This window comes from Microcoleus sp. Pol1C5 (assembly GCF_036701115.1).
Classification (GTDB): Bacteria; Cyanobacteriota; Cyanobacteriia; order Cyanobacteriales; family Microcoleaceae; genus Microcoleus.
The window spans coordinates 1-56,219 of record NZ_JAUBQE010000039.1; the positions used below are offsets into that span (position 1 = coordinate 1).

At 45.3% G+C, this 56,219-nt stretch carries 58 protein-coding genes, 2 tRNA genes and 1 pseudogene (1 of these 61 running past the window's edge); 35 read left to right on the forward strand and 26 right to left on the reverse strand.

The window, feature by feature from the left end:
* Positions 1-188 precede the first annotated feature (188 nt).
* The 3 genes from QUA23_RS20560 to QUA23_RS20570 all read right to left on the reverse strand — a co-directional run bounded on the left by QUA23_RS20560 (position 189) and on the right by QUA23_RS20570 (position 2,192).
* Positions 189-905: a GUN4 N-terminal ARM-like repeat domain-containing protein gene (locus QUA23_RS20560; protein ID WP_333077654.1), complete on the reverse strand. Its 717-nt coding sequence runs from the start codon at positions 903-905 to the stop codon at positions 189-191.
* Positions 906-1,137: 232 nt separating this feature from the next.
* Positions 1,138-1,710: a hypothetical protein gene (locus QUA23_RS20565; protein ID WP_333066315.1), complete on the reverse strand. Its 573-nt coding sequence runs from the start codon at positions 1,708-1,710 to the stop codon at positions 1,138-1,140.
* Positions 1,711-1,982: 272 nt separating this feature from the next.
* Entirely contained in the window at positions 1,983-2,192 is a 210-nt protein-coding gene (locus QUA23_RS20570; RefSeq protein WP_333077656.1) for a hypothetical protein, read from the reverse strand.
* Between the two features lie 1,070 nt (positions 2,193-3,262).
* Here QUA23_RS20570 and QUA23_RS20575 point away from each other — a divergent pair.
* The 7 genes from QUA23_RS20575 (at position 3,263) to QUA23_RS20605 (ending at position 10,158) form a co-directional block, all read left to right on the forward strand.
* Entirely contained in the window at positions 3,263-5,899 is a 2,637-nt protein-coding gene (locus QUA23_RS20575) for an AAA-like domain-containing protein (protein ID WP_333077658.1), read from the forward strand.
* 149 nt (positions 5,900-6,048) lie between these two features.
* Complete coding sequence (locus QUA23_RS20580) at positions 6,049-6,216, forward strand: type II toxin-antitoxin system RelN family antitoxin (protein WP_333077659.1); 168 nt, start codon at positions 6,049-6,051, stop codon at positions 6,214-6,216.
* A 197-nt stretch (positions 6,217-6,413) separates the two neighbouring features.
* Positions 6,414-7,037, forward strand: a complete 624-nt coding sequence (gene ruvA, locus QUA23_RS20585) for a Holliday junction branch migration protein RuvA (RefSeq protein WP_015174486.1) — start codon at positions 6,414-6,416, stop codon at positions 7,035-7,037.
* A gap of 150 nt (positions 7,038-7,187) precedes the next feature.
* A complete protein-coding gene (rpsO, locus tag QUA23_RS20590; RefSeq protein WP_190661928.1) occupies positions 7,188-7,457 on the forward strand; it encodes a 30S ribosomal protein S15 in 270 nt (89 codons plus the stop codon).
* Between the two features lie 95 nt (positions 7,458-7,552).
* Positions 7,553-8,026: a PAM68 family protein gene (locus tag QUA23_RS20595; protein WP_333077662.1), complete on the forward strand. Its 474-nt coding sequence runs from the start codon at positions 7,553-7,555 to the stop codon at positions 8,024-8,026.
* Positions 8,027-8,239: 213 nt separating this feature from the next.
* Positions 8,240-9,301 (forward strand): 3-deoxy-7-phosphoheptulonate synthase, encoded by a 1,062-nt coding sequence (gene aroF, locus QUA23_RS20600; RefSeq protein ID WP_333077663.1) that lies wholly within the window; start codon positions 8,240-8,242, stop codon positions 9,299-9,301.
* 305 nt (positions 9,302-9,606) lie between these two features.
* Positions 9,607-10,158: a Uma2 family endonuclease gene (locus QUA23_RS20605; protein WP_445243513.1), complete on the forward strand. Its 552-nt coding sequence runs from the start codon at positions 9,607-9,609 to the stop codon at positions 10,156-10,158.
* Between the two features lie 161 nt (positions 10,159-10,319).
* Here the strand turns inward: QUA23_RS20605 and QUA23_RS20610 are convergent, their stop codons facing one another.
* Positions 10,320-10,637 carry a hypothetical protein gene (locus QUA23_RS20610; protein WP_333077665.1) on the reverse strand — a complete coding sequence of 106 codons (318 nt, stop codon included), beginning with the start codon at positions 10,635-10,637 and terminating at the stop codon, positions 10,320-10,322.
* Positions 10,638-10,853: 216 nt separating this feature from the next.
* Here QUA23_RS20610 and QUA23_RS20615 point away from each other — a divergent pair, with 216 nt between their 5' ends.
* Positions 10,854-12,248, forward strand: a complete 1,395-nt coding sequence (locus QUA23_RS20615) for an ATP-binding protein (RefSeq protein WP_333077666.1) — start codon at positions 10,854-10,856, stop codon at positions 12,246-12,248.
* A gap of 8 nt (positions 12,249-12,256) precedes the next feature.
* Positions 12,257-14,185, forward strand: coding sequence for a tetratricopeptide repeat protein (locus QUA23_RS20620; RefSeq protein ID WP_333110496.1), 1,929 nt, complete (start codon positions 12,257-12,259; stop codon positions 14,183-14,185).
* Positions 14,186-14,371: 186 nt separating this feature from the next.
* Here QUA23_RS20620 and QUA23_RS20625 read toward each other — a convergent pair whose 3' ends face one another.
* The 5 genes from QUA23_RS20625 to QUA23_RS20645 all read right to left on the reverse strand — a co-directional run bounded on the left by QUA23_RS20625 (position 14,372) and on the right by QUA23_RS20645 (position 18,761).
* On the reverse strand, positions 14,372-14,707 hold the full coding sequence (locus tag QUA23_RS20625; RefSeq protein WP_015174496.1) for a DUF5615 family PIN-like protein: 336 nt from the start codon (positions 14,705-14,707) through the stop codon (positions 14,372-14,374).
* The gene (locus QUA23_RS20630; RefSeq protein ID WP_333077669.1) at positions 14,704-14,937 is read right to left on the reverse strand and encodes a DUF433 domain-containing protein; all 234 of its coding nucleotides are present in this window, start codon (positions 14,935-14,937) and stop codon (positions 14,704-14,706) included. Before QUA23_RS20630 ends, QUA23_RS20625 begins: the two co-directional genes overlap by 4 nt.
* A gap of 70 nt (positions 14,938-15,007) precedes the next feature.
* Positions 15,008-15,727 carry a DUF2786 domain-containing protein gene (locus QUA23_RS20635; protein WP_333077670.1) on the reverse strand — a complete coding sequence of 240 codons (720 nt, stop codon included), beginning with the start codon at positions 15,725-15,727 and terminating at the stop codon, positions 15,008-15,010.
* Positions 15,728-15,905: 178 nt separating this feature from the next.
* Positions 15,906-17,123 carry a DUF790 family protein gene (locus QUA23_RS20640; protein WP_333077671.1) on the reverse strand — a complete coding sequence of 406 codons (1,218 nt, stop codon included), beginning with the start codon at positions 17,121-17,123 and terminating at the stop codon, positions 15,906-15,908.
* Positions 17,124-17,222: 99 nt separating this feature from the next.
* The gene (locus QUA23_RS20645) at positions 17,223-18,761 is read right to left on the reverse strand and encodes a DEAD/DEAH box helicase family protein (RefSeq protein ID WP_333077672.1); all 1,539 of its coding nucleotides are present in this window, start codon (positions 18,759-18,761) and stop codon (positions 17,223-17,225) included.
* Between the two features lie 312 nt (positions 18,762-19,073).
* Between QUA23_RS20645 and ald the strand changes: the two genes are divergently transcribed.
* From ald to mutT, 6 genes are all read left to right on the forward strand, one after another.
* Positions 19,074-20,162 carry an alanine dehydrogenase gene (ald, locus tag QUA23_RS20650; protein WP_333077673.1) on the forward strand — a complete coding sequence of 363 codons (1,089 nt, stop codon included), beginning with the start codon at positions 19,074-19,076 and terminating at the stop codon, positions 20,160-20,162.
* A gap of 261 nt (positions 20,163-20,423) precedes the next feature.
* Positions 20,424-20,505, forward strand: a tRNA-Leu gene (locus QUA23_RS20655).
* Positions 20,506-20,578: 73 nt separating this feature from the next.
* Entirely contained in the window at positions 20,579-21,355 is a 777-nt protein-coding gene (locus QUA23_RS20660) for an RNA methyltransferase (RefSeq protein WP_333077675.1), read from the forward strand.
* A gap of 510 nt (positions 21,356-21,865) precedes the next feature.
* The gene (locus tag QUA23_RS20665) at positions 21,866-22,825 is read left to right on the forward strand and encodes an RNA polymerase sigma factor, RpoD/SigA family (RefSeq protein WP_190661889.1); all 960 of its coding nucleotides are present in this window, start codon (positions 21,866-21,868) and stop codon (positions 22,823-22,825) included.
* Between the two features lie 221 nt (positions 22,826-23,046).
* Entirely contained in the window at positions 23,047-23,388 is a 342-nt protein-coding gene (locus QUA23_RS20670; RefSeq protein ID WP_190733183.1) for a DUF760 domain-containing protein, read from the forward strand.
* Between the two features lie 167 nt (positions 23,389-23,555).
* Complete coding sequence (gene mutT / locus QUA23_RS20675) at positions 23,556-23,960, forward strand: 8-oxo-dGTP diphosphatase MutT (RefSeq protein ID WP_333077677.1); 405 nt, start codon at positions 23,556-23,558, stop codon at positions 23,958-23,960.
* A 54-nt stretch (positions 23,961-24,014) separates the two neighbouring features.
* Here mutT and QUA23_RS20680 read toward each other — a convergent pair whose 3' ends face one another.
* Entirely contained in the window at positions 24,015-25,253 is a 1,239-nt protein-coding gene (locus QUA23_RS20680) for a histidine kinase (protein ID WP_333077679.1), read from the reverse strand.
* A 53-nt stretch (positions 25,254-25,306) separates the two neighbouring features.
* On the opposite strand from QUA23_RS20680, the gene QUA23_RS20685 reads away from it, so the two are divergent.
* The 3 genes from QUA23_RS20685 to QUA23_RS20695 all read left to right on the forward strand — a co-directional run bounded on the left by QUA23_RS20685 (position 25,307) and on the right by QUA23_RS20695 (position 29,847).
* A complete protein-coding gene (locus QUA23_RS20685) occupies positions 25,307-27,031 on the forward strand; it encodes a DUF2079 domain-containing protein (RefSeq protein WP_333401130.1) in 1,725 nt (574 codons plus the stop codon).
* A 250-nt stretch (positions 27,032-27,281) separates the two neighbouring features.
* On the forward strand, positions 27,282-28,469 hold the full coding sequence (locus QUA23_RS20690; RefSeq protein WP_333077683.1) for a glycosyltransferase family 4 protein: 1,188 nt from the start codon (positions 27,282-27,284) through the stop codon (positions 28,467-28,469).
* A 133-nt stretch (positions 28,470-28,602) separates the two neighbouring features.
* Positions 28,603-29,847, forward strand: coding sequence for an MFS transporter (locus QUA23_RS20695; RefSeq protein ID WP_333077684.1), 1,245 nt, complete (start codon positions 28,603-28,605; stop codon positions 29,845-29,847).
* A 223-nt stretch (positions 29,848-30,070) separates the two neighbouring features.
* Here QUA23_RS20695 and QUA23_RS20700 read toward each other — a convergent pair.
* Positions 30,071-30,144: transfer RNA gene (locus tag QUA23_RS20700), tRNA-Arg, on the reverse strand.
* 78 nt (positions 30,145-30,222) lie between these two features.
* On the opposite strand from QUA23_RS20700, the gene moaC reads away from it, so the two are divergent.
* The 4 genes from moaC (at position 30,223) to QUA23_RS20720 (ending at position 32,933) form a co-directional block, all read left to right on the forward strand.
* Entirely contained in the window at positions 30,223-30,744 is a 522-nt protein-coding gene (gene moaC / locus QUA23_RS20705) for a cyclic pyranopterin monophosphate synthase MoaC (protein WP_333077685.1), read from the forward strand.
* 88 nt (positions 30,745-30,832) lie between these two features.
* On the forward strand, positions 30,833-31,090 hold the full coding sequence (locus QUA23_RS20710) for a 2TM domain-containing protein (RefSeq protein WP_333077686.1): 258 nt from the start codon (positions 30,833-30,835) through the stop codon (positions 31,088-31,090).
* Between the two features lie 64 nt (positions 31,091-31,154).
* On the forward strand, positions 31,155-31,457 hold the full coding sequence (locus QUA23_RS20715; protein ID WP_190742051.1) for a DUF3181 family protein: 303 nt from the start codon (positions 31,155-31,157) through the stop codon (positions 31,455-31,457).
* A gap of 534 nt (positions 31,458-31,991) precedes the next feature.
* Positions 31,992-32,933, forward strand: coding sequence for a phytanoyl-CoA dioxygenase family protein (locus tag QUA23_RS20720; protein WP_333077689.1), 942 nt, complete (start codon positions 31,992-31,994; stop codon positions 32,931-32,933).
* A gap of 80 nt (positions 32,934-33,013) precedes the next feature.
* Here QUA23_RS20720 and murJ read toward each other — a convergent pair whose 3' ends face one another.
* Positions 33,014-34,627 (reverse strand): murein biosynthesis integral membrane protein MurJ, encoded by a 1,614-nt coding sequence (murJ, locus tag QUA23_RS20725; protein WP_333077690.1) that lies wholly within the window; start codon positions 34,625-34,627, stop codon positions 33,014-33,016.
* 442 nt (positions 34,628-35,069) lie between these two features.
* Between murJ and sfsA the strand changes: the two genes are divergently transcribed.
* Positions 35,070-35,807: a DNA/RNA nuclease SfsA gene (gene sfsA / locus QUA23_RS20730; protein WP_333077691.1), complete on the forward strand. Its 738-nt coding sequence runs from the start codon at positions 35,070-35,072 to the stop codon at positions 35,805-35,807.
* 1 nt (position 35,808) lies between these two features.
* Here sfsA and QUA23_RS20735 read toward each other — a convergent pair whose 3' ends face one another.
* The 4 genes from QUA23_RS20735 to QUA23_RS20750 all read right to left on the reverse strand — a co-directional run bounded on the left by QUA23_RS20735 (position 35,809) and on the right by QUA23_RS20750 (position 39,036).
* Positions 35,809-36,036 carry a hypothetical protein gene (locus QUA23_RS20735; protein ID WP_333077692.1) on the reverse strand — a complete coding sequence of 76 codons (228 nt, stop codon included), beginning with the start codon at positions 36,034-36,036 and terminating at the stop codon, positions 35,809-35,811.
* Between the two features lie 99 nt (positions 36,037-36,135).
* Positions 36,136-37,413 carry a S8 family serine peptidase gene (locus tag QUA23_RS20740; RefSeq protein ID WP_333077694.1) on the reverse strand — a complete coding sequence of 426 codons (1,278 nt, stop codon included), beginning with the start codon at positions 37,411-37,413 and terminating at the stop codon, positions 36,136-36,138.
* A gap of 185 nt (positions 37,414-37,598) precedes the next feature.
* Positions 37,599-38,063, reverse strand: a complete 465-nt coding sequence (locus QUA23_RS20745) for a hypothetical protein (protein ID WP_333077695.1) — start codon at positions 38,061-38,063, stop codon at positions 37,599-37,601.
* A 49-nt stretch (positions 38,064-38,112) separates the two neighbouring features.
* Positions 38,113-39,036: a hypothetical protein gene (locus QUA23_RS20750; RefSeq protein WP_333077696.1), complete on the reverse strand. Its 924-nt coding sequence runs from the start codon at positions 39,034-39,036 to the stop codon at positions 38,113-38,115.
* Between the two features lie 571 nt (positions 39,037-39,607).
* Here QUA23_RS20750 and QUA23_RS20755 point away from each other — a divergent pair.
* The gene (locus QUA23_RS20755; protein ID WP_333077730.1) at positions 39,608-39,823 is read left to right on the forward strand and encodes a DNA/RNA nuclease SfsA; all 216 of its coding nucleotides are present in this window, start codon (positions 39,608-39,610) and stop codon (positions 39,821-39,823) included.
* A gap of 124 nt (positions 39,824-39,947) precedes the next feature.
* Here QUA23_RS20755 and QUA23_RS20760 read toward each other — a convergent pair whose 3' ends face one another.
* The 7 genes from QUA23_RS20760 to QUA23_RS20790 form a co-directional block, all read right to left on the reverse strand.
* Positions 39,948-40,274 (reverse strand): protease inhibitor I42 family protein, encoded by a 327-nt coding sequence (locus QUA23_RS20760; RefSeq protein WP_333077697.1) that lies wholly within the window; start codon positions 40,272-40,274, stop codon positions 39,948-39,950.
* Between the two features lie 341 nt (positions 40,275-40,615).
* Complete coding sequence (locus QUA23_RS20765) at positions 40,616-41,053, reverse strand: hypothetical protein (protein ID WP_333066353.1); 438 nt, start codon at positions 41,051-41,053, stop codon at positions 40,616-40,618.
* 80 nt (positions 41,054-41,133) lie between these two features.
* Entirely contained in the window at positions 41,134-42,222 is a 1,089-nt protein-coding gene (locus tag QUA23_RS20770) for a C1 family peptidase (RefSeq protein WP_333077698.1), read from the reverse strand.
* Between the two features lie 171 nt (positions 42,223-42,393).
* Entirely contained in the window at positions 42,394-43,125 is a 732-nt protein-coding gene (locus QUA23_RS20775) for a helix-turn-helix transcriptional regulator (protein ID WP_333077700.1), read from the reverse strand.
* Positions 43,126-43,520: 395 nt separating this feature from the next.
* Positions 43,521-44,198, reverse strand: coding sequence for an HlyD family efflux transporter periplasmic adaptor subunit (locus tag QUA23_RS20780; protein ID WP_333077701.1), 678 nt, complete (start codon positions 44,196-44,198; stop codon positions 43,521-43,523).
* The gene (locus tag QUA23_RS20785; RefSeq protein ID WP_333077702.1) at positions 44,180-44,455 is read right to left on the reverse strand and encodes a hypothetical protein; all 276 of its coding nucleotides are present in this window, start codon (positions 44,453-44,455) and stop codon (positions 44,180-44,182) included. Before QUA23_RS20785 ends, QUA23_RS20780 begins: the two co-directional genes overlap by 19 nt.
* The gene (locus QUA23_RS20790; RefSeq protein WP_333077704.1) at positions 44,382-44,603 is read right to left on the reverse strand and encodes a hypothetical protein; all 222 of its coding nucleotides are present in this window, start codon (positions 44,601-44,603) and stop codon (positions 44,382-44,384) included. Before QUA23_RS20790 ends, QUA23_RS20785 begins: the two co-directional genes overlap by 74 nt.
* Before the next feature lie 311 nt (positions 44,604-44,914).
* Between QUA23_RS20790 and QUA23_RS20795 the strand changes: the two genes are divergently transcribed.
* Entirely contained in the window at positions 44,915-45,139 is a 225-nt protein-coding gene (locus QUA23_RS20795) for a hypothetical protein (protein WP_333077706.1), read from the forward strand.
* 223 nt (positions 45,140-45,362) lie between these two features.
* Positions 45,363-45,833: pseudogene (locus QUA23_RS31130) on the forward strand (ISAzo13-like element transposase-related protein).
* Here QUA23_RS31130 and QUA23_RS20800 read toward each other — a convergent pair.
* Positions 45,826-46,656, reverse strand: a complete 831-nt coding sequence (locus tag QUA23_RS20800) for a PEP-CTERM sorting domain-containing protein (protein WP_333077708.1) — start codon at positions 46,654-46,656, stop codon at positions 45,826-45,828. The pseudogene QUA23_RS31130 and the gene QUA23_RS20800 sit on opposite strands and share 8 nt — an antisense overlap.
* 336 nt (positions 46,657-46,992) lie before the next feature.
* On the opposite strand from QUA23_RS20800, the gene QUA23_RS20805 reads away from it, so the two are divergent.
* The 5 genes from QUA23_RS20805 to QUA23_RS20825 all read left to right on the forward strand — a co-directional run bounded on the left by QUA23_RS20805 (position 46,993) and on the right by QUA23_RS20825 (position 51,578).
* Entirely contained in the window at positions 46,993-48,315 is a 1,323-nt protein-coding gene (locus tag QUA23_RS20805; protein WP_333077709.1) for a 3-isopropylmalate dehydratase large subunit, read from the forward strand.
* A 149-nt stretch (positions 48,316-48,464) separates the two neighbouring features.
* On the forward strand, positions 48,465-49,040 hold the full coding sequence (locus QUA23_RS20810) for an REP-associated tyrosine transposase (RefSeq protein ID WP_333077710.1): 576 nt from the start codon (positions 48,465-48,467) through the stop codon (positions 49,038-49,040).
* A 125-nt stretch (positions 49,041-49,165) separates the two neighbouring features.
* Positions 49,166-49,927, forward strand: a complete 762-nt coding sequence (locus QUA23_RS20815) for an HIRAN domain-containing protein (RefSeq protein WP_333077711.1) — start codon at positions 49,166-49,168, stop codon at positions 49,925-49,927.
* Between the two features lie 335 nt (positions 49,928-50,262).
* Positions 50,263-50,961, forward strand: a complete 699-nt coding sequence (aqpZ, locus tag QUA23_RS20820) for an aquaporin Z (protein ID WP_333077712.1) — start codon at positions 50,263-50,265, stop codon at positions 50,959-50,961.
* Positions 50,962-51,089: 128 nt separating this feature from the next.
* Positions 51,090-51,578, forward strand: a complete 489-nt coding sequence (locus tag QUA23_RS20825) for a gluconokinase (RefSeq protein WP_333077713.1) — start codon at positions 51,090-51,092, stop codon at positions 51,576-51,578.
* A 222-nt stretch (positions 51,579-51,800) separates the two neighbouring features.
* On the opposite strand, the gene QUA23_RS20830 is transcribed toward QUA23_RS20825, so the two are convergent.
* Complete coding sequence (locus QUA23_RS20830; RefSeq protein WP_333077715.1) at positions 51,801-52,778, reverse strand: carbohydrate kinase; 978 nt, start codon at positions 52,776-52,778, stop codon at positions 51,801-51,803.
* Positions 52,779-52,954: 176 nt separating this feature from the next.
* Positions 52,955-53,164, reverse strand: coding sequence for a hypothetical protein (locus tag QUA23_RS20835; RefSeq protein ID WP_333110499.1), 210 nt, complete (start codon positions 53,162-53,164; stop codon positions 52,955-52,957).
* A 60-nt stretch (positions 53,165-53,224) separates the two neighbouring features.
* On the opposite strand from QUA23_RS20835, the gene QUA23_RS20840 reads away from it, so the two are divergent.
* From QUA23_RS20840 to QUA23_RS20855, 4 genes are all read left to right on the forward strand, one after another.
* Positions 53,225-53,500, forward strand: a complete 276-nt coding sequence (locus QUA23_RS20840; protein WP_006633901.1) for a photosynthetic electron transport-dependent transcriptional regulator PedR — start codon at positions 53,225-53,227, stop codon at positions 53,498-53,500.
* Between the two features lie 34 nt (positions 53,501-53,534).
* A complete protein-coding gene (locus QUA23_RS20845) occupies positions 53,535-53,816 on the forward strand; it encodes a hypothetical protein (RefSeq protein ID WP_333077731.1) in 282 nt (93 codons plus the stop codon).
* A 179-nt stretch (positions 53,817-53,995) separates the two neighbouring features.
* Positions 53,996-55,270: a histidine--tRNA ligase gene (gene hisS / locus QUA23_RS20850; protein WP_333077716.1), complete on the forward strand. Its 1,275-nt coding sequence runs from the start codon at positions 53,996-53,998 to the stop codon at positions 55,268-55,270.
* Positions 55,271-55,468: 198 nt separating this feature from the next.
* On the forward strand, positions 55,469-56,219 hold the 5' portion of the coding sequence (locus tag QUA23_RS20855) for a Uma2 family endonuclease (RefSeq protein ID WP_333077717.1). It continues 20 nt past the right edge of the window; only the first 751 of its 771 coding nucleotides appear in the window; it begins with the start codon at positions 55,469-55,471; its stop codon lies off the right edge, out of view.

The following is a 56,219-nucleotide window of genomic DNA, read 5'->3' on the forward strand; positions in this document are numbered from 1 at the left end:
TTGTAGCGTTAGATACTGGCGAGGATTTAGATGCGTCTCGAAAACTTTTTGGTATAATTGAGGGAACATATATTTTGCGTGGGGGTCGCAGCGACCCCAATTTTTTTGGGTTACGGTTGGCTCAAACCCTTATTCTACCTGATTTGCAGCCCCCTTGTCACCCCTTGAGCCAAAAGCCCCAGAACCATTCACTTCAACCAGGCAGGGTGACCCATCAAAGCTGCAAAAGGCTGTACTCCCCGCAACTGATTCGACAGTGGCAAATGCCCTCTCGGCGCGCTCAAATCCCAAATAAACTCTTGCGGATACCGCGTCCAATTATTCCCCTTCTTCCAGCCAATTAGCGGCCACAATTTATCCCAATTCTTGCCAGAACTTAGCCAAATTTCCCGCTGCACTGAAAATCCAAATTTGCCTTCGGAATGAACTTTCCACAGGGTATTAATTGTTTGCAAATCCGCCACCGGCAAACTCTCAACTTGCGTAAAATACAGCCACTTTCTCACGGAAGCTGTATCACCGGCCAATTCACAAAGCTTGTCTAAAGTCAAGCGATCGGCTTCTTGAAATTCCTGTAACGCCAATAATTGTTGCAGCGGAGTGTAATCAACGTTAGAGTCCGATCGCAGTGGCACAACCCCAGTTGGAAAATTCGCTTGCAAAAACTCCGCCGCTCTCGGAGAATTAGCACTGTAAAGAATTTGGTAAGCCTTACCCATTACCGCAGTCGGTGCCTCTGACTTGCGCTCTAATAAAAATTCCATCAATACATCCCAACCGGAATCTGCTATTTGTTGTTGTAGCAGTTGCAGTTGAGCTTTTTCCGAACCAGACCTCAACTGAGAGCGGAGTTCGGCTGTATCGGCCGCCGAGTCTAGAGGAGAAGTAGAAATCGAGTCAGTCATGAGAAACTATCAGCTATCAGCTATCAGCTATCAGCTATTAGCTGAAGCCCTGGTTTTCCCCCATTGTACAATGGTACTGACTCCGATTCACTTCTCTGTACTCGCATGCCTGCGCGCAACCCCACCTAGTTTTGCCTCACGCCCCCACCCTCTTCACCAATGGCAGCAATAGCAAATCCCTCTACCATCTGAATTTTACGATCGATGCCATGTCAAAGAGTTTTTCTTGAACCTAGTCGTCCACGATGGAAACCCATGCAGAGAACGAAGGCGGAAAAAAGTTTATGTCATATTCCGAGTCTTCCCACTCTTTGACCCAAAGCGGCACGGCGCCGGGGCGAGGAGTTGCAGAAAAGGTGCGTTCTTTGACTTCGATCGAATGAAATAGCTGTTTTAAAGTATCTCCCCGATCCAAAGCTTCGCTAAGGATGTCGTCCAACTCAGGATCGACCCGTTTGACACGGTTTTTGTCCTCCTCCAGCCACAGAAGTTTCAAAGACTTCAGATCTCTCGGACTGAGGATGCTCTTGTAGTACACGCGCTTGAGGGTCGCTACGGGTTCCAATGAGCGTTCGATCCGGCGAATTTGCTGAACTCGCAGGTAGTGCCATTCCGCTAAACGCTTGCTTTCCGAAGGCGGGAGAGTACCCTTGCCCGCTGCGTGTTTGTAGTCGTATTTAATCAAACTGCAAGCCATATTGGCTAGCAGATGAATTAACTGTTTTTCTTTGGGTGTTGCCTGACGCCGTTCCTGGGTTCTTGTCAATACGCGCTGTCTGCGGGTAGTTTCGAGAGTATTTTCCATTGGGTTTTTACGAGATGAAATACGATTGTGCCAGATCCAAATCCCGAACATCAGAAGGTAAGGAAGTTGATAGGCGGGGAAACTCCACCGACAGACTCGCCTTACCTATTTATTTTCCCATCCACCGTTCTCTGAAACTGATCCCCACCCCTGGGATTAGGTAGACTGATCTTGGGATCGAGTTTTAACTACCTCGATTAGAGGCGGTTGGGACAACAAGCACCACAACTACAACCACAACCGCATCAGAGCGAACCACACAATAGCGCCAATTATTTCCTGCCTTTGCGCGTTTTTACCTCTTCTTGCTCCCCATCCTCATTCGTTCCAGTGTAGTTAAAGTCGGGACGACTCTCCCAAGCCGTCAAACTGCTGGCTGATGAATGCTGTGGGGCGATCGCTGAAGCGCTGGCGCTGCCTGCCTGGAAAAAGCCGAAGCCAGCCGAGGCAATTACCCCTAATACTAAGATGCTGTTTTTCATGTTCGATGACCCTGATTTGCGTAGATTGACACTTTTTGGCTAACCCGATCTGTCAGAAATGGGTTGATGCAATAGCCCACTTGTCTTCTGATAAATCTGCCTGCCATAATCAATTCAGACAGGCACACCCGCTTGCGATCGGAAACGCCGGAAGTGACGTGTTACTAATGTCCACGATCATCCATCAACCCGAATTTTTTGGGTAGTGGAGCGAAAGCCATCAGGGCGTCGATCCATCAGGGAGTTATGCCATCAGGGTGCTAATCCATCGGGTAGTTAAGCCATCAGGGCGCATCTTCTACAATTAGCCACCGACTTAACTTTTATAGTTGAGTAAGTGGTTAGCCTGGTACTGACAAAGCCTTTAAGAATTAAACTTTTTGTGGATGCATCCTGAAAAGTTTGTTCTTAGGAATCCCCGAACGCGAAAGCCCGGGGAAAGTCAGCAGCATGGAATTCCATGCAATCTAAGTCAACTAAAAAAACGCAGATTAACGATATCTCCCACTCAAGCAGTCCTCAGCAAAACGCTGGGGTTTTTTATTGGCAGCCATTGCGAGCGCGTTTTTCTCCGGCATCCGGCAAGCGGATCTGAAGGCAGAAGGTTGACGGCGCTGTGGTTAGGAGTTTCCCTGCCCACATCATACCACCGGGTGAAATTTAAAGTATTATTGTAAAAAAATGTGAAAAAAACTGCCTTTTAGCGTTCTCAATCCGAGGACAGTGAAAATTCATCTAATTATGTGAACGAGTGTAAAAAATCAAGTGGCGGGATACGATTCAGCCGATCGTAGGATTTGGGGTGAACGCTTGCAAAGATACGGTAAAGATTGATGAGAAGAAAGCTGAGCTAGTAGACAATAGAGAAAGAGGAAGAAAAATTTTTTACCATAGTAAGGCCGATTCAAAAAAAACCATGCAAATGCAACAGCCCAACTCCAAACCCTTATTGAATAAGTCATTCCCCAATCTAAAATCTAAAATCTAAAATGCTATAAGCCGACCATAATTGCAATTTGTAACCTTTCGATCGCACAGCATAGGGGTGTAAAATCTTGATGAATTCCCAGATGACAGCAGAACTCAACTCAACGTACCACTATCAAGTCGGAGGATATTTGCCTGCCGGTGCGCCCACCTATGTCAGGCGATCGGCCGACAGCGAACTCTACGAAGGACTCAAAGCCGGAGACTTCTGCTACGTGTTGAGTGCGCCGCAAATGGGAAAGTCCAGCCTGCTAGTGCAAACTGCCAAAAGGTTGCAAGCCGAAGGTACAGTTTTTGCCGCCGTCAACTTGAGAAGCATCAGCAGCCCTGATATCTCTCCCCAAAAGTGGTATGGCGCAATCATGTACCGCATGGCAAGCAGTTTACACATCACAAACAGATTTGATGCTATCAAGTGGTGGAACGATCGCGAACTGTTATCGCCGGTGCAGCGATTGGAGATATTTATCGAAAAAGTTTTACTCAAGTCACTTCAGCAAAATCTGGTAATTTTCATAGATGACATTGACAGCATCAGCAGCCTAAATTTCAATACCAGCGATTTTTTTGCCTTGATCCGGGCTTGTTACTCCAAGCGGGTAGAGCAACCGGAATACGATCGCCTGACTTTTGCTGTTATGGGAGTAGCAGCCCCCTCAGAATTGATCCGAGATCCAAGATGCAACCCTTTTAATATTGGACGGCAGATTCATTTAAGTCGATTCCAACTGCACGAAAGTTTGCCGCTAGCAAAAGGATTGGCTCTCAAAGCTTTCCGCCCCCAAAAAGTGCTCCAAGAAATATTAGCTTGGACGGGCGGCCAACCGTTTTTAACTCAAAAAATTTGCCACTTGGTACTTGAATACGGGCCTTTTATTGGCAGAAATGCCGAAGCTCATCAGGTTGAAAAACTGGTCAAACACAGAATTATTAAAAATTGGGAAGAAGAAGACGAACCCCAACATTTAATACCAATTCGCGATCGCATTTTCCATAGCCACTGCGACCTCACGCGGCTGTTAACGCTGTACCAGCAAGCTTTGCAACCGCTCAAAGCAACGAAACCGGGGCAATCGCAGGGAGTACCAGAAGATTACTCTCCCGAAAAAATCGAATTGCAACTGTCAGGACTGGTGGTTAAGTCTCACGGTAAATTAATAGTTTCCAACCTAATTTATCAGTCAGTTTTTAATAGATTCTGGGTGGAAAAAGAGCTGGGAAAATTGGCTCCATACCACTCCGCGCTAGCAGCATGGCTGGCTTCAGACCGCGAAGATGAATCGCTGTTATTGACAGGAGAAAGTTTGCAGTCAGCTTTGGATTGGGCTGCGAACAAACAATTAAGCCAAGAACACTATTGGTTCTTGAATCCCGATCGAACTTTTGAGGAAAAACCGACAGTGGTTGTCCCACCAGTTGCAGAAAGCAGCGTAGACACAGATGCAGACAGCCGCATCCTCACCCCGCCCTCAGATAGTGTTCCAACTGGCAGCAACGAACAGATATTGTACGATCACATCGTCTCCTGCGTAGAAGCGGAATCCCCCGCACAGGTGATCGAGCGGTTCCGAAAGCTATTTATCGACGGCATGGGCTATCCCGATCGAGAGATTGAAGCAACTTTGTACAGTATAGTCTCCGTCAAGCGATTGGATCAGCACTTTAAATATATCCTCCACCGCTGCTGCTACATCCCGATCAACCGCTGGCAATTGCAATCACACAACCAGTTCGCGATCGCCAAGTTGGTAGCTTTATTTAAGCAGGCTTCTCCCCGATTTGGGACGGAATTTTACATAGTCAAGCGCTTGCAAGAACAAATAGCTTTCTTTACTAAAAGTGAAGAATTTCAGACCATAGAGCGCTTAGTAAAAGCCTTAGATAGAGAGGCGGAACCGCAGACACAAGATACAGATTCTCCTTTGGGCGAATTGATATGTCGGTATCCTTATTTGTACGGCTATTCTCTACTGAGCAAGGGCAGCATTGAGGAAGACCAACAAACCATTCAAAAACTGGCATTTCAAAGACAGCGACAATTTGAAACACATTTGTCTCAATATTTAAATTATTTGGTTGAGCCGAGAAATACAGAAATAGGAATTGTGGATCGGGCAGCTAATCCCACACTGTTGAACGATGCAGAACTGCACTTAGCGGTCAGGGAATTTGCGGGAAAAGTCGCAGGCGATCGCAGCTACAAAGAAGCGGCTCAATTTTTCCTGAGAGATTCCAGACAAACTCCATCTTACGGCTCATTTAAAGTAAATTTATATGAATATTTAATATCGTCGATCGAGCCAGAATACGGCGGGCGTCAATTTAATGACCGTTTGTACAAACAAATCAAAAATACATTGCGAGAAAATGATTCGGTGAAATTTAATAATTCATTGTTAGTTCGGACTTGCCACCAGTTGTTCAACTTCTTAGTAGTGGAAAATTCTCAACATCCCAGCCACTACGTTTTTTACGACTTGGTGTACAACCTTGGCGCCAGCAGGACAATGGGTTTACTGCTGAAACTTGTACTGCTTTCGGGCAAAGTCAAACCAGAGTTGGAAAAGCGATTTTCTATTTTGTTTAATCACTATGAAGGTAAAGCTTCTAATGAAATTATGTGGTTTGTCAAATCGTTGGAAAATTTCAATGTGGCTTTGGTTGTGAATTTTGGTAAGACGGATTTGTCTTTGGTTAAACAGCATCTTATTTTGAATTGACAACAAAATTGATCCGGCTGCCTTATATAATAGTATTAACTCAAAAAAATTCAGGTAAAACACATGAAAGCCTTTGAAGTCACAGGAACGATCGACAAAAAGGTCAATTAATTCTCGATCGACCTTTAACACTAGACACTCCGGGCCCCGTGCGAATCATCGTCCTCTTTCAGGAACCTACAGATAAAGGTGAAGACGACCCCGACGATACTTCAGTTGAAGAAGTAAAAGCTAGTCTCAGAAGAGCGTTGCAGCAAGCCAAAGCCGGACAAACCCGAACAATCTCTGAACTGTGGGAGAGAATCGATCGATTTTAGATTTTAGATTTTAGATTTTAGACGATCGCACGATCGATCAACCTGAACAGCCGTCGATCGTACTTTTGTGAACCATTTACTCAAAATCCGTGAAGCGAAGCTATCCCGAAGGGAATCGCGCAAATATCAGCCTCAACTCCATCTGCAGCATCATAGTCGAGTTTGATGAAAGCCAATAGCGGTGTATTATTAACTCTATGATTAGCTATCTCAAAGGCACAGTAGCCGATATCGCCAAAGGCAGCAACCGCGTCATATTGACTCTGGAAGTCAATCAAATCGGCTATGAAATCCAAATTTTGCCCCGCGTGACGGGTCAATTGCCAGCATCCGGCGAAGTCGCCCAAATTTTTACCCACCAGCAAGTTAAAGAAGACCAAATTGTTTTGTACGGTTTTGGCAGCGCGGCCGAACGCGATTTGTTTCGGCAGTTGACGAGTGTCAGCGGTGTCGGTGCTCAACTGGCGATCGCACTTCTCGATACTTTAGGATTGCAAGATTTAGTCCAGGCGATCGTCGGCGGTAACACCCGCATCCTCGCCAAAACTCCGGGCGTGGGAACAAAAACCGCAGAACGTCTGGCCCTGGAACTCAAAAGCAAACTCTCGGAATGGCGACAGCAAGCAGGTTTGACAACTTCAGTCGCCGCCGGAGTCCCCCCAGCTATTCAAGAAGAAGTCGAGATGATCCTGCTGGCGATGGGATACACTGCTGCTGAAGTCTTGCAAGCGCTGCAAACCCTCAGTCAAGACAGCACTTTATCCGCCAAAGGTAATGCCGATGATTGGATACGTGAGGCGATCGCCTATTTGAGCCGATAATCCCCTACAACATCCAAAAACCGGGAATAAAAACCAAAATTCGGTCGTGCCAACAAACCCATCCCTGGCAAAAATTTTATAGTTATTATGCTTCCCCTGTGATAACATTGGAGATTGTGACAATCGTACAAAAAAAACTAAAATCAATTCATGGCTCTTACACAACAGCGCAAACAAGAAATCATGGGCGACTTCCAAACCCATGAAACCGATACCGGTTCAGCAGATGTCCAAGTCGCCATGCTGACCGATCGCATCACAAAACTCAGCGCCCACCTGAAAATCAACCAAAAAGACTTCGCCTCCCGGCGCGGTTTGATGATGATGATCAGCCGCCGCAAGCGCCTGCTGGCATACATCCAAAGGGAAAATGTCGATCGCTACAAAGCATTGATTGCCCGTCTAGGCATTCGCGGCTAAACACCAAAGCCAAAATTTGCGACAATATTCTTTAATCTTGGGCAAACACCAAGACTTATTGAAAAATGTTCGAGATTTCAGGTTAGAGATAAAATATGTCCTCCGAACCACCCCGCAAGCGCTTGCCCTTTGAACCGGCAACGAATCGTAAAAAAACGCCTAAAAAGCCCCCAGAACCCCAAGCAAGCGTAGCCTTAGAGTCGGATTCTGCCGACAAGCAGCCCAAAGCTAACAAAACCGGAAAACAGGCGCAATCCATCCCAGAAGTAGTCAGCCAACGCATGATATCTCGCATAGCGGTATTCTGCGGCATACCTACCCTATTGGGAATTTGCACATTTTTTGTCAGCTATTTGGTAGTCAGGAACGGCTTGTTCGATCTGCCCAACACAGCAGTATTGCTGGTAAGCATGGGCTGTTTTGGTCTAGGCGTTCTGGGATTAAGCTACGGAGTCCTCTCAGCTTCCTGGGATGAAGAAGTTTCAGGAAGCACTCTGGGGTGGGAAGAATTTAATACCAATTTTGGACGGATGCGAGAAGCGTGGCGCGCCGCGAAGCCAAAAAGTTAATCATTAGTCATGAGTTATTAGTCATTAGTCATTAGCTAAAAAACTAAGCTGTTAACCATTAGCGAGTTTGTCCTTGGGGAGGGAATAAGAACCCACCCCACAACAATGCTAAAAATACTGATATAAATAGATTCTCGATCGCCATTGCATCTATTTTTCTCAGTGCATCAGAGTCATCATCCGTTTCTAGCCCAACTAAAAAGGCAAAAAAATATGATTATTGTAATGAAAGCCGGCACTCCAGAAGCCGAGATCGATCGACTAGACGAAGACCTCCGCACTAACTGGGGTTTGATACCAGAAAAAATCGTCGGCCGTTACAAAACCGTCATGGGTTTGGTAGGCGACACCGCCGAGCTCGAACCTATGCAACTGCGCGAATTGAGCACCTGGATTGAAGAAGTCCTGCGCGTGGAAAAACCCTACAAACGCGCTTCTCTGGAGTACCGCCAAGGAGAAGCCAGCGAAGTAGCGGTTGCTACTCCTTTAGGAACTGTAATGATCGGCTTGCATCACCCGATCGCGATCGTAGCAGGCCCTTGCTCGGTCGAAAACGAAGAAATGATTGTCGAAACGGCAATGCGGGTCAAAGCTGCAGGAGCTCATTTTCTCCGTGGTGGCGCTTACAAACCGAGAACTTCCCCCTACGCTTTCCAAGGCCACGGCGAGAGTGCTTTGGGATTGCTAGCTGCGGCGCGGGAAGCTAGCGGTTTGGGAATTATTACGGAAGTTATGGATGCGGCGGACTTAAGTGCGATCGCAGAAGTAGCCGACGTGATCCAAGTCGGCGCGAGAAATATGCAGAATTTCTCACTGTTGAAGAAAGTCGGAGCTCAAGACAAACCAATTTTGCTGAAGCGCGGCATCTCCGCCACCATTGAAGAATGGTTGATGGCTGCTGAGTATATCATGGCTTCTGGCAATCCGAACGTGATTTTGTGCGAGCGCGGAATTCGCGGCTATGACAGACAATATACGCGCAATACGCTAGATTTGTCGGCGGTTCCAGTGTTGCGGACTCTGACTCACTTACCGATTATGGTTGACCCCAGTCACGGCACCGGTTGGGCGCAGTTTGTACCGTCAATGGCGTTTGCTTCGATCGCCTCTGGTACAGATTCCCTGATGATTGAAGTGCACCCGAATCCGAAAAAAGCTTTGTCTGACGGGCCGCAATCTTTAACACCGGATCAGTTCGACAAGTTGATGGAAGAATTGGCGGTGATTGGTAAAGTCATGAACCGTTGGCCGCAGCCCGTGCCAGTTTTGGCATAGAAATCGCGGTAATCAGTCAATACGCTTGGGTTAACCCAGATCCCCCCTAACCCCCCTTAAAAAGGGGGCGAAAAGAATGTTCTCAAAGTCCCCCTTCTTAAGGGGGATTTAGGGGGATCTCCGAGGAATAAATAGTTTTAACCCAAGCGTATTGGGTTAAATCCCCGACTTCTTAAAGAAGTCGGGGATTTTGTTATTTTTTTGGAATAGAGTCCCAGGGGCGATCGTACTTCTAGGAATGTTGGGAAATTTTGTATAATTGATATTTGAGTTAATTAGCGAGAGGGCTCGGAGTCATGGTAGGCATGGGAACCAAACTCACTTTAGCAGAATTTCTAGCTTTGCCCGACGGAGATATATATTGTGAGTTTGTAGATGGTGAAGCTGTTCCTAAAGTGTCTCCAAAATTTTTTCATTCCAGTTTACAGGGAGCTTTGTGTCGCCTGATTCGTGTATGGTGTAAAGGACGCGGGCGAGTGCTTCCAGAATGGACAATTTTGTTAAAACGTCAGGATAAAGATTGGGTACCTGTTCCTGATTTAACGTACATTTCTTATGAATGTCTGCCGAAAAGCTGGCGGCAAAATGAAGCTTGTCCTGCAATTCCTGAACTGGTGATTGAGATTATCTCTCCTGGTCAAACGATGCAGGGATTTGAAGAGAAGGCGAAAGATTATTTGGCGGCGGGCGTTCCGCGAGTTTGGGTAATTGATCCACAAGCTATTTTAATAAGAAGCTTTTTCCCCGATGGTTCAAGTCAAGTTTATACGGATAATACACTAATTGTAGATGACTTGCTGCCTGGTTTTGAGTTGACGACTAGACTGATTTTTGAAGAAGCGAAATTGATTGATTGATTAATTGATTGATTGAGGGCGATCGTACTCTGTGCAAGATATCAGTGGTAGGGTGCGTGACAGCGGGAAAACTTTAACTCGCGGCGGTGGGAATATTGACTGTCACGCACCGCACGCGGACCAAGCATTGAATAATACGCTGCCACCGGAAACGATATCACTTACACTTCGAGACGGATTTTGACTGTTGTGCCAAAAGCTTTTCTGAAGGCTGATTCAACATCGGGAAGTTTTTGAATTGCCATTAGCAAAAGTGGTGTTGAGGAAACTTTAATTCTTGCTTCTCTATCATTGAGCTCAATCAGTTTTCCGTGCTGTCGCATCAGTTCTTTAGTGCTGCGTGGTGATATCTGAAGTAGCACAGTTTTCCATGTTAGGTCTAGTATTCCTTGCATTGCTTCTTCTATTTGTTTGAGGGTGTCGTTTTTTTGAGGTAAAACGCCTGGTAGTTCCAGTTGAACGAAATTTTGTGCTTGCATAGTCTTACTCATGATGAAGAAATGATTGTTTTAACTGGGAAATGAGCGATCGGCTAACTTGCTTCCCCTCTCTATATTCCTTGAACAGCAAAGGCTTGACGGCTCAATTTCAACGCACCTCTGGCCCGCCCTCCAAAAGTGATCCAAAAGTGATCCGCGCCATAAATGGGCATATGTTATAAGTTAAATATGGTTAATTAAGGTTAAAAAGTCAGCATGGCAGCTACTCTGAGAGCATCTGAATCTGGGTTAAAAATTGTGGATATGGCAAGGCGAAAGAAAGGCTTGATAAAAAAGGCTTCTAGCTGGTGTGACGATGCCCATATTTCAGAAGGAACTTTAGGGCGGTTTTGGCGAAAAATACCAATTCAGCAGGATTCTTTTGTCAATATTTGCAAGGCTGTAGCAGTGGATAACTGGGAAGATATTGTTGATAATAGTCCCTTGTCTCAGACAGATTCGAGAGCAGAGTTTTTTGCTTGTGACGATGCTTGGGTTGGTCGAAAAGACCTGATTAGTGAACTCACCCAGAAGGTTCAGGGTTCGTGTCGCCTGTTAATTCTTCTGGGCATCGCGGGAATTGGTAAAACGGCTTTAGCTGAAAGATTGGCGGTGGAGTTACAAGACGAAGGTCGTAAGTTTCATCAGGAGAATTTTGAAAACCAGCAGCAAGCTTCTGATTTTGCTAGTGTGGCGATTCGATGGTTGGAAAAGTGGGGAGAACGCATTACGCCAGATGACCGCAAAGATACACAGCGGTTGCTGAATCGATTAGTCGAGCGATTGCGAGAAAATCGGTATTTGGTGGTGATAGATTCTCTGGAACTGATTTTAAAAGGAAATGAAGAAGCAGGTTGGAATGGTTTTCAGGATGAGTTGTGGGCAAAATTTTTTGAAACTTTTTTGGCAGTAGAATCTTGCCAAAGTCGTATCATCGTAACATCGCAGGATTTGCCAGAGCAAATTCCGGCCCGTTATAAAAATTTTTGGTATTGTCAAGAATTGAAGGGACTGACAGCATCAGAACAGTTAGACTTGTTCGATAAAACTGGACTAGAGGTTGAAATAGATTCACCAAACAAACCTTATTTAGAACGAATGGGGGCTGCTTATGAGGGGCATCCATTGGCTTTGCGGGTGATAGCTGGGGAAATTGGCAGTCAGCCTTTTTATGGTAACGTGTCGGGTTATTGGCATAAATACGGGCATGAAATTGAAGAAGTGGAGAAGGCAATTGAGGAAGCTAAGACCAAAGGAATAACCGCATCAGCAGATGACGACTGGCGACTGGATCGATATACTCGCGAACTGCGAAAAAATGTGCGATTCCGGCTGGAAAAGACGTTTGAGAGATTGCAAAAAGATATTTTGAATGCCTATCGATTGCTTTGCGAAGCTTCTGTGTATCGCTGTGCAGTACCGGAAGAGTTTTGGCTGAGTCATTTAGAAGATTGGGATTGCGATCAGGAGAAGCAAGAGTTAGCTTTGGATGCGTTACGCGATCGCTTTTTGGTAGAAGAAGAATTAATTGACGATGAGGTACACTTGCGACAGCACAATTTAATTCGCAGCGTAGCATTAGAGCATTTGAAAAATTTGACAGTGAGGTAATGGGCAATATGAAGAGTGATTTTGCTGAATTTGATTTTAAAAGTCAAAATGGTTTGGAAGTTGACATCACGCCACCGGGAGAGTGGATGCTGGCTAATCTGGGAATTGATCTAGCAGCACCGGAGTTTAGGGAACTGGCCCCTTGTAAACGCGCTCAGTACAGAGCGGTTAAAAATTGGCTGACGAGGTACAAACTGAAGCCGGATGCTTCCAATCTTGAGAAAGTCCGGGGATACTTGGAAGCATTTCACCATCTCTGCGAAGTGGAAGACTGGGAAAGAGCAAGTCAAATCCTTTTTACTCATTTAAAAACACCAACAAATCAAGCTTTACACAATCAACAGGGTCATTGGGGATACTATTTAGAACAAATTGAAATTTATAGCCGCATTTTACATAAGGTCGCGACAAGCACTTCTAGTTTTTTAAATGGTTTGGGCAATGCGAGTCAAGCTTTAGGAAAGTATGAAATAGCGATTGAATACCATCAGAAAGTCTTGATTATTGCACAGGAAACTCAAGACCGCAGTCTAGAAGGGATAGTTTTGGGAAATCTAGGAAATACTTATTTATCTCAAAGAAAGTTTGCTAAAACAATGAAGTGCTATCAGGATAGTTTAGCTATTGCACGGCAAATCCCCGACCGTCGCATGGAAGGCACGGCACTAACAAACTTGGGCGGTTTTTACCATATCCAGGGTAACTCTACTCAAGCAATAGAGTATTTGAAGCAAGGTTTACTCATTGCACACGAAATTTCCGATCGCCAACTTGAAGGAGCAGCATTAGGAGGTTTAGGAGTGGTTTACCGCCGTCGTAAAGAATATGCTAAAGCTATGCAATGCCTACTGGAAAGCTTGAATATAATGCAAGAGATTCAATACAGTAAAGGTGTGGAAAAGTCTTTTATGAATGTGGGTGCAGTTTACCGCCGTCTCAAAGATTATACTAATGCGGTTGAGTGTCACAATCAGCATTTATCAATAGCAAAAGAAATACAAGACCCATTGGGTCAGAGACAGGCACTAGCAGATTTGGCATGGATTTATTACCGACAAGAAGATTACCATCGAGCTATTAACTTTTACCAGCAAAGTTTGAGCATTGCGCGACAAATAAAAAATGACATTGAAGCAGAGTTTTTGGCATTGTTTGGTCTGGGAATAACTTACACAGCTTTAAAAGATTATATCAAAGCAATTGAGTGCTATCAGCAGGCTTTACCAATTGTGCGACAGATGGGCAACCAGGGAGAAATAGCTGTATTATTGGGTATTGCAGAAGCTTATAAGGAACTAAAAAGCTATCATAAGGCTATAGAGTATTATCAGCTAATATTAATTCTTCTAAGTGAAGTCAATAACAGTGAAGCCGAAATCTGGGCTCTGGTTAGCGTGGGAGGTATTTACTCTCAGCAAAAAGATTACATAAAAGCAAACAATTGTTACGAGCAGATGTTGTCAGTTGCAAAACAGACTGGCGATCGCCAAATGGAAACAGTAGCATTGGCTCGTTTGGGTTCTAATCATAAAAAGCTGCCAGACAAAACCAAAGCTATTGAATTTTATAAGCAAGCTTTACCAATAGCCAAAGAATTAGGAGAACGCGGAAGAGAGATAGCAATATTGATTGATTTAGTATTTATTATTGCCGAGCAAGAAAAATATAGTCAACTATGGGATGCTTTATTTCAACTTAGTTTTAAACACTGGTTAGTTATACCTTCGATAATTTTATTATCAATAATACTGATGGTAGGTGGCGCAGTATATGCTCTCATATCAATTATTATATTTATGGGAATTACCATCGGCGTTAGCATTATTTTTAGCATTTTACTTTGGCAAGCTCTACAAATATGCTTTTCGGCAAAAAAAGCTCTATCGACTAAATCTAATTATGGCAATTATGTAGATAAAAAATCTAAATTTGAGTGAGGTTAACTTTTTTATTCTGGCGATCGCGCTTTATTCATCGCTACAGAATTAGGCATCCCGCTAGCAAAAGAGTGTCAAGAATTGAAGGAAAAATTACTGAGCAAACATAACCTGTGAGGTATCGGTATCTAAAAGGTGTAACGTATGTGTGGTAAGCGCTCGATGAGCAACGCTTTTTCACTTCCCTTAAAACAAAGTGATAATTGCCGTATTAGGAGTCTCACTTAAAGCTGCGATCGCACCATAGTTTTCTCTTAGCATTCTCTCTATATCCCCTGTTGAACAATTTCCGCGACGTATCCAAATTACCTTTGGGGGAAATCCCAACAATAGACTCAATTCACTAAAATCCGCATCCTTGGTAACAATAATATAGTCATGCTGACGAGCATAATCCCAAACCTCGCGATCTGGTATAGTAGCTAATCCAATCCCATCAACATGAACTGAACCAGGGTAGATATCTGCGAGGCGATCGACAAGACGAGGAGAGAGATTTTGGTCAAACAAAAGTAGTCTCATGACCCAACGATTAACATAAGCTGTTCGCGTTTGGCGGCGAAACTCAAGCAAGCTAAAATATCCTGTTGGGTGAGATAGGGAAAATCATCTAGAATTTCTTGATAAGTCATCCCAGAAGCAAGATATTCCAGCACGTCATAGACTGTAATTCTCATGCCTCGAATACAAGGTTTACCACCTCGTTTACCGGGTTCGATCGTAATTATATTAGCGATATCTTGGTCTGACATGGCTCTCTTCTGTTAGTTTCTGTTTTTAATTCTAACCTAGGAAGCTGATTTTCACGATCGCACACCCTACTCAAAGACATTCATTAAGTTGTTTCATATCCCCTTGCGGCTGCACTTGCTTGTGCAAACTAATTTTGTCGCCCACTTCATACCCAGAATTAAAACCCGCCTCACTGCTGACTTGAGAATCTGTTCTCGTTCTAATTTTAACCCCTCGGCCCTCTAGATAATCGGCGATCGCCTGTTGATTTTTCTCAAACATCGATCGCACTACAATCCCTGGAGTAGCCGCCGCATCCCCCGAACCCGGAATCCCCGACTTTTCCATCTCCTGTTTTTGTTCCAACAATCTTTGTCTCAACCTCGTCGCGCATCCCACCCGAAAAGCATTCAGATACGCCAACCCCCTGCCGTTTCCTTTGCGGTATTTAGCCCTTTTTTCAATCGCCGAACTCAAATACTCGTACAGGTGTTTGCAAACAATCAGGTTTGTAGAAGTTCCCACCAAAAACATACTGCCATTATAAGTATTTCGCATGGCATTGCAACCGTTAGCGTCCGCAATTCCCGAAAGCAGCATCATTTTCCAAGTGACAAATTTCGATGTTGTTTCAACTGAGTCTTCCTCAATCTCTTCTTGGTGACTTGGCCCTAAATCCGCGAGGCTGAGATTGTACTGTGCCAGTAAAAGGGAAGCTTTTTCGGCTGCTGCAGTCGATTCGTTTTCATTTGATGAGGTGGCTAGGGCTAACAGCTTTTTGATTCTTTCGACAATACTTGTGTCTGCCATTTTTCAATCGGTTTTAGGGTGAGAGTATGCGGTGGCAAGGATTCGGGGATATTCTCATTTTAGTATAGCTGGGAATGTGCGATGTTTTTTGAAAAGGATTTTTTTGAACCGCAGAGGGCGCAGAGGGTGCAGAGAGAGAGAAAGAAAGAAAGAAGTTTGCAACTGATGCGCGGATTGGTTACTCTTCGAGGACTTCCAGGACTGATTTGGGCAGCAATTTATCTTTAAACCAGACTACTTTTGCTGGCACATCTTTTACATTCACCCCGGCTTTTTCTAAATTCAGCCGTTCGGAAATAGCTAAAATCAAGTTATCGCATTCAGACTTCTGTACTTGTGCAAATTTCTTTTGCAAATACTCCGGCCGCCAATAGCCAACTATTTCTAATAAAAACACTCGCCCGTCGGGATGCACCAACCGAAAGTCGGGAATCATCACGCTACCTGGAATCGGAATTAAATCAACTTCTCGCTCTAGTTGCCACTCGGTTTTTGTGGAATTCCATCTATCAGCAAATGCTGCTTCTAACATACTATCATAAGGCTTGCCAGGGGGATAGTGGCTGACTAAACCGCAGTCGGAATTTAGGGTGAATTTACCTGTTTTCAAAACGCCGCTAAAAGGGTCTTTTGTGTGCAGTGTCGAGTGCATACTCCATTTGGTGACGTGCAGCAGGGCGGGCAGCATTTTCGCCAGGGCTAAGCCGTAGCGGGTGCTGGGTTTGAATAAGCTTGTAGGGCCGTCTATTGTCAGTGTAAAACCGTGGTCTGCATCGCCTTCGATGTAAGTCATTAATTGAAATAGTTTCAGATAGCGAAATAAGAGTTTGTATTCTCCCGGATCGTTGCGGTGGGCGGTTAATTGGACTTGACTCGCTCGGTAAAATATGCCTTGAACTTGAGAAAGATTGTATTTGTGAAGCAAGTTTTCGGGTGTTGGTGGATTAAACTCTGTGAGGATTTTGTTTTCGTTTAAATCCGCGTATAAACCTGTAGTGATTTCGTCAGGAAAAACTTCTCTGTTTAACTCTTGGCTGAGCTCAGTTGCTACTTTTTCCAGGGTTAATTGGGTGGATTGAGGGCTGGGAGTCGATCGCGCGGACAATGCAAAAACCCGCTGTCTCAACTCTGAGGGTTCTAGGGGACTGATGACTTCTAAGGTGCAGAAACCGCTTTTCAGCAGGTGCGCTAATCCCCGTTTCAGCCGATAATCCGGGCTGTCGCCTTCTAATTCTAGCAAGCGTCCGTCGAGTTCGCCTTGGGTTTTGCCGATCGACTCTTGGAAGCAGTCGATCATTTCCTTAGCTACTTCTAAGTTTTTAGCATCTATCTTGAGGCGTAGCGGAATAATTGATTCCCCGTTTTGGCGGTGACTTAATAAATCAGTGGGTAGCATTTGTTAATAATTTTTTATTTTTAACGAACCGCGAAGGCGTGAAGAACGCGCAGGGAAGGCAGAGAAAGAAAGAGAGTGTTCAGAAATAGTTTAGGCTTGCTACCAGGGAATTTCATCATTGTCTTCTCCCCATTTTGCGGGTGATTCTGCTGCTTTTTTGGTTGTCTCTCGGTTGACTCCGTAAATGGGTGTCGGTTTGACAGTTTCTAATTTCTGATATTCTGGCTGTGGCGGTTCTATTTGTGTTTGTGGTTGGGGTTTGTGAAGCTGCATTCCTCCTCGGCGGCGTTGAGAAGTTCTTTCTTCGCTGGTGTCTTCGGTGACTACTTCGTAGAGAATTGCTAACTTATTTACATCGCTGCTTTTGCGGAGAACTCGACCCAATCGCTGAATGTATTCGCGTTCGCTGCCCGTACCTGACAATATGATAGCAATTCTGGCGTCGGGAACGTCCACTCCTTCGTTGAGAACGTGGGAGGCGACGAGGGTTTTGTATTCCCCGCTGCGAAAGCGATCGAGGATTTCGTGGCGTTCTTTGACTGGGGTTTGGTGGGTAATTGTGGGGATGAGAAATTCTTGGGAAATTCGGTAAACTGTGGCGTTGTCTCCGGTGAAAATTAGGGTGCGCTGGGGAGAGTGTTCTGCTAGTATTTGGGCTAAGATTCGCAGTTTTCCTTCGGTACAAAGGGCGATTTCTTTGGCTTGGCGGTGGGCTAGCATGGCGCGGCGTCCCAAGGGCGATCGCGCGCTTGCCATGATAAACTGTTTCCAACCTTCGAGGCTGGATATTCTGATGTTAGACTGTTTTAAGAAGTCGTTGCGAATGTTGATTAACTCGGCGTAGCGATCGCCCTCTTCTTTTGACAGTTTTACCATGATTTGAACTATTTTATGGTCGGCTAAAGCATCGCCTGCCAAATCTTCGGGTCTTTTACTAAATACTGTCGGGCCGATCAGGAAATGTAAATCGCTGTGGCGGCCATCTGTGCGATCGGGTGTGGCTGTCAGTCCGAGTTTAAAAGGCGCGATCGCATATTCGGAAATTACTCGATAAAAGTCTGTGGGCAAATGGTGGCATTCGTCAAAAACCAGCAAACCGTATTTATTGCCCAAAGTTTCTGCATGAATACTTGCACTGTCGTAGGTTGCCACTAAAATTGGCGTTTTGTCCCGCGAACCTCCGCCCAACAATCCGATTTCGATGTCGGGAAAAGCTGCTTTTAAATTAGCATACCACTGGTGCATTAAATCGAGAGTTGGTACTACAATTAATGTACTGCGACCAGTGACTTGCATGGCTAATTGTGCCAGATAAGTTTTGCCGGAAGCGGTGGGGAGGACGACTACTCCTTGGCTTCCTGCTTCCTGCCAAGCTGCTAGGGCCTGTTCTTGATGTGGGTAAGGCTGCATTTCCACGCTGGGTACGAGTTCGAGTAGTTCGTATCCCCTAGCTTCGTCGGTGAAGTGAATGCACTCGGCTTGGAGGGATTCTACCAGCGGGCGGTAGTGAATCGCCCGAATGCGGAATTTTTCCACGCGATCGTCCCATGTCGCAAAGTCCACCCAGTCTCTTCCTTTGGGCGGCGGGTGCAGCAATAGAGTTCCGCGATCGAATGTTAAAGTAGGTATCCGTGGCATTTGTTTTAAGACCCGCTGACTGCAAGCCTGTTAAATTATAAGCGATCGATCAAATATATTGACTCTTCTTGAAATTATCTGCGTTACTCTGTGTTAATCTGCCCTACATCTGCAGTCGATCTATTAATCAAAAAATTATGTAATTCAAGTCTAAATTTAGGAACTTGCGATCGCAGTGGATAAAAATTAAACAAATATTCTCCTAGCCCGATTGCCGGATTGCCAAATCTAAAATCTACAATGGTATTGTCCCGCTGGGGATGGTTTTTAGGTTAGATTCGATCTACGTATGCCTGAGATTAGAGGTTATAGATGGAAATAGGCGTCCCCAAGGAAATCAAGGATTTAGAGTTTCGAGTCGGGCTTAGCCCCACAAGTGTCCGGGCTTGTTCGGACAAAGGCCACACAGTTTTTGTGGAAACGAATGCTGGTGCTGGGGCCGGTTTCGCGGACGAGGACTACGTTGAAGCAGGGGCTAAAATTGTTTTAAAGGCTTCAGATGTCTGGAATCGCGAACTAATTGTTAAAGTTAAAGAACCGCTGCCTGCTGAGTATCCGCTGATTCAAAAAGAGCAGTTGCTGTTTACATATTTGCACTTGGCAGCCGATCGCACCTTAACCGAGCACTTAATCAATAGCGGAGTCCAAGCCATCGCCTATGAAACAGTCGAACTCCCGGACAGGAAATTGCCGTTGCTGACGCCGATGAGCATTATTGCAGGTCGTTTGGCCGTGCAGTTTGGAGCTCGGTTTTTGGAACGACAGCAAGGTGGTAGAGGCGTACTTTTGGGTGGCGTACCGGGCGTAAGACCGGGTAAAGTTGTGATTTTGGGCGGCGGCATCGTCGGCACAGAAGCAGCGCGAATTGCTGTAGGAATGGGCGCGAGAGTGCAGATATTAGACGTAAATGTCGATCGCCTAGCCTATTTAGAAACTCTGTTCGGTTCCCGAGTAGAATACCTCTACAGCAGTCCTTTGCAAATTGAAGCAGTTGTTCCCGATGCTGATTTGTTAATCGGGGCGGTTTTGGTTCCGGGCAAAAAAGCTCCGGTGCTGGTTTCTCGCGCATTTGTTGCGAAGATGCACCTCGGTTCTGTGATTGTTGACGTAGCCGTTGACCAAGGCGGCTGCATCGAAACTTTGCGGGTAACTTCTCACACAAATCCTACTTATGTTGAGGAAGGAGTCGTGCATTACGGTGTGCCAAATATGCCCGGTGCTGTGCCTTGGACTGCGACTCAAGCTTTGAATAACAGCACTTTGCCTTATGTTTTGCAGTTGGCAAATAACGGGATTAAAGCTTTGGAAATGAATCCGAGTTTGGCGAAGGGATTGAACGTGCAGAATCACCGATTGGTGCATCCGGCTGTGCGCGAGGTTTTCGCAGATTTGGCCGATTAGATGCCCATTTTTTCGGCAAATTCGGTAGGGTGCGTCAAATCAAAGCTTGTGGATTATTATTAACGGGACGCGATCTGACGCACCCTACTCAACTACACAGCGTTTTGCGATGTTTGGCTAACAGTAAATCCTCGATACTACAGCATTTCTCAACCCGAACAGTAATTGGTGCCAAATATTACTCGCAGTCAAGAAAAAAAAATTCCCCAAAACACTTGACAGATTCGCGGAGGTATGGCAGAGTAGTAATTCGTGACCGATGCGGAACTGGCGGAATTGGTAGACGCGCATGATTCAGGTTCATGTGGTGCAAGCCTTCCGGGTTCAAGTCCCGGGTTCCGCATTCCAAAGGCAGAAGGAAGTTTGGGGTTAACCCGGTAAAGGCAATAACCCCATTCGCTCTGCTGAATAAAACAATGCTGACAAGTATTCAAAACCCCCTAGTTAAAGAAATCCGCAAGCTGCACAGCTCGAAGGGACGCAGGGAACAACAATTATTTTTACTCGAAGGGACGCACTTGCTGGAGGAAGCTTGCGCTGCCAAATACCCGCTAGCAACGGTTTGCTGCACTCCCGAATGGCAGGATCGGCACGGGGAACTTTGGGAGCAAGTTGGTAATTTAGCCGATCGCACAGAATTAGTAAGTGCAAAAGTGTTAGAGTCGATCGCCACTACAGTCCAACCCGACGGCATTGTCGCCACCGCACCCCGCACCGCAACAGAGCCCGCAAAATTGTCAACTTTAGGAATAGCCCTAGAAACAATCCAAGATCCCGGCAACTTGGGGGCGATCGTCCGCACGGCTGCGGCTGCTAATGCCGACGGTTTGCTGCTGAGCGCAGACAGCGCCGATTTAGACCATCCCAAAGTGCTGCGCGCCTCGGCAGGAGCTTGGTTTAAGCTGCCAATGGCAGTCAGTCCAGATTTAACCGCCGAAGTCTCGGCCTATAAAAATCGAGGAATGCAAATTTTAGCAACCGTCGCCGGGGCCAGTTTAAGTTATTGGGAAGTAGATTTGCGAGTGCCGACTCTGATAGTTTTGGGCAACGAAGGATCTGGTTTGTCGGAAGAATTGAGGAGTTTGGCCGATCGACAAATCCAAATTCCCCTGAGTCGTGGCGTAGAATCTTTAAATGTGTCGATCGCCGCAGCCCTGATCTTGTACGAAGCTCAAAGGCAAAGAAGTCATTAGTCATTAATCATTATCTGTTGGGGCGGGTTGAGCGATATCTGTAACTTCATATTCAGGGTATTGAAAAGCTGCCGGGCCTTTAAATTATATTTTTCACTTGGTATTTTTCACTGGCGCTTTGCCAACAGTGGTCCCTCCCCATCTGCCCATCTCCCTATCTCCTCCTCTGAGATGTGGCGGATTTTGTTTATATTGATGCAAACTTGAAAGCTAGGAAAGCGGGTACTCTCGTACCAACAGTCCAGGCTTGCATGAAATAAATATGAAGAAGTGTAGCCAAGTGCTCTCACAAATGTTAAGATTCTTAACATAACGTAGTATTGTGCACGCCCCAACCAAAACCTAACCTGAGACGGTGCTGACTGGGAGTAGTAGCTAGCTACCATAAAATTAAGCCTCTTTAAATGGAAGGAAAGCGCAAGTCCCCGCCCGCTTTCCTTCCCAGCTAAAGCTAGGGGTTTGCGACTACCGCAAACCTTTAGAGGCACAGATCCTCAGCGGGAAAAGCTCATGAAAACTCTTAAGTCCTCAGATACAGATTCTGTTCGCGCTTACTTGCGGGAAATCGGCCGCGTTCCCTTGTTGACCCATGAGCAAGAAATACTCTACGGGAAACAGGTACAGCGCTCAACCGCACTGCATCAGGAGAAAAATATTTTAGCCGAAGAGTTAGGCCGCGACCCGACGGCGGCTGAATGGGCACAGGCAGTTGGGCTGTCTGAGGCACAGTTGCAGCGGACGATCGAACACGGGGAAAGGGCAAAGCGCCAAATGGTGGAAGCGAATCTCCGCCTGGTAGTGTCTGTTGCCAAGAAATATATCAAGCGCAACGTAGATTTACTGGATCTAATTCAGGAAGGCACGATCGGGATGCAGCGGGGAGTAGAAAAATTTGACCCGACTAAGGGCTACAGATTTTCTACTTATGCTTATTGGTGGATTCGTCAGGCAATTACTCGGGCGATCGCTGAAAAAGGCCGCACCATCCGCTTGCCGATCCACATTACCGAAAAGCTCAACAAAATTAAAAAGGCTCAGCGCCAACTTGCTCAACAGCTTGGTCGCGCGGCCACGGCTGCTGAATTGGCATCAGAGCTCGAATTGACTCCCAAACAGATTCGCGAATATCTCGATCGCGCGCGCCTGCCACTTTCCCTGGACTTGCGCGTGGGAGACAATCAAGATACAGAGTTGGGCGATTTGTTGGAAGATACGGGTACTACGCCAGAAGATTTTGCCCTGCAATCTTCCCTGCGGACTGACTTAGACCACCTAATGGCGGAACTGACTCAGCAACAGCGAGAAGTGCTCGCCTTGCGGTTCGGTTTAGAAGACGGACAAACCCTAACTTTGGCAAAAATAGGCGATCGTCTCAACATCAGTCGGGAACGAGTGCGGCAAATAGAACGGGAAGCTTTGACCAAACTCCGCAAGCGCAAGCAAGATATCAACGATTATCTAGCCAGCTAGCTAGATTGGGGATTGGCGATCTGGTTCCCCCCACTTGCAATCCCCAATCTAAAATCGTAAAAACCGCCGCTTTTAATTCGGTTGTGCCCACTTGGTTGCTATGAATGTCCTGCTACATTAGTAATTACTTAGTAATAAAGATCAGCAGCGATCAGATAAGGGTTATTTAATTTAACCGCCCGCGTCTAACATAACAAGCTGTATCTGAAACGGAGGTACTCGTGAGCAACTCATCTAATAAATCCCCAGAATTCTTTGAAGAAGACGGAGAAAATACCAACTTATTATGGCAGTACGTGCAGTCAATGGCTCCCGACACAGTTTCTCAGTTGTCTAAGCCGACTTCTCACGAAGTGTTTCAAGTAATGGAGCGAAATATTGTTGGACTTTTGGGGAATTTGCCTTCGGAACACTTCGGGGTGACAGTGACTACCAGTCGCGAACATTTGGGTAGATTGCTCGCCTCGGCTATGATTAGCGGTTATTTTCTCAAAAATGCCGAACAGCGAATGACTTTTGAAAAGTCCCTACAAGCCAGTGAGAGACACGGCTCGGACGATTAGTAGATTTTTAACATTTAAGTGCTCCAAGTGTCAAGCCCCCCCTCGCAAGATGGGGGCTTAATATTTTAGATTTTAGATTTTAGATTTTAGATTAAATAATTGAATAATTATTGATATTATTCTTAAATTCCCAATACCCAATTCCCAATACCCAATTCCCAATTAATATGTCTCTTCCTCCTTTGACCCACAAAGTTATCGGCGTTGCTGCAATCTGGAACGATCGCCAACAAATTTTGATTGACAAGCGCCGACAACATGGACTGCACGGGGGTTTCTGGGAGTTTCCTGGCGGTAAAATAGAGCCTGGGGAAACAATCGAAGCTTGCATAAAACGGGAAATTATGGAGGAGTTGGGGATGGTCGTAGAAGTTGGCGATCGCTTGATTACAATTGACCACGACTACACTAAATTTACAGTTAGACTATACGTGCACCACTGCCGCCACGTCAGCGGTGAACCGCAAACGATTGAATGCGATGAAATTCGCTGGGTGACACTGGACGAAATTGACCAATTTACTTTTCCCAAGGCAAACGCACAGATTATTACTGCACTGCGGAAAAGTTGAGCTGTAATATAAAATTCGGTTGCTACTTTTCAACTGACAAATGACAGCTAACTTTTATTTTTGGACGGGCAGAGTAAAGTGAAAACAACTGCCTCTATCGGGTATAGAATCTACCCAAATTTGACCGTAGTGGGCGCGGATGATGCCTTGACACAGAGACAGTCCAATGCCGTAACCGTCTGTTGATTTATCTCGCTGCAAGCGAAAGCTGTCTTCAAAAATGCTCGCGCAATCTTCTTCAGGAATTCCCGGGCCGCTGTTGCAAATGCTGACTTGAACTTTGTAAGCGGTGCGGTGGAGAATTGAAAGATTAACAGTTCCTCGGTCTGGGGTGTACTTGCTGGCGTTGTCAAGCAGGTTGACCATGACTTGTTTGATGCGATCGGGATCGGCATAAACCAAGGGCAAATCTGCAGGAATGTCTGTTTCTAAGTTCAGACTTTTCGCCTGAAATTTGTCTTGAAACTGCAAGATTACATCTTGACAAATCTCCCCCAGTTCGATTCTTTTTGGTTCAATGTGGAGTTGAGCGTTTGTACCCCGGGCTGCTTGCAGGATATCTGTAATCATCCGATCGACAATTTGGATTTGGCGGCGGGCTTGTTTCATTAAATGAGCCGCCAGACTCGGTGTCAAACGCGACTTTTCCCCCTCTTTCACCTTCTGACTTGACTCTAAAGTCTCCAAAGCCAAAGATGCAGCCGTCAAGGGATTTCGCAAGTCGTGAGCTAGCATCGCAATAATCCGGTCTTTCAACTGCAACTGCTCTTGCAGGTGTTCTTTTTCCTGTTTGAGGCGAAAAACTTCATCAGAAAGCTGCACAAGTTCGGCGGCGCAAGCAACGGAATAGAGTGGTTTTGGGTTAGTCAGGCTTTCAGCAAGTGCTGGGGCTGACTGCTGCTGAGCTGCGTATTCCTCTACAGAACGCTTCCAGCGGGGCCACCAGTGTTCGAGTTGGGCGATTAAATTGCTGCCGGCGAGAGTTTGTCGGGGGTCTGGATGAATTTTGAGCAGCGAGGGAGTGGCTACAAGTTTAAAGTGTTCGGCTAAATCGGGCTGTTCTCCTACGTCGATGATTTGAAGCTCAAAGTCGCAGCCTGCTTTCAAATCCTTTAGGGACTTGCGGATGTGTCTGGTCTGTTCTCGGGAAGAGGAACGCTTGTCTACAAACAGCAAAAGCTGTAAAAGCGGTGCGGAATTGACCGACTGTTCGGGAGAACAGTCAGTGCCGCTGGTGCCGGGTGTGGGATGGACGCTGTTGAGCTTTTCGATCGGGTGAAAATAATTGAGCATTGCCGAGCCGAGTTATTTCACTTCTACTTTAATTTAATACTTACTTTAGATTTATGCTATTGTCCGATAATTTCATTACAGGCGGGCAGATGATATTTTTGAGATGGAAGAAAAATGAGTCGCTGCGGGTGGTGGTTCAAGTGGCGGCCGCCTTTTTTGTGCTGTGCCTGTTGCTGACGCTGCACCGCTACTACAGCTTTTACGCTACTTACGACCAAGGCATTTTCAACCAACTTTTTTGGAACGGCACTCGGGGTCACTTGTTTGAGAGTTCCCTCTCTTCGGCTTTGTCCACTAATGTGGTTCACCAAAATCAGCTCCCGTCCGTATCTTACTACCGGTTGGGGCAGCATTTCACGCCGGCGCTGATGCTGTGGCTGCCAATTTACTCGCTGTTTCCCTCGCCCGTCACTTTGACTGTGTTGCAGGTGACTTTAATTACGGCGGCTGGAGGAGTGCTCTATGCTCTCGCCAGACACTATCTGGAACCAAGGCTGTCGGCGACAATTGTTGTGAGCTATTACTGCGCTAACGCGGTCATCGGCCCGACTTTGGGTAATTTTCACGATATTTGTCAAATGCCGCTGTATGTCTTTAGCTTGCTGCTGGCTATGGAGAAGCGCTGGTGGCCCTTGTTTGGGATTCTGGCAACTTTAATTTTGGCCGTGCGAGAAGATGGGGGAGTTGTTTTATTTGGCGTTGGAGTTTACCTGATTTTGAGTCGGCGCTACCCTCGGACTGGTTTAGCCGTCTGCATACTCAGTTTTGGTTATATGATCCTCCTGACTAATCTGATTATGCCTTTGTTTTCTGCTGATATATCCCAGCGGTTTATGATGGAGCGCTTCGGTCAATATGCCGATGGAGATGAAGCTTCTACTCTAGAAATTATTTGGGGAATGGTGAGCAATCCCTGGCGGTTGGTGGCTCAGTTATTTACGCCGTTTTTTGGTAAGATTAGATACCTGCTTGGCCAGTGGTTGCCATTAGCTTTGGTTCCTGCTTTCGCGCCTGCATCTTGGATGATAGCTGGATTTCCGCTGCTGAAGCTATTTTTAGCGAAAGGAGAGTCGGTGCTGGCAATTAATATTCGCTATGCGATGACTGTGGTTCCAGGGCTTTTTTATGGGGCAATTCTGTGGTGGGCCCAGCGTCAAAAGGAAGAAGATAGAATGGTGAGAGAGGAAAGAATGTTTTTGCGTTTTCCTTCTGCTTTATTTCCTCTGCCTTCGTCTTCAAAGTTTCGCCGCTTTTGGGCGTTTTGCATCTGTTTGTCGTTATTTTTTACCTTCACTTCTAACCCAAATCGGACTTTTTCTTGGATTTTGCCCGATGCGATCGATCCTTGGGTGCAGGTTCCTCTCGTCAGACAATGGCAGCACGTTTTGCAAGTGCGGCCGCTATTGGCTCAAATTCCTGCTGATGCTAGCGTGGCAGCGACGAATACTATTGTGCCGATTTTGTCAAGCAGGCGGGAAATTCTTAGGTTTCCGATGTTTGAACTCCGCAATGATGCGGGGAAGGCCGTGAAGATGCAATATGTAATTGCCGATCTCTGGCAGTTGCAGCAGTATCAGGTTGCGTTTCGCGCGGAACGGGGACAGTTGCGGGAGATCGTACCAGCGATCGATCGAATGTCCAAATCGGGAGATTACGGCATTGTTGGCTTTGAAGACGGCGCGATTTTGATGCGTCAGGGTGCTGTTTCTAATTCTGCATCTGCTGCTGCTTGGACCCGTTTTCGCGGCGAATTGGAGCCGATTTTGAAGAAACGGTAAGCGGGTAGGCGCGATCGCCATTGCTTCCTTCAGTGGCTCAAATCTTGAGGAAACCTGTTTTTTTCAGGTAATGGCGATCGAGCAATTTCATGCAAAAACCACGTTTAGGCATGATTTTCTGTCTTTGTTGCTGCCAAAAGTCAGGCATTGGGCATCAACTTACGATCGACTCAAATTTGAGGCCGATCATTTTACAATAAATCAGTTAATCCTAAACATTAAGTTATATAAATTATTTGGAGGAAGAAAGATGAAAATTTTGGTATTGGCATGGGAGTTTCCTCCCAGAATCGTAGGCGGTATCGCCCGCCACGTATCGGAACTGTATCCTGAATTGGTAAAGCTGGGTCACGAAATACACTTAATTACAGTAGAGTTCGGCCACGCGCCGATGTACGAAGTGGTGGAAGGAATACGGGTGCATCGGGTGTTGGTGGGGCACGCCAGGGATTTTTTTCACTGGGTGGCGAATCTCAACCAAAGCATGGGCCACCAAGGCGGCAAACTGATGCTTGAGGAAGGCCCCTTTGATATCATCCACGCTCACGATTGGTTAGTGGGAGATGCGGCGATCGCCCTCAAGCATACCTTTAAAGTACCGCTAATTGCTACCATCCACGCCACCGAATACGGGCGCTTCAACGGCATTCACAATGAGGGGCAGCGCTACATAAACGCCAAGGAAAACGACCTCGCTTACAATGCTTGGCGGGTAATTGTTTGCAGTGATTATATGCGGCGAGAAGCCGAACGGGTACTATCGACTCCGTGGAACAAAATAGAGGTAATTTACAACGGAATTAGACCCGATAAAAAGCCCAAGTGGCACGAATTTGATGCAATGGATTTCCGCCGTAGGTTTGCTGCTGATGATGAGAAAATTGTCTATTATGTAGGAAGAATTAGCTATGAAAAAGGCATTGGTGTTTTTCTAAATGCGGCACCTAAAGTAATTTGGGAAATGGGGGGTAAAGCAAAGATTGTAATTGTTGGTGGTGGCAATACAGACCATCTCAAACATTTAGCTTGGCATTTAGGAATTTGGAATAAGTGTTATTTTACTGGGTTCATGTTTGAGGAACATCTTGATAAATTTCAGACGGTGGCTGACTGCGCGGTTTTTCCCAGTCTTTACGAACCTTTTGGGATTGTAGCGTTAGAAAGCTTTGCTGCAAGAGTGCCTGTGGTGGTTTCGGATGCGGGCGGACTTCCAGAGGTTGTGCTGCACACTAAAACTGGCGTTGTTACTGAGGCAAACAATCGGGATTCTTTGGCCTGGGGAATTTTGGAGGTTTTGAAAAATCCGGGTTACGCGCAGTGGTTGGTTGACAATGCTTATCAGGATTTGGAACGCCGGTTTAGTTGGCCTAAGTTGGCGATAGAAACCGAGTGGGTTTATGAACGGGTGGTGGAGGAAAGGGCTGAGGTTGATTGGTAAGAATGCTGACTGTTGACTGTGAGTAGAATATCAAGTTTTTTTGTTGCAAATATTAAGGAATTGTAACACAATGATATATATACACTCGACCTCAGCTTGATCGCACTCAGAAGATTTAAAGGGAATTAGCATCTTGAATATTTTTAGGGACATCGATCCCCAACCCAGACGCAGCTTGCTGACTTTATTCACCGCAGGGCTGCTATTCTGGTCAAGTTTGGCTTCGCTGCTGCCAACTTTGCCGCTGTACGTTCAATTTGTGGGGGGCACAAAACAGCAAATTGGCTTTGTGATGGGTGCATTTGCGATCGGACTTTTGCTATCGAGGCCACCGTTGGGTAAAATAGCCGACAGCAGGGGGCGAAAACAAGTTTTGCTGCTAGGCGCGACAGTCGCTGCGATCGCCCCTTTTGGCTACCTGTTAGCTCAATCTATCCCCTTACTGTTACTTATTCGCATTTTTCACGGCATTAGTATCGCCGCTTTTACTACAGCTTACAGCGCTTTGGTAACAGATTTATCGCCGCCAGGAAAGCGGGGCGAATTAATCGGTTACATGAGCTTGGTAAATCCTATTGGTTTAGCAGTTGGGCCTGCTATTGGCGGATTTGTGCAAGCTTGGGTTGGTTATACTCCTTTGTTTGCGATGTCGGCGGCTTTCGCTGCAATGGCTGTATTTTTTACCTGCAAAGTTGCGGAACCTAATTTTTCAGATTTAACACAATCGGACTCGCTATCTGAGGATAAAAATAGCCAAAAATACTGGCAAATGCTCTGGAATCCTAGAGTGCGGATTCCGGCTTTAGTGTTATTGGTGGTTGGTTTAGTATTTGGAACTTTGAGCACTTTTATGCCTTTGTTTATCCAAGAAACTAAGACTAATTTGAATCCAGGATTATTTTATTCGACGGCGGCTATCGCCAGTTTCGGTATACGGTTGCTCACGGGACGGGCTTCGGACAAATACGGTCGCGGCTTGTTTATTTCTGGCGGCTTAATCTGTTATGCCGTATCTATGTTATTGTTGTATTTTGCTAACAACAGCAGTGCTTTTTTAATAGCAGCTTTGGTTGAAGGTTGCGCGGGTGGTACGGTTTTGCCGATGATGGTAACGCTGATGTCGGACAGGTGCGAACCTTATGAAAGGGGCCGCTTGTTTTCGCTTTGTATTGGCGGATTTGATTTGGGAATTGCGGTTGCGGGGCCGACTTTAGGCTTTGTTGCTGAACAAGTTGGTTACAGAAATATGTTTGGTTTTGCGGCTGGCCTCGCTGGCTTGGCTTTGCTGATTTTTATTACTCAGTCTAGCAAGGGCTTATCTAATTCGATGAAATTTGCGATCGGTCGAGGCAAAGATATTTATGCTTTGAATCAGTAGACTTGAATTGCCAAAGTCCTTTTAATCAATTTTTGGGGCGGGCTAGAAGCCCACCCCACCAGAAAAAATGATTTTTGTGGGATGGGGTTTGAGCAGCGTCCTAGATATTTTTGCAAGAGGTCTAGTAAACGCACAAAATTAAAAAAGTTATGAGTTTTAAGTCGTGAATTGAATTAATTTCTTAATTCAAAACTCAAAACTCAAAATTCATAACTTTTAGTAGTGGGCTTGGAGGGATTCGAACCCCCGACCTCATGGTTCGTAGCCATGCACTCTATCCAACTAAGCTACAAGCCCCTGTTGAGTTCAGATTTAATCTAAAATTGATTAAGTTCTTTTCTCACAGAATCTAACATTAACACCATTACCAAAATAATGCAAGACCTTTCCCAAACTTTTTCTAAATTGCCCGATGTGGCACAGCTAACTCACCTCGACAACAGCGGGGAAGCCCAAATGGTGGACGTTTCAGCGAAGGTGCCGACTGTACGGCAAGCTGTGGCTGCTGGTCGGGTGCGGATGTTGCCGGAGACGTTTGCGGCGATTGAAGCGGGGAATGCGCCGAAAGGTGATGTGTTGGGCACTGCAAGGCTGGCTGGAATTATGGCGGCCAAACAGACTGCACATTTGATTCCTCTGTGCCACCCTCTGCCGCTGAGTAGCGTGGAGGTGCAGGTGATGCCGGATGCTGGGTTGCCGGGGTATCAAATTCGGGCGACGGTGAAAATTAAGGCGGAAACAGGGGTGGAAATGGAGGCGCTGACGGCGGTTTCGGTGGCGGCGCTGACTTTGTACGATATGGCTAAAGGATTGGAAAAGTCGATCGCCATTGAGTCAATTCGACTGGTGAGTAAAAGTGGCGGCAAGTCTGGAGACTATGAAAATGTAGAGGCATAAGTTTCCTACCGAAAGAGGGATGCAGCATTCAAAAAGCTGCACTTATGATTAAAATAGGCACAGAACTACTAATATCAAGTGAAAAACTATGCCTCCTCGTTGGCCCCGCAAACCCGATCGCAATGATCCAGAGTACCGCCGCTTAGATGACCGGATGAATTTTGCTATCCATGTCGGTCTTTTTTCTGCTAGCAATTCAGGTTTGTGGTTTGTTCACAATTTGCAAAAGGCTGATTGGCCTTGGGCAATTTCGGTAACGGGTGGATGGGCTCTAGTAGTTTTGGCCCACGCGATTTACCATTTTGCGATCGCCGATTATTCGCCCCTCACCAAAGATTCTGGCTGAAGGCAGTTGGCGGCGATTTGTTAAGTCTTTTGATTGATAACAAATAACTTTCGGCTTTTTTGATATGGCTAATACTACACAGGCGATCGAATCTTTAGCAGCCGAAATTGGCGAAAATGTCTACATTGACATTGCTAAGTGGCATTTGTATCTCAATGATGCCCACCTGCATACAGTTGTTGCTGAACAACTTTACCCGATGCTGGAAGATGGGAAGTTAGATGCTGACAAAGTTGGACAAGTTTTGCAAGGAATTCCAGTCAAGTTGGGCGGCGGCAAGCGGGAAGTGCCCCTGGCAGATTTGATTCCGATGCAGTGTCAAGTTCAGTTGATGGATGTGCTTGAGGAATTTCAGCGGAAGATGTAATCGGAAATTGCGCGGAACGTCTGTATGTAGGGTGGGCCATGCCCGCCTTATTTTTGTGAGTATATTTTTACAATTTCTTTAGACTTGTTATTATGTAGACAGTCCTGGACGCAACTTTTTAATTTTGACACTATCTGTAGTGGTAAGGTGCGCCATAAGCCCCCTAGAGTAGTTGTAAGGTGCGCCATAAGCACCCTACAATTCGAGTCTGTGCGTAAGTCTTAGTAGAGTGTCAAATCTTCAGTAGTGCTAAGGTGCGCCATAAGCACCCTACAATTCTGGCATTAGCGAGTAATGGCAGCAAAAAATAATTTGTAACTGTATTCAATCAAACAGAATTTAAGTTTTCCCTAAAAGCAAAATAAACAGTTACTAAAAGACGAGCTTGGTATGAACCCAATAAAGTAATTGTGTTAAAATAGTTAGCGATTCTAAATTTCCTAGCTGTCTCAATTTTCTTGCAAACAAGAAAACATTTAATCATCAGAGGTGCAGGCTACAAAAACAAATTTTGTACCAAATATACTGCAACCAATGAATACAACCCTGATTCAAGCTCCGGAAAAATTATGGTCTAAGCTTTCCAACTATTGCCTTAAAAACTATCAATGTCTGACTCAAGACCCCCGACTGTTTTTAATGCGAAAGTTTGCTCGTTTCGAGATTGTACGCGACTGGGCAGCGATGTTGTTGAAGAGTCCAACTAAACCCCGTGAAATTAGTCGAGAAGAATCTTCGATTTTGGGAAATTTGGATGTAAATTCGATCGCTGCAACTATCGAAACTGAGAGTTGCTATCAGGGTCTCCAGCTACCTGAAGATGTAGTTCAAGAACTTTTGGAATTTGCCAGTTCTACGGTTTGCTACATTAACAGAGATTTGAAGCGTCCCTGGCGCTGTAAAGGAACAGAACAAGTCGGTGCAAACTTGCCCAAAAACTCCCGCCTTTGCAGCTACATGAGCAACAGCAAACTATCTTCAACTCTCAAGAAACTGGAAAAAGACCCCGGCATATTGGCTATTGCAGCTAAATTTCTAGGTGTCCAAGCAGTACACATGGGAAGTGAAATATCGTGGAGTTTTCCCGTTGCAGGAACTCATGTCCAGCAGCGCGAGGCAGCTCAAGTATTTCACTACGATTTAGACGACTATCGGTTCATTAAATTTTTCTTCTACCTTACCGATGTCGATATCTCCAGCGGGCCGCACGCTTACATTCGCGGAACTCACAAGCACAAAAAGTGGCTGCACCAACTTATAGGCACGCGCTGTGCAGACATCTACGACGAAAAGATTGTTGAATGTTATGGTGCCCAAAATGTGGTAAATGTCTGCGGAAAAGCTGGTTTTGGCTTTGCAGAAAATCCCCTTTGCTTTCACAAGGGAACGCAGCCAACTGAGAAACCGCGCTTGATGCTGCAAATAGAGTATGCCATTAACGACTACGGCAACATTCACGAGGCGTGGGGTTCCTAGCCAATAAGCCTCGCAAATCGCGAAGTCTTGTCTGTCTATCGAGACTTCTCACGTAAAATTCCGGTTTTAGCTTTTGCGATTTATTTGCGAAAACGGCCGCGAATGCGATCGACAAACATATCAACTTCCGGCAACTTCATCTGACTGACAAACAGGGCAAAAACTCCTAACCCTACAAAACTTGCGACACTCAACTGCACTAATTGAACGACCAAACCTTCAGTACCCAAAACTCTTTGACAGGCTTGCAGAGTAGCCAAGGTAACGAATGCAGTTAAACAACTGCCAGAAGTTAACCCCAGAAAAGGCAAACTCCACTCCCCCCAAGGCAGGCCACCAAGCTTTTTATCTAATAAGTACAAAAGCATAACCATCGAAGTAAGATTCACTCCCACCGTCGCCAAAACTAATCCGGGCGCGCCAAAAGCTCCTACTAATAAATAATCCAGTAGTCCGTTCAAAAAGATATTGATAATACTGACACGAAAAGGGGTTTCTCCGTCTCCCAAAGCGTAAAATACCCGTACCACAACGTCGCGTCCCAAATACACAAACATTCCAATACTGTAAGCCATCAATATCGGCGTGACAAACTGCGATGCTGACCGATCAAAAGCATAGCGTTCGTAAACCACGCGGACGATCGGCCCGGCAAGTGTTACCATTAAAGCGCTCAGCGGCAGCATCGTAATCCCGGTCAAAATTAAAGATTGACGAATTTTATCTTTTAATTCGGGCCAGTCTTTGGGTTCGGTGAGGCGAGAAAATATAGGCAAAAATGGCACTAAAATTACATTAGAAATGATGCCTAAAGGAGTCATAACTAACAAGCCGCTGTAACCCATCGCAGAGGCAGCTTGAGGGATGTAGGATGCAAAAAATAGGTCAGTATAGACGTTAATTTGCAGCATTCCCGATGATAAGGTAGCAGGAACCATCACCTTAATTACTTCTTGCACTCCGGGGCGTTTAAAATTAAACCGCAAACGCAATGTTCCCAGGCCCGCGCGCCACTGGGCCACCAGTTGCACCAACCACTGCAAAACTGCGCCCGCTAAAGTTCCCCAAGCTAACACTAAGCCACCAATTAGTGCGTATTCCGGCTGAATAATTTTGTCTCCCAGTTGCAGTGCGAGAATCCCCAAACCGCCGACAAGTGCAACGCTGGAAAATAAAGGACTAATCGAAGGCAACCAGTACATATCGGCGGCATTGAGAGTGCCGAAACCAATGCCGATCAAGCCTGAAAGTAATGCCATCGGCGCCATAATCCGAAATTGCTGGACGGCAATTGCTTTGATTTCTAAACCTTCTGCTGTTCTATTTAATCCAGGTGCTACCAAATCGATCAGCGGATCGGCAAAAATAATTAAAGCGATCGTCACCAACAGCAACAAGCCCCCGACTAAGGTGGTGATAGTCTCGACTAAGGGTGCTGCTTCTTTTTTATCCCGGCGGGCTAAAACACTGACGATGGCGCTGTGAAATGGCCCGTTAATCCCTCCGAGCAAAATAAATAAGAAACCAGGGATGACGTAGGCGTAGTTGTAGGCATCGACGGCGACACCGACTCCAAAGGCTGCGGCGATCGCAATTTGGCGCACCAATCCAAAGACTTTGCTAATTAGAGTGGCGACTGCGACAATGCCGGCAATCCCTGCGAGGGAACGAGAGGGCTTCTGTAATTGGGACACAAATGGTTACAAACGCTAATGCTAAAAGGATTCACTTATTTTAATCGCGAATCGGGAGAATCATATCATGAACTCATAAAACTTCTAGGGGGAATTGCGCGGATACCAATTTTATCGATATTACTGACTTGCGGAAATTCAATAATCGATCGGGACTCTTCGTCCTAACTACAAACCGCAGTTTCGTGCTATGATGCGTCAATCTAAAATCTACAATCTAAAATCTACCATTTAAAAATGATGAAATAAATGAGTTGATAAAAGCAGATAAATAACATATAGTTGATAACTTATGATCGATTGTGTTAGCTCCCAGACTTATTTCAAAAGTGCGGAGCCAGGTATTCGGTTATAGATAAAATCTACAATTTAGAATCTCAAATCTCAAATCTCAAATCTCAAATCTCAAATCTCAAATCTCAAATCTCAAATCTCAAATCGAATGACTGGCTTAATTTACAAATATCCTCCTCTTTTACCCGGAATTCTCATCAAACGTTACAAGCGATTTTTTGCCGAAATAGAACTGGATTCGGGAGAAATAATCACCGCGCACTGTCCGAATACTGGCCCGATGACTGGTGTTTACATTCCGGGAAATCCAGTGCTAGTATCTCTCAGCGACAATCCTAAACGCAAGTTAGCTTATACTTGGGAATTAATTAAAGTTTGCAACACTGTGCCAACTTGGGTGGGAGTTAATACTGGGCTGCCAAATCGAGTAGTTAAATTAGCTTTAAAATTGAAATTGTTTCCAGAGTTGGGCAATTACAGTTTAATTCAACCGGAGGTTGTTTACGGCACTGATAAAAAAAGTAGAGTCGATTTTTGGCTAACTGGTGAGGAAAAACCGATTTTTCTGGAAGTGAAAAATACAACTTGGGTAAAAGAGGAGTTGGCTCTATTTCCCGATACGGTGACGGAGAGGGGACAGAAACATTTGAGAGAATTGATAGAAGTGGTGCGGCAGGGTTCGAGGGCTGTAATGCTGTATTTTATTAATCGCGGGGATTGTACTGATTTTGCTCCGGGGGATAGTGCCGATCGCCTTTACGGAGAATTGTTCAGACAGGCGATCGGTGAAGGTGTAGAGATTTTGCCCTGTCGCTTTGATGTGACACCGGAAGGCATTCGCTATTTGGGGTTAGCAAAACTAGATCTACTAACCTTAAATGATTAGTTTAAATTGCCTGCATTTCTTGATCGATCTCGACACTAGCCACGCCCGGTACGCTCTTTATTCCTTCTAGCTTCGACTGAGAAACTTCTCCAGTAACGATACCAATCACAGGCAGCACCTCATCCACTTTCATTCCCGCCGATTCTAAGGCAGTGACAACCGATTGAATTACCGATATGTTTTGGTCGTCAACAGCCACTATGATGCGCTGTACTTGTTCGTCAGACATATTTAGCATCCTTTGGAGTACATCCATTGCGCTATTGTAAATTGTCTTCTGTTAGATCCCCGCAGGCTTAAAGTGCTGCGGGGATTTGGGTATTCTGCATTACGGAGCTTCTACTAAGCCGCTTCCGACACGAGTATTTGGCAACGGTAGCGCCATAGCATAGGAAGTCAGCAATTGCCAAAGTTCAGCACCTCGTTTACCAGTCGATTCGGCATACAGGGCCGCGATGCCAGCTACGTGCGGTGTAGCCATGCTAGTGCCATTGTAAGCAGCATAACGCCCTTTATTCATAGGCACTGATGAGTATACTTTTACTCCTGGAGCGGCGATATCGACTTTAGTTCCTTGAATTAGGTCAGAGGTAGCCGAGAAGTCAGGCACTTGGACGCAGTTATCGACGGCTGCAACAGCCATAATCGAGGGACTATTCGCTGGTTGTCCAACGGTTTTGGTTGGTCCGTGGTTGCCGGCGGCCGCCACGATCAGACACCCATTTTGTAGTGCCCGACGACCGACAGTTTCGTAGGCCGTAGAGGGCTTTGGATTGGTGTTTCCTAATGACATCGAGATCACTTGACACCCATTGGCGATCGCCCATTCCATCCCAGCCAGAATCCAGCCACTAGCGCCACTACCGGCATTACTCAACACTTTACCGACATAAATGGTCGATTCGTAAGCGATCCCGTACCTGCGGCCGTTAAGATCCTTGAACCCGCAGGCTGTCCCGATGCAGTGCGTGCCATGACGGTTGCCATCTTGTACGTCCTCCCCTGGTACGAAGGACTGCGATACGATCGATCGACCTGCGAAGTCGGGATGTTGGAGATCCATCCCCGTATCCAGCACAGCAACTTTCATTCCACTACCAGTCAACAGAGAGTTCATCACCTTCGTTGCCTTCAAACCCCAAGTAGACTCGCTATCATCGGAAAAACATTCTTGTTTCTCGATTTCTGCTGCTTCTGTAGTAGTGGCTTTGTCGTACAGGTTATTCACCGCATCGCGATAACCCCGCAAATAGTCTGCCGATAACCCATCGCCAATCGCGTAGAAAGTGCGCTCCGGTTCGATCGCCAGAATAGCCGAATCCTCTCCCGCTGAGGTCATGATGCTGCTGAAACCCCCTTCGTCTAACGAGACGACGGCCACGCCGAGAGTAGGAAACACCGCTCCCCCTGCTGCTTCAATTTGGCTCAAGTCTAGAGCAGAGTCCGGGAAATCGGCAGCATTTGCCAGTCCTCTGATGCCAGTTTGGTCGTTCAGAAGATCTAACCCTTCTATCACCGCATCATCGCGGAAAGTAATAATGTAACGCCCTGTTGTTTCATCAGCTTGGGCAGTTTCTGGGATGGGAAAACTAGGTTGTTCAGACATAAATACCTCTTATTGAGTGTTATTAGAAATCCATGACAGTTTTTCTGACATGAATCTCTACTTTTTTTGATGCTGATTCGACTTATTTAGGACTTACGCAAAAGAGCAATTTTTACATTATTTGTGGGGTAAGGTGCGGTGTGCTGCGCCCTACAGATACACTTTGTGCGTAAGTCCTGTGCTGTTTACTCGGCTAATTTGCTAATTTGATGGTAAAGTTCGTCATCTAACCGTCCTTCTCCTGTCTGGATTAGCCATTTTTCTAAAGTACGGTTTTTATCGGTAAATTGTTGGGATTTACCATTGCCTCTAGCCACGATCAATCCATTAGAAATCACAATTTCCCGATCGCCCTCTACCTCTTCACCACTTTCTCGGACAATCAAACCACGATACCCCAATCCTTCATTAATAGATCCTTGTCCTTGATGTGTAGACAATGATTGAAGCCGTTGTGTAAACTGCTGAGATTCTTCCACTGTCAATTCCCAATGTGGGTTGGGTCTGCCACTAAACATATCCACTTCTACTTGCATCTTTTTGTCTCCTAAAGCTGTGACCGAACATCCAAGCAAAGTCACCAAAAACATTAAAAAACCCAAGCCAATTATCCTTTCTAGATATGTTGTGAGTGAATAAGCCCGTTGCATGGTCTTCTTCTCCAGTGTGGGGAACCCACATTCCGCAGTGCTATAGATTCTATTTAATCTTTTGGCTCTTACAAGTGTAAAAGTAGCCACAGAAGATGGTGTAAGGCCCACGGTTACAGGTAGCTGGGTTAGTGATAACTATGCCACTGTTATCTGTATTCCGAGCCGCTGTCGAACCCGGTTTGTGACCCCAAAATCCTTCTCGCATTTTGCGATACCAGTGGAAATCAACAAACCCCGGACCAGGGGCAATAACCAGTGCTACTAAATAGCGAGGGGCTTGTGAGGCGGGGAAACAATCGTAGCGTTTGTGCAATCCATCGCACAGAGAAGCTTTGGTAACTTCTACGCAATTAATTGCAGTGTACTGATGTCCGCATCCTTTTCCTGGTTGGGCAAAAGTATCTGTGCGCTTATTACTCGCATAGTTATAGCAGTTGTTGTTCTGCCGGATTACGGGGTTGTTGTTCCAGAAGCCGGGGTTATAGGGCGAAGTATCATAAAAGCAGGTAGCAGCCACTTCAATTGAGGTATCTACCGCCATGTTTGGTAAGTCTTCAACATCAGATACTGAAAGTCTGCTGCTGGTTTCCAGTTGTTGTCGCAGAAAATTCTGCAACATTTCATCTAAAGGTAGTTCTTCTCCGAAAGCCGATGCTTCTGGAGGTGATTCTGCACTGCTCATTAAGCCGATCAAACGCTCAGCAATCTCGTTTGCTTTATCGCTAGCGGCACTCGCACCGGCAGCCATATACATACTAGCGGGTAGTTCAAAGTCTTGGGCAAGCTCGTCAGAGAGGGGTTCAATGGTGAAACCGCGAAACCCTAATCCAGCATCAGCAGAAGCTGCTTCGGCTACCATGCTACGATTGTTAGCAATCTCTTTGAGCGTAGTTCGAGCTTCTTCCTCGTCTGTAATAATCCACTCGGGAGCGGGTCTTCCGGAAAATATATCGGCAGTAATCCGTAACATACTTAACCTCTTTTTTGAGTAGTTTTCAGCAAACAAACTCTACCTTAAAGTTGTTTAATAGCTAGAGAAGACAACCTTGGTCGTGAGTGTTATGTAAGCTGAGTTTCAAAACTGCATAACAGCTTTTGATCTAATACTCCTCAAAATAAACTTGGAGAGCAATACGACGATCCGCGTATAGGATTATGAAGATATTGCAACAAATTCTGATTTGAATAATTCCAACTTTTACCGAGCAATTATCACAGCAGTCCTTCGGCTTTGTAGACTTAGTTTTATGTAAAAATGCTTGATATGTTTGCGAAGCAAAATTAGGTTTTCAATTATTAAATAAAAAGTTTCAATTTTACAGTTGATAGTGAAGTTTTTAGGATGTCTGTTTACACCAAACCCTAAAAACATTCCGCCCTGAAAGCTGGTTTTAAACCCCTAAATTTTGATCGACAAGTGATTTACGGTTGGGTGGGAGCGGTTTTTTTATAGTGTCAGTTATTTGCAGGTATTGTTTGTGAACCCGCCCTACAAAAATTATGTCTATTTAGCAATGCTCCCTGACTGACTTAATTGACAAATATCCTCCTCTTTTACCCGGAATTCTCATCAAGCGGTACAAGATTTTATTAATCGCGGAGATTGTACTGATTTTGCTCCGGAGGATAGTGCCGATCGCATTTACGGAGAGTTGTTCAGACAGACGATTAATGCAGGTGTAGAGATTGTGCCCTGCCGCTTTGAGATGACGCCGGAAGGCATTCGCTATTTGGGGTTATCAAAACTGGATATTTGAGATTTGGTGCGCTTCATGGGGGCAAACTCAGTCAAACTGGTCAAGCCGACTAAATACTACTCACCCCCCAACAAGCTGCGGCTTAGCCCCAGATGCGTAAGCCATGAAACTGTCAGAAGTGTTGCTATTCGGAGACTTGAACAGTGACTTGAAATTCCTCAATGGTTGATTCCTCACCAACCCACTCACGCAAGTTTTTTAGTTGTAATTTTACTCGACCGGGATTGTTTGCTTGAAAGGTGAACACGCGCTGCCCGCCACCACCCATCCCAAGATTACTACCCAGATTAATGTCGTCACTTTTTAATTGTAAAACTTCTGTATCTAAGGCGGACAGAGACCAGCGGTAGCCTGTTGTTGAATTTTCATCTAAACGAAGTGTGAGCGTCTGTCCGCGCTTGAGGGTTAAAACTGTGCCACTATCGGCTTGAGATAAAGTTAATTCAGACATAGATTGTGAGGTAGGGGGTGATGAAGGTGGCTGTATATATTGCTGTTTCAGGTATGCGGCCGGCAGTGGAAGAAATGTTGTGTGAGTATGTGAAGCAATTTTAGGGTAAAGGGGAGTAAAAGATACTAAATAGGTCGAAATGATTAGGTATAAAAACATAATTTATGTACAAAATAAACAGCCATCGCCAAGTTTAGTCGCGCTATAATCGCAATTTGCTGGTGGGCGGTTGACGGTTGGATGGTAAACCTTAAAGTTGAACCATCAACCGCCAACAGACTCGATGCAAAATCTTTGAGTGCAGGGTGACATAAACTTGGAGAGTCGGCGACAATCAAGCTTTACCAAACGTAAAGGGTGGATACTTTGTTGTCGGCTTCTTCATAGTATTGGACGGGTTTAGCTAACACTTTAGCATGGGCTGCGATGACGTTGAAGGCAACGATCGCAGAGTCAGAATTATCGGCAAATTTCCGCCAACCAATCTGATCCACATACATATAAGCGTTACGAGTTGAGCTGTTTGTCCACAGTCCCAGTACCTTTTTATCAGTTTGCCAAGCTGTGTTGCCTTGACTAACAGCATTTTGAGCGGGGGGATCGAAGGTGGGACGCTCTTCTTGACTTGCGGTTTGCTTCGCAGCTTGAACTGGAGGTTCTTGGGTGGGGTAGGCTTCCATTTTTATCTCCTTAGTATTGGGGTTGAAGGGTTGTGCGATCGCCTGACAAGGCAGACAAACCTCATCAGGTGAACCGGCTGGATTGCTGGAATAAGTCATGGTTGTTCCTTAATCTCTAGAACCGTATCGTTAATTTTTGGACTTGGGATTTTGGACGATCGTCTCAAGTCCGCTGTTTTTTACCAGGCGTAAATTTCTTTGATGATCCCGTTCTCTTGATAGAGGCTGACTGCACGATCGGCGGCTTTAGATGCAGCAAGCTGAATTAACATATCGAGGTTTGTTTCATCGCTAGCATCAGAGAGTTTTCTCCAGCCGATGCCTTCGCTGACATAGACATAAGCATTGCGATCGGCATTATTTGTCCAGAGTCCGAGAATTTTCACATTTGACAACCAGCCGGTTTCAACGATGCCATCCACCGCGAACATACTGGAGTCAATCCCGCACTGCCCGTAAGCGATGCGGAAAAAGCCATTCTCACCAAAGTTCTGTCCCCAGCTATTTTTGGCAATCCAATAGCCTTCGGTGTCGTTGTAACCCACGATCGAGACACAGTGACCACCCTCAACCTTGCCGCTAACCATGCGATAAATGCCGCTTTTGTAAGCGAAGAAATCTGTGTAGACAGTGAAGCAAGCTACCAACGCGCCGCGAGTGGAAAGCCATTCCTTCATATCTGCGATCGATTTAATCTCATGCCACCCGCTAATTTTTACGGCGCTACTTTGCCAGTTACTTGCGAGGTTGCTGCAATTTTGATCGGCTGCGGTGTAAGGGTAAGAAGCTTCGATGGCGAGTCCTGTTTTGGCAGAATCCATTGAGGGTGGCACCCACCAACCGTTCCCGCAGTTACGTCCTAGAGCGCGGGCATAGCAGTAGAACAAGTGAGCTTCGGATAAATCGATCGCCAGCGCCGGATTGTTGCGAATGCGGCGAATGGTGGTTTCGATCGTTGCCACAGTGCCAAACGCAACACAAGAACCGCAAGAACCTTGGTCTTTGACTGCTGTCACAAATCCACCTGTCCGCATATCGAAGCTGGCGGGATAGCCTGCTGTCTCGCCTTTAATCTGTGCCGACTTAAAGACTTCCTGATTGATCTTGGCGATTTGCTCTTGTTCTTCAAAGGACGGTTCGTTAGGCCCAGGCGTATAACCGAGCCGCAGTTGCTTTTCGGCATCTGAAAGCTGAGTCATGCTCGTTTCGCCAGCTTGCCAGGAGGCACCTGCTAGCTCGATTGCTGCTTGCAATTTAATGGAATCCATGTCATCTCCTTAAAACATAAAGTAGGTTTGACTCAAACTAAAATCTCTCGTGAGTTTCCGTATTTTTTGCTTGCTCTTTTTTCAAACTGCGATCGAACGCTGGATAACAGCGTTTGATCCAATAGTCTTCCAAATAAACTTGGGGAACAATTCGACGATCCGCGTATAGAATTATGAAGATATTGCAACAAATTCTGCTTTGAATAACCCCAACTTTTCCAGAGCAACCATCACAGCAGCCGTCCGGGTTTGTACGCTTAGTTTCCCGTAAAGATGTTCCAGATGTTTTCGCACTGTTCCTTCACTGCAACCGATCACTTTAGCTATTCCTGCATTACTTTTATCTTTGGCAATCCAGAATAAAACCTCCGCCTCGCGTTTGGTGAGTCCTAGCAATTCCAGAGCAGAAATAGAGAAAAATTGCAGTTCTTCTTCCTCCAATAGCAAGACATATTGCTCTTTGATGGGATCGGGAATCAGCCGGACGATCAACTGTTTTCCTGCTTGTTGAATGTGCAAGGGCAAACAGCGAGAGGGAACATTGTGGTTGAATGCGATTCGCGCAATCTGCTCCTGGAACCAATGTTGTAAGGATTCTGGCAATGAGTAGGGAATGTGGTGTAAAAAATACTGACTTAAAAGTTCTTCTGCCCGTTGAGTCATGAATTGCACTTCGCCTGCAATTTCCACAACTATCGCCCCTACGCGATCCAAAATTTGCTTGACTAATCCCTTAATGAAATTATCTGGCTCCTTGTCTGTGCGATCGCTCTCGACTTTGATAATACAATCTTGGTAGAAAATTTCGTAACTTTCGGCCTCAGCTTTTGGTGCTTGGAGTCGATCAAAATCTTGAGATGTCAAAATAACTGCGCGCTGACGCCTGTGTTTCTGTGAATTCATGGGAAATATCTCCATTGGCATATACGGTGAACATGGCGAAAGTAGATACCCTTGCGGTACGGGTATCTCGCTCATTTCACTGTTGTTGAGGTCTACAACTGTAGAAATGCACTCTGAGATTTTTTGAGAGTCCCTGATTTAAGTTGCTTTTCTTAAGTAATTACTAACTAATAACAGTCACTAGCTATTAGTTACAAGTCACATAATCGAGTGACTTGCATAATTTTATTTTGTGTGTTAAGGTCTGTATATTTTATTGTAAAGATAAAAAAATGCCTCAAAAAAAGTGTCAAGCCATAAATAACTTGCCATCAGAATGTCGCGGTGAATTAGATAATCAAATATACTAATGAGTGATGTAAAGTTGGTCAAACATTGGCGAGCATCCGGGCTTTTCAGAGAATAAATGTAAGTACGGTTTCTTGTCTAGAAATAATGTCTGCTGTAACTTCCATTCCTGCTTGAATATGATACTGACAGCACTGTTCGTTAGCCGACGATAAGCTAATCGCCCGATCGCGCTTGACTAAATAAGTTTTTTGGGGCATAACAGTCACTTCATAGTAAGGCGGACTGTTATTTTCACCAGCAATGGCATCGGGTGCGATCGCACTAACTTTCGCTTCTAGTACGCCGTAGTCGGGATAGGGATAGGCAGAAATCCGCAGGATAGATGTTTGACCGATCGCAATTTTACCAATATCGGGAGCAGCGACGCGAGCTTTGACGACAATCGCAGCATTAGCGGGAGCAATTTGAGCAATTGCCGCACCGAGTTGTGCAGTTTGTCCGGGATTTCGCAGATTTAGTTTGAGAATAGTGCCGTCTACGGGAGAACGAACAATACTTTTTGCAAGTTCGGTATCAATTTGTTTGAGCTCTTGGCGATCGCGATTGATTTGATTTTCGATGTCAGCGCGACTCTGAATCGAAGTTAATTGTTCTTTTTTCAACGCTGCCCAAGCTGCTTCACCCTTGGCTTTTTCTTGAGCAATTCGCTGTTGGGCGATCGCCACGGGTGCGGCACTGGGATTCAAGGCAGCTTCAACAACTTTTAATTTAGCTGCAGACACTTCAACAGCTTGTTGCTACCTGTCAACGGTTTTTCTTTGGCTTTCAACTGCTTTTTTTGCGCTTCTACGGCGGCTTTTTGCGCTGCCACGGCTTGTTCTTGCTGCTGTGCGGCAAGTTTCGTCTCCTCCAATAAATCCAGCGAAATAGCGCCTGTTCTTTGGATTGACTGATAGCGATCGCGTTTAGAAACGGCTGCTTTTAAATTTGCCTCGGCAGCCTTTAAATTTGCTGCTGCTGTTTGCTCTGACGGTAACATTATATTTAGCGACAGCAGCAAGTGCGATCGCACTGCCAAAAGTTCCCAACAAAAATAATCTGCCCGCCGTTATCCAGCGGCTGATGGGCGGCAAGAATTCATCCGGTTTGGCCGTGCGGAGAAAGTCAAAAGAAGAGTCAGGAGTCATTAGTTAAGGAATGAAAATTTAATAACACAAGCAAGGTATAATAAACAAATGAGTGAATATCAATGGACTTGACATTTAATTGTTATGATCACAAGTTATCCTTATTCGATGTTCACCTTGTTTCTTTTGCTAATAATTGGTGGGTTGGCTTCAGTCATTTTATTCAGGTAAATTTATGTATTACTCCTCGGAAAATACTGCTCAGATGCGGAAACTTTATCAATCTTTGTCCGAAAAAGAGCGACGAAGATATGCAGCTTTCTTAAACCCAAAAACTTGGGGATGGTGGAATTAGTTACATATCCCGAATTTTGGCAGCAGACAGAAATACAATAGCCAAAGGCATTAAGGAATTAAAAATTGAATCAGACACTACTTTTAATCAACGCAGAATTCGTCGAAAAGGAGGAGTAAGAAAAACTAGCGAGTCTCTCATACCTGGTTTGAATGAAAGTTGTTTAGAAATCTTAAAATTTTATACAGCAGGCAGCCCAATGAATGAGAAAATTAAATGGACTAATCTCACTCAACAATAAATAATTGAAGGTCTGAAAATTCATAGCACAACAGTCAGTTTAACGCTTGTTCAAAAAATTTTTAAAAAAGCACGGATATGTAAAACGTCAAGCTCAAAACAAACAAACAACAGGAATAACAAATAATCGTAACGAACAATTTAAAAATCTTGCCATAATAAATTAAGAGTATGAGTGACAGTGGAATTTTATCATTAGTATGGATGCCAAAAAAAAGGAATTTATGGGAAATTTATATCGCTCAAGAACTCTGTATACTACCGAAACCGTTACCACACTTGACCATGACTTTTTCAGTTTGGCTGATAGCAAAATAGTGCCTCATGGAATTTATGAGGTGCAAAATAACCGAGGATATTTAACCCTATGTATTAGTAAATATATGAGTTAATTTTGCTTGGCAAGCGATTAAAGTGTGGGGGATAAATTACGGGATTTCTACTCTCAAACCCATTCAATTTTGATTAAATGTGATAGACGTGGTAGTAATAATTCCAATTATCATAGCTTTAAATCGGACTTACAAAAATTAGTTAATGAGCTAGATATAGAAATCATAATAGCACATTATCTTCCCTATACATCCAAGTACAATCCAATTGAGCATCGTTTATTTGCTCATGTAACGAGAGCTTGTCTTGGTTATAACACCCGATCGCGATCGGCAATCGGGTCTGGTAAAACTATCATTTAACCAACAGCGATCGCCTCTTAATTTTGACGGCAAACAATCCCACTCCTGCAACAATCATGGCAGCAATATTGCTAGGTTCAGGCACTGCTTCGGCAATACTGAGCGAATTGATCCCCAAAGCCCGATCGCCCTCAGAACTGCTATAAACGAGCCGCGAGATGTTGGCAGCATCGCTGCGAACTCCGAGAAATTGAGCCGAGTTATCTAGTGCTAATGAGGATGTTCCCTGGGTTGAGAAACTGCCTAACAAATTATTATTACTGTCAAATGCCGAGATCGATGCAGTGAATAAAAATGTATCATCTACCGCTATTTGCGTCCCGGCGGCCGCCACCGGGCGATCGAAGGTAATCGTTAGCGGGCCAGGATTTCCTACTGATGGCGGTGGGCCTGGTATTAAGCCTGTAAACAAAATGAAATCACCGCTGGCAAAGTTGGTGGGAATGCCTGGTGAAGGCAAGGTTTGAAAAAGTAAAGGAGGGGTCACTCCTGGAGTTGTAGCCGCGGGAATATTGACATTAACTCCCAGTCCTTGTTCCGAGGTGACTGAGAAGGAATTGGGCAATACTTTAAAGGGCGGCTGGACTGGCCCTAAAATCGACCAATCAACGCGATCGCTCCCTCCCAAGGCCGCGCGATCGCTCACGAATGTCAGATTAGCAGCTTCAACTGGCGGTGCTAACAGAATCAGCAGAGTGCCGATCGCAGTTCCCGCAGCAGATAGTTTTAGCGATCGCGTTTTTTTTTCCATCGGTACAAATTCCGGCAGGCGATCGCTTTCCAATAAATGCACTTTGAAGTGTTGAAATTTGTCAGAAATCATAATAATTCCTCCATTCAACCTTTCCACAAAATATTACAAAAATTTGGTCATGCCAAAACTGAATGTTTAAATTAGGTTCCGTCCAATATAGTTTATATCCTGATAATGAACTCTGATTATTTAACAAGACATAACATTACGCATACTTTCGTAAAGTGGGGATTTTCCGCCCTACAATTGGTATTCGATGCAATTGAAAACTGCTATCAAACTGGACAGTTCCCTAAAGTTGGAAGTACATCCGAGACATTTTCCTGCCTCAGTATCCTCGGTAACAGGGAATGTTTCGCTTACAATTACACTATGTAGCATCTAACAAAAAAAAGCGATCGCACTATGGGAATGACTCTGACCGAAAAAATATTAGCCAAAGCATCAGGCCGCACTAAAGTCGAGCCCGGAGAAAATATCTGGGTAGAAACAGATGTGTTGATGACCCACGATGTCTGCGGGCCCGGCACCATCGGCGTTTTCAAACGCGAATTCGGCGAGAATGCTAAAGTCTGGAACCCCGACAAAATCGTCCTCATTCCCGACCACTACATTTTCACTAACGACGAACGCGCTAACCGCAACGTCGATATTCTCCGCGATTTTGCCAAAGAACAAGGGATAAAATACTTTTACGACATCACGGATCGATCGGACTTCAAAGCAAATCCCGACTACAAAGGAGTTTGCCACATCGCCTTAGCACAAGAAGGCCACACCCGACCAGGCGAAGTGCTCTTCGGCACCGATTCCCACACCTGCAATGCCGGCGCTTTCGGACAATTCGCCACCGGTATCGGCAATACAGACGCGGCTTTTATCATGGGAACCGGCAAACTGTTAATCAAAGTTCCCGCAACCATGCGCTTTGTGTTCAACGGTGAACTGCCGGATTATTTGTTAGCAAAAGACCTAATTTTGCAGATTATTGGTGATATTAGCGTTGCCGGTGCTAACTACCGGACAATGGAATTTGCGGGCGATACAGTTGAGCGTTTGACGATGGAAGAACGGATGACGCTGTGCAATATGGTGATTGAAGCTGGCGGTAAAAACGGCACGGTTGCGCCCGACAAAACTACGTTTGATTACGTTACTTCGCGGACTGACAAACCCTTCGATTCATTTTACAGCGATGGGGATGCTAAATTTTATAGCGATCGCACCTACGATGTCAGCAAATTAGAACCAGTCGTCGCCAAACCGCACTCTCCCGACAACCGCGACTTAGCCCGCAACTGCCGCGATGTCAAGATCGATCGAGTTTACATCGGTTCCTGCACCGGCGGCAAAACCTCCGACTTCCTGAATGCCGCCCGCATTCTCAAAGGAAATCAAGTCAAAGTTCCGACTTATTTAGTACCAGCAACTCAGAAAGTTTACGAAGATTTATTTGTCACAAAATACGAAGGTCAAACGCTTTCGGAAATCTTCTTAGCTGCAGGCTGCATCGAACCCGCAGCGCCTTCTTGTGCCGCTTGTTTGGGCGGTCCGAAAGATACTTTCGGGCGGATGAACGAACCCGAAATTTGCGTGTCTACAACTAACCGCAATTTTCCCGGTCGGATGGGGAATAAAGAAGCGCAAGTTTATCTAGCTTCGCCTTACACGGCGGCGGCTTCTGCGCTGACTGGGTATGTCACCGATCCGCGCGAATTCCTGTGTTAGAAAGTAGCTGATGTAAGGTGCGCAATGCGCACCCGGAGGCCCCTGGAAGGTGCGCATTTCGCACCCTACGAGATGAATGTAAGGTGCGCAATGCGCACCCGCACAGATGAGTGTAAGATGCCCTATAAAAAAGTAGGAAGACGATATTAATGCCAAACTATCGCCGATTTTACCTTCCTGGTGGAACTTTCTTTCTAACGCTTGTTACCTACAATCGCACACCGCTATTTTCCGACTCAGAAAATGTCTCGCGACTCCGCAACGCTGTAGCGGCGATTAAATCAGAACAACCTTTTGAAATTCTTGGGGCAGTTGTATTGCCCGACCACATCCATTTTTTGTGGAAATTACCTCCTAATGATACTGCCTATCCCAAGCGTCTGGGACGGATAAAAGTTTTATTTACACAATCTTTGCGCGGTCAAGGAACTTTGCCTCAAAATGTCTCCTTTTCGCGTCGCAAGCGTCGAGAAAGTGATGTTTGGCATCGGCGATTTTGGGAACATACTATTTGCAACGAAGAGGATTTTGAACAGCATTTAAACTATATTCACTACAATCCTGTTAAGCACAATTTAAGTTATTGTCCGCATTTGTGGTCTTACTCTAGCTTTCGCTTATGGGTCAAAAAAGATGTTTATGGAGTTGATTGGTGCTGTAGTTGTAATGGCAGAAATCCAAAAATACCAAATTTTGATGCCATTTCCTATAGACTAGGAGAATAAATCCACAGGACTTACGTAAAAAGTGGTTTGACGCGCTATAAATAGCGGTAAGGTACGCAGTGCGCACCCGATTCCCCTGGAAGGTGCGCACTGCGCACCCTACTTGAATAGGGAGGAAACTTACCTTGAAAACACTATTTTTGGCTTGGCAAGACCCGGGCAGCGGTTATTGGTTTCCGATTGGTCTATTGACATTTAACGGTAAAGAATACCAATTCAGTTATACAAAGGGTGTTCTAGAAGCTAAACATAAGTGCTGGTTTGAACCCTTGCCATCTTTCCCTGATTTCAGTAAGGTTTACACTTCACAGAAACTGTTTCCCTTGTTTTCCAATCGAGTGATGCCGCGATCGCGTCCTGACTACCCTGAATTTGTACAGTGGTTGAATATCCCTCAACACGAAGATGACCCAATTGCTTTATTGGCCCGCAGCGGAGGTAAACGGGTAACTGATAAATTTGAGGTATTCCCCTGTCCCGAACCGGATGAAAATGGACGTTACCGCATCCATTTTTTTGCACATGGACTGCGACACCTTCCCAAGCCGGCAATTGAACGGATTAATGAGCTTCAAGTGGGCGAACTTTTGTATTTAGCCCACGAATTTCAAAATCCGCACGATTCCTCTGCTTTGCTCCTGTGTACTAAAGATCACTGGATTGTAGGCTATTGTCCGCGCTATCTTGTGGAGGATATTTTTCAAATTATCTCGCAGCACCGAGATTTGGTTCGCGTAGAAGTCGATCGCCTCAATCAACCCCCAACGCCGCTACAGTTCCGCTTGCTGTGCAAGATGACGGCCGATTGGCGAGACTTTCGCCCCTTTCAAGATCGGATGTACCAGCCGGTTAGCAGTGATGTTTTAGCTGCAAGTGCGATCGGATAATCAGCAATAATAAGTAAAATTACGATCGCATAATTATGGAATAAGTCAAGTTAATTATTGTGAATTGAATACAGAAGATTGCAGAATTTATACAAATAATTAGCTCAACGTTGACATTTTTTTTATAATAAAGTATGTTTGAGCTAATTTATCGATTCCCAATTCCGCAGTCTCAATTTAATCCCATAAAATTTATGAAAGTTAGATCTGCACATTGCTAATGCTATCCATTAGTATTGTTCTTCTGGGGAAAACCGATTAGAGTTATACTTTTTATAATTACAATTGGTCGGGGTGCGAAATTGACCGAACATAAACTTCCGAGAATTGTGAGTATGAACAAAAAAATAAAGATTGGGGTTGCTGAAGCTTTTGGTACTTTTGTGTTGGTATTAGGTGGATGCGGCAGTGCGGTTTTAGCTGGAGACAAAATCGGCTTTTTGGGAGTGTCGATCGCCTTTGGTCTATCCCTCTTAATCATGGTTTATACGATCGGGCCTATCTCTGGATGCCACATTAATCCAGCAGTAAGTATCGGTTTAGTAGTTGCCAAACTGATCGATGCTGTTTTGCTTCCTTATTATATAGGAGGTCAGATTGTAGGGGGAATTTTAGGCGGTCTTGTTTTGTACATGATAGCATCAGGAAAGCCGGGTTTTGATGCGGCGGCTTCGGGATTTGCGTCTAACGGTTTTGCAGAACATTCTCCGACTGGTTACGGGCTTTTGGCAGCAGCTTTAACGGAAGTTGTACTGACTGCTTTTCTGTTATTTACAATCATGGGGACTACCCATCCCAATTATCCCGTCGGTTTGGGCGGAATTCCGATCGGCTTAATGCTGGTGTTGATTCACTTAATCGGAATTCCGGTAACCAATACTTCAGTTAACCCAGCTAGAAGTATCGGTGTGGCACTTTTTCAAGGCGGATGGGCAATCCAACAGTTGTGGGCGTTTATTGTATTCCCAGTGATTGGTGGAATTATCGGCGTTTTGGCTTATAATTTCATTAAACCCACTATGGAAGAAATTTGATCGAGAATCAAAAATAAACCGGGTTTATTGAATTTTTTAGGGTGGTAGAATTCATCCGGCAACTTAAGCAACCCGGTTTGTCGATCGCACAACTCGATAAAATTGCAAGTATTCGGTAAATATGCGCCATGATTACGATCGTGATGGGAGTTTCAGGTTCTGGCAAAACTACAGTTGGCAAGTTGCTGGCGCAATCTCTCAATTGGCATTTCAGCGATGCCGACGATTTTCACTCGCCAGCAAACATCGAAAAAATGAGTTTGGGCATTCCTTTAGAAGATGCCGATCGTCTTCCTTGGCTATTACAATTGCAAGCTGCAATAGACTGGTGGCTTTGGGAAGATAGAAATGTGGTTTTGGCTTGTTCAGCTTTAAAAGCATCTTACCGCGAAATGCTCTGCCGAGACCCGCAGCGGATGAAAATAGTTTATCTCAAAGGTTCTTTTCAGTTATTGTCAGCCCGGTTAACAAGTCGCGAAAATCACTACATGAAAGCAGACTTGCTGTTAAGTCAGTTAGACACTCTCGAAGAACCAGAAGATGCAATTATCATAGATGCTTCTCAGCCACTAGAGTTAATCGTGCGCCAAATTAAAAATCATCTGATGTGCGGTTAATGACCCCAAATAAAACCTATAATACTAAATCGGGCTTAAATACCAGTTTATTTCTTAGTTTCTCTTAACTAGGGCGATAGTTTGTAGAGTAGCAATTTTAATCGCCGAGTCTTATCGAGGGTTTTTAACGCGGATTTGTATAACAGTTATTTTTTTCGGGTCGATCGGGTTTCTGAACCAAATTTAGCCCCCTCTCCGTTTCCGGGGGAGAGGTTTGGCGTGCTAATTTTTGTACAAATACAAGAAAGCTTCTACTTCAGCGGCGGTTGGTTGAGCTTTAATTGCCCCGGGTTTCATTGCTGTCATCGAACCTACCGCACTCGCATAAGTTACAACTTTTTTTGTTATTTCTGGATTGGCTAAACTCTTAATTCCCACCTTGCACAATTGGCTGACAAAACCAGCCAGAAAACCGTCGCCGGCACCTGTTGTATCCTCAACATCTACTTTAAATGCGGGGATTTTTCCTTCATTTTCCGAGATACAATAGGCGCAACCTTTCTCGCCTGCCGTCACCAAAACTCCTTCTACGGAATCGAGGCGGTAGGTAATAGCTCCAGCGTCGGTAGTGTCAAACAACCATTCGGCTTCTTCGTCAGATAATTTGACAAAATCAACTTTTTTTAAGAGTTTTCTAATGTGCGCTTTTGCTTCGTCTGGATTTGGCCAAAACACGGGACGCCAATTGATGTCAAGTATAATTTTAAGATCGTAATGTTCTGCTAGCTCCATCGATCGGGCGATCGCCTCTCGACTTTCAGGATAAGCTAATTCTAAAGTGCCTAACACTAAAAATTCGGCATTTTCAAACAGCACCTCGGGTAGTTTTGCAGCGATGAGACGGGTGTCGGCAAAATCCGCAGTATTGAATTCGCCAAAACCGGCAAAATTTCGATCGCCCGCTTGATTCCGCAAGACATAAACTTGCCGCGTCGGCGCACTCGGATGCCACTGCACTCCAGTGATATCAACCCCTAATTCTTGCAATACCTGCACTAGGGAATTCCCCAATTCATCCCCACCTACAGCACCGATAAATCCCGCCGCCGTCCCCAATTTAACCAAAGCACAGGCAACATTAGCTGGAGCACCGCCGGGATATGCCGTCCAAGATTCTACCTCTTCGAGAGATACTCCTGGTTTGTCTGCTAAACAATCAAATAAAAGTTCACCCAGACACAGAACGCGAGGATAAGTCATAGGAATTTGAGATTTGAGATTTGAGATTTTAGACCAGCAGTAGACAGGTCAATAATGATTTTTAACCCATCCCAGAAAAATTGCCAGCTATTTTTTAATGGCTGCTCCTATAATATCAGACCTACTGATACTGGCAGTTACTCCCTTAAGACTGAAGTATAGTGCCGGCGTATAAGTTAGTTGTTGGGCACGCAAACATTTGCAGGTTGTGCACGGATGTCAGATAGGCGCAGGTAAAGGCAGCATCCGCCACCCGACGCACAAGCAGTGCAAGTGGCTGCGCGTCTTGCTGTGTCGGGGCGGGGTTTGCACTCCCGGCGATTCTGCCAGCGAGTTGGTGCTTTGGGCCCGAAAGAGTAGCACAATAAATTTAATTTTCTCTTCATACTCGATCCCTCATCCTTTAGAATTGTAGATAGGTAAATATGCAGACATAGGAAAAATTTATGAGTGGGATTGTCTCTGGGACCCCTGTCACCCTGTCGGACAGAGAATTGCAAGTGGTAGAGTTAGTAGCGGCGGGATTGACTAATGAGAAAATTGCCGAAAAGTTAGAGATTAGCAAGCGTACAGTTGACAACCACATTAGCAATATCTTGAACAAGACGCGCGCTGACAATCGAGTTACGCTTGTACGCTGGGCGTTGCAGTGGGGAAAGGTATGTTTGGACAATATTAACTGCTGCCCTTTACCGCGGCCGATCGATAAAGAAGTATCTTAAGTAGGGATTTTGGTTGGGTACAGGCAAAGAAATGATGCAAACGGCACAAGAAAAACAACTCCGCTATCAAATTCAATGCCCTAGATTGCCGCTGGCGGTGTATCGCGAAGTGGCGATCCATTTGCGTCAAGTTGATGGGGTGGAAACCGGTTTAATTCCGCAGCAGTCGCAGCGGTTTGATTACTACGACAGCCAAGTTGGGGGTTTGTGGATACAGTATCCTGAAGGGTTCGATTTGGCCGGTCGCGAGCGGGTCGATCGCATTTTGGCTTATTATGGCGATCGTTACGGAGCTTGGGAATTATTAAGTCATTAGTTATTGGGCATTGGGAATTGGGCATTGGGCATTGGGCATTGGGCATTGGGAATTGGGCATTAATTACGAGTGCCTACAACGAACAAAAAACCTGCAAATAAAAACCAAAAACCAAAAACCAAACAATAACCGCTAACTAATGACTACTGACTACTGACTACTGACTACTGACTAACAAAATGAGTGCAATTAAAACTTTACCGGGAACGCGGGATATTTTGCCCGCTGAAATTCAATATTGGCAAAATATAGAAGAAGTCGCTAGAACTATTTTAAAAAAAGCGGCTTATCGAGAAATTCGGACGCCTATTTTTGAACAGACATCTTTATTTGAACGCGGAATCGGCGAAGCTACCGATGTTGTGGGCAAAGAAATGTACACTTTTAAGGATAAGGGCGATCGATCGACAACTTTGCGTCCAGAAGGCACCGCCGGAGTAGTCCGAGCTTTTATTCAAAACAGTTTGTACGCAGCAGGAGACGTGCAGCGTCTGTGGTATGCGGGGCCGATGTTTCGCTACGAACGCGCGCAAGAAGGAAGACAGCGGCAGTTCAATCAAATTGGCGTGGAAGTCTTGGGGAGTGCGAATCCTCGTGCGGATGTCGAGGTAATTGCGATCGCCTGCGACATCCTGCAAACCCTCGGTTTAAAAAATTTGCGCCTCGATATTAATTCTGTCGGAAATAAGGAAGACCGACAAAATTACAGGCAAGCATTAATCGATTATTTTACACCGTACAAATCAGAATTAGACGCCGATTCTCAAGACCGCTTGACTCGAAACCCGCTGCGGATATTGGACAGCAAAAATCAGCGCACTCAAGAAATTGTAGCTGGTGCGCCTAGCATTTTAGAATATTTGGGAGAGGAATCGCGATCGCACTTCGAGCAAGTGCAGCTTATGCTCACAAATTTAGGAATTAGCTATCAGTTAAATCCCAGATTAGTGCGCGGTTTAGATTACTATACCTACACCGCTTTTGAAATTATATCCGACGATTTGGGAGCGCAAGCAACAGTTTGCGGAGGCGGCCGCTACGACGGTTTAGTCAAGGAATTGGGCGGCCCAGATACGGCGGCAGTCGGTTGGGCAATGGGTATCGAAAGGTTGATTATCCTGCTGCAAAAGTTGCAACCTTTACCCGCGCCAAAGTTGGATTTTTATTTGGTATCCCGGGGCGAAAAAGCAGAACAGCAATCGGTATTGTTAGCTCAAAAATTGCGAAGTGCGGGGTTTAGTGTAGAGATAGATTTGAGCGGTAGTGCTTTCGGGAAACAGTTTAAAAGGGCCGATAGAAGCGGTGCTGTTGCGTGTTTAGTTTTGGGAGATGCGGAAGCTGAAAACGAGACGGTACAATTGAAGTGGTTGGCGAGTGGTGAACAAAGTGCGATCGGGCAATGGGAACTACTAGCAATGACAAACGAGCTACACCAGAAAATTAACAACCCTTAGAACTCTCGGTTTTAGCCGAGTCTATATCCCCCTAAATCCCCCTTCTTAAGGGGGACTTTGAATTCCAATCCTCTCGTTACCAGGCTCTGCCAGGTAACGCATATCCAGAGGCTCTGCCTCGTCATTAAGCCATTAACATTAATCCCAAAAACCAAGAGATATAATTTAAGCATTAAAACATTTAACCTCTAATAAACTATGTCTGTAGCAACTAAAAACCCACAAACAAAACTCACAATCACCTGGCCGCTACTACCAGAAGATTTTCAACTACCAGACGACCCCGTGGAAGACGAAAGCCAACCATTATTAGCCGCCGCTTTGCGCCAGCCGCTAACAGGATTTCCTGAATTAATGCAGGATGCCTTAATTGTTTCCAACTTTGCCTTGTGTGCCGGAATTAGTTTCCCAGGTTCAACCAGTGACGAACAGCGTATTATCTGCAAAGCACCAGATTGGATGTACGTGAAACCCGTCAATCCAAAAAATGTCTCGCAAGTTCGCCGCAGTTACACGCCACACACAGAAGGAACCATCCCCCAAATCGTGATGGAGTTTCTTTCAGAAAGCTATGGAGAAGAATACTCCGTTGAATTTACCTCGCGGGTGGGAAAGTGGTATTTTTACGAGCAAGTAATCAAAGTACCCACATACGTCATATTCCGAGCAAAAACAGCTCATTTAGAAGTTTACGCTTTAGAATCAGAGCACTACAACTTGCAAAAACCTGATGAAAACGGACGTTATTGGATACCGGGATTAAACCTATTTTTAGGTATTTGGGAAGGAACGCACGAAGGAAGGACAGGCTGTTGGTTGAGGTGGTGGAATCCTGAAGGCGAGTTGTTGCTGTGGTCGGAAGAACGAGTAGAACAAGAACGCCAGCGGGGCGATCGCGAACGACTGCGCGCTGAAAAATTGGCCGAAAAACTGCGTCAAGCCGGGATCG

What these genes read in the sequence shown, in the direction of transcription:
- QUA23_RS20560 (WP_333077654.1), bottom strand. Translation starts at nt 905, where the DNA reads ATGACTGACTCGATTTCTACTTCTCCTCTAGACTCGGCGGCCGATACA.
- QUA23_RS20565 (WP_333066315.1), bottom strand. Translation starts at nt 1,710, where the DNA reads ATGGAAAATACTCTCGAAACTACCCGCAGACAGCGCGTATTGACAAGA.
- QUA23_RS20570 (WP_333077656.1), bottom strand. Translation starts at nt 2,192, where the DNA reads ATGAAAAACAGCATCTTAGTATTAGGGGTAATTGCCTCGGCTGGCTTC.
- QUA23_RS20575 (WP_333077658.1), top strand. Translation starts at nt 3,263, where the DNA reads ATGACAGCAGAACTCAACTCAACGTACCACTATCAAGTCGGAGGATAT.
- ruvA (WP_015174486.1), top strand. Translation starts at nt 6,414, where the DNA reads ATGATTAGCTATCTCAAAGGCACAGTAGCCGATATCGCCAAAGGCAGC.
- rpsO (WP_190661928.1), top strand. Translation starts at nt 7,188, where the DNA reads ATGGCTCTTACACAACAGCGCAAACAAGAAATCATGGGCGACTTCCAA.
- QUA23_RS20595 (WP_333077662.1), top strand. Translation starts at nt 7,553, where the DNA reads ATGTCCTCCGAACCACCCCGCAAGCGCTTGCCCTTTGAACCGGCAACG.
- aroF (WP_333077663.1), top strand. Translation starts at nt 8,240, where the DNA reads ATGATTATTGTAATGAAAGCCGGCACTCCAGAAGCCGAGATCGATCGA.
- QUA23_RS20605 (WP_445243513.1), top strand. Translation starts at nt 9,607, where the DNA reads ATGGGAACCAAACTCACTTTAGCAGAATTTCTAGCTTTGCCCGACGGA.
- QUA23_RS20610 (WP_333077665.1), bottom strand. Translation starts at nt 10,637, where the DNA reads ATGCAAGCACAAAATTTCGTTCAACTGGAACTACCAGGCGTTTTACCT.
- QUA23_RS20615 (WP_333077666.1), top strand. Translation starts at nt 10,854, where the DNA reads ATGGCAGCTACTCTGAGAGCATCTGAATCTGGGTTAAAAATTGTGGAT.
- QUA23_RS20620 (WP_333110496.1), top strand. Translation starts at nt 12,257, where the DNA reads ATGAAGAGTGATTTTGCTGAATTTGATTTTAAAAGTCAAAATGGTTTG.
- QUA23_RS20625 (WP_015174496.1), bottom strand. Translation starts at nt 14,707, where the DNA reads ATGAGACTACTTTTGTTTGACCAAAATCTCTCTCCTCGTCTTGTCGAT.
- QUA23_RS20630 (WP_333077669.1), bottom strand. Translation starts at nt 14,937, where the DNA reads ATGTCAGACCAAGATATCGCTAATATAATTACGATCGAACCCGGTAAA.
- QUA23_RS20635 (WP_333077670.1), bottom strand. Translation starts at nt 15,727, where the DNA reads ATGGCAGACACAAGTATTGTCGAAAGAATCAAAAAGCTGTTAGCCCTA.
- QUA23_RS20640 (WP_333077671.1), bottom strand. Translation starts at nt 17,123, where the DNA reads ATGCTACCCACTGATTTATTAAGTCACCGCCAAAACGGGGAATCAATT.
- QUA23_RS20645 (WP_333077672.1), bottom strand. Translation starts at nt 18,761, where the DNA reads ATGCCACGGATACCTACTTTAACATTCGATCGCGGAACTCTATTGCTG.
- ald (WP_333077673.1), top strand. Translation starts at nt 19,074, where the DNA reads ATGGAAATAGGCGTCCCCAAGGAAATCAAGGATTTAGAGTTTCGAGTC.
- QUA23_RS20660 (WP_333077675.1), top strand. Translation starts at nt 20,579, where the DNA reads ATGCTGACAAGTATTCAAAACCCCCTAGTTAAAGAAATCCGCAAGCTG.
- QUA23_RS20665 (WP_190661889.1), top strand. Translation starts at nt 21,866, where the DNA reads ATGAAAACTCTTAAGTCCTCAGATACAGATTCTGTTCGCGCTTACTTG.
- mutT (WP_333077677.1), top strand. Translation starts at nt 23,556, where the DNA reads ATGTCTCTTCCTCCTTTGACCCACAAAGTTATCGGCGTTGCTGCAATC.
- QUA23_RS20680 (WP_333077679.1), bottom strand. Translation starts at nt 25,253, where the DNA reads ATGCTCAATTATTTTCACCCGATCGAAAAGCTCAACAGCGTCCATCCC.
- QUA23_RS20685 (WP_333401130.1), top strand. Translation starts at nt 25,307, where the DNA reads ATGCTATTGTCCGATAATTTCATTACAGGCGGGCAGATGATATTTTTG.
- QUA23_RS20690 (WP_333077683.1), top strand. Translation starts at nt 27,282, where the DNA reads ATGAAAATTTTGGTATTGGCATGGGAGTTTCCTCCCAGAATCGTAGGC.
- moaC (WP_333077685.1), top strand. Translation starts at nt 30,223, where the DNA reads ATGCAAGACCTTTCCCAAACTTTTTCTAAATTGCCCGATGTGGCACAG.
- QUA23_RS20710 (WP_333077686.1), top strand. Translation starts at nt 30,833, where the DNA reads ATGCCTCCTCGTTGGCCCCGCAAACCCGATCGCAATGATCCAGAGTAC.
- QUA23_RS20715 (WP_190742051.1), top strand. Translation starts at nt 31,155, where the DNA reads ATGGCTAATACTACACAGGCGATCGAATCTTTAGCAGCCGAAATTGGC.
- QUA23_RS20720 (WP_333077689.1), top strand. Translation starts at nt 31,992, where the DNA reads ATGAATACAACCCTGATTCAAGCTCCGGAAAAATTATGGTCTAAGCTT.
- sfsA (WP_333077691.1), top strand. Translation starts at nt 35,070, where the DNA reads ATGACTGGCTTAATTTACAAATATCCTCCTCTTTTACCCGGAATTCTC.
- QUA23_RS20735 (WP_333077692.1), bottom strand. Translation starts at nt 36,036, where the DNA reads ATGTCTGACGAACAAGTACAGCGCATCATAGTGGCTGTTGACGACCAA.
- QUA23_RS20740 (WP_333077694.1), bottom strand. Translation starts at nt 37,413, where the DNA reads ATGTCTGAACAACCTAGTTTTCCCATCCCAGAAACTGCCCAAGCTGAT.
- QUA23_RS20745 (WP_333077695.1), bottom strand. Translation starts at nt 38,063, where the DNA reads ATGCAACGGGCTTATTCACTCACAACATATCTAGAAAGGATAATTGGC.
- QUA23_RS20750 (WP_333077696.1), bottom strand. Translation starts at nt 39,036, where the DNA reads ATGTTACGGATTACTGCCGATATATTTTCCGGAAGACCCGCTCCCGAG.
- QUA23_RS20760 (WP_333077697.1), bottom strand. Translation starts at nt 40,274, where the DNA reads ATGTCTGAATTAACTTTATCTCAAGCCGATAGTGGCACAGTTTTAACC.
- QUA23_RS20765 (WP_333066353.1), bottom strand. Translation starts at nt 41,053, where the DNA reads ATGACTTATTCCAGCAATCCAGCCGGTTCACCTGATGAGGTTTGTCTG.
- QUA23_RS20770 (WP_333077698.1), bottom strand. Translation starts at nt 42,222, where the DNA reads ATGGATTCCATTAAATTGCAAGCAGCAATCGAGCTAGCAGGTGCCTCC.
- QUA23_RS20775 (WP_333077700.1), bottom strand. Translation starts at nt 43,125, where the DNA reads ATGAATTCACAGAAACACAGGCGTCAGCGCGCAGTTATTTTGACATCT.
- QUA23_RS20785 (WP_333077702.1), bottom strand. Translation starts at nt 44,455, where the DNA reads ATGTTACCGTCAGAGCAAACAGCAGCAGCAAATTTAAAGGCTGCCGAG.
- QUA23_RS20790 (WP_333077704.1), bottom strand. Translation starts at nt 44,603, where the DNA reads ATGACTCCTGACTCTTCTTTTGACTTTCTCCGCACGGCCAAACCGGAT.
- QUA23_RS20800 (WP_333077708.1), bottom strand. Translation starts at nt 46,656, where the DNA reads ATGATTTCTGACAAATTTCAACACTTCAAAGTGCATTTATTGGAAAGC.
- QUA23_RS20805 (WP_333077709.1), top strand. Translation starts at nt 46,993, where the DNA reads ATGGGAATGACTCTGACCGAAAAAATATTAGCCAAAGCATCAGGCCGC.
- QUA23_RS20810 (WP_333077710.1), top strand. Translation starts at nt 48,465, where the DNA reads ATGCCAAACTATCGCCGATTTTACCTTCCTGGTGGAACTTTCTTTCTA.
- aqpZ (WP_333077712.1), top strand. Translation starts at nt 50,263, where the DNA reads ATGAACAAAAAAATAAAGATTGGGGTTGCTGAAGCTTTTGGTACTTTT.
- QUA23_RS20825 (WP_333077713.1), top strand. Translation starts at nt 51,090, where the DNA reads ATGATTACGATCGTGATGGGAGTTTCAGGTTCTGGCAAAACTACAGTT.
- QUA23_RS20830 (WP_333077715.1), bottom strand. Translation starts at nt 52,778, where the DNA reads ATGACTTATCCTCGCGTTCTGTGTCTGGGTGAACTTTTATTTGATTGT.
- QUA23_RS20835 (WP_333110499.1), bottom strand. Translation starts at nt 53,164, where the DNA reads ATGAAGAGAAAATTAAATTTATTGTGCTACTCTTTCGGGCCCAAAGCA.
- QUA23_RS20840 (WP_006633901.1), top strand. Translation starts at nt 53,225, where the DNA reads ATGAGTGGGATTGTCTCTGGGACCCCTGTCACCCTGTCGGACAGAGAA.
- QUA23_RS20845 (WP_333077731.1), top strand. Translation starts at nt 53,535, where the DNA reads ATGCAAACGGCACAAGAAAAACAACTCCGCTATCAAATTCAATGCCCT.
- hisS (WP_333077716.1), top strand. Translation starts at nt 53,996, where the DNA reads ATGAGTGCAATTAAAACTTTACCGGGAACGCGGGATATTTTGCCCGCT.